Annotated in this window: 57 protein-coding genes and 2 pseudogenes (1 of these 59 running past the window's edge); 26 read left to right on the forward strand and 33 right to left on the reverse strand. The window is 70.8% G+C overall.

Annotated features, from left to right (window positions below; all coding sequences use genetic code 11):
- The 6 genes from IE198_RS26090 to IE198_RS26115 form a co-directional block, all read left to right on the forward strand.
- Positions 1–1014, forward strand: partial view of a phosphatidylglycerol lysyltransferase domain-containing protein gene (locus IE198_RS26090; protein WP_189890761.1) — the 3' portion only. It extends 825 nt beyond the left edge of the window; the window shows 1014 of its 1839 coding nt (coding positions 826–1839); the start codon falls outside the window, past its left edge; its stop codon occupies positions 1012–1014.
- 77 nt (positions 1015–1091) lie between these two features.
- The gene (gene folP / locus IE198_RS26095) at positions 1092–1952 is read left to right on the forward strand and encodes a dihydropteroate synthase (RefSeq protein ID WP_189890764.1); all 861 of its coding nucleotides are present in this window, start codon (positions 1092–1094) and stop codon (positions 1950–1952) included.
- Complete coding sequence (locus tag IE198_RS26100; RefSeq protein WP_189890766.1) at positions 1949–2395, forward strand: nuclear transport factor 2 family protein; 447 nt, start codon at positions 1949–1951, stop codon at positions 2393–2395. The genes folP and IE198_RS26100 overlap by 4 nt, the downstream gene beginning before the upstream one ends.
- A 191-nt stretch (positions 2396–2586) precedes the next feature.
- Positions 2587–2946 carry a dihydroneopterin aldolase gene (folB, locus tag IE198_RS26105; RefSeq protein ID WP_189890768.1) on the forward strand — a complete coding sequence of 120 codons (360 nt, stop codon included), beginning with the start codon at positions 2587–2589 and terminating at the stop codon, positions 2944–2946.
- Complete coding sequence (gene folK, locus IE198_RS26110) at positions 2943–3542, forward strand: 2-amino-4-hydroxy-6-hydroxymethyldihydropteridine diphosphokinase (protein ID WP_189890771.1); 600 nt, start codon at positions 2943–2945, stop codon at positions 3540–3542. The genes folB and folK overlap by 4 nt, the downstream gene beginning before the upstream one ends.
- 75 nt (positions 3543–3617) lie before the next feature.
- Positions 3618–4106 carry a DUF3180 domain-containing protein gene (locus IE198_RS26115; RefSeq protein ID WP_189890909.1) on the forward strand — a complete coding sequence of 163 codons (489 nt, stop codon included), beginning with the start codon at positions 3618–3620 and terminating at the stop codon, positions 4104–4106.
- Between the two features lie 31 nt (positions 4107–4137).
- Here IE198_RS26115 and IE198_RS26120 read toward each other — a convergent pair whose 3' ends face one another.
- The 7 genes from IE198_RS26120 to dacB form a co-directional block, all read right to left on the reverse strand.
- Positions 4138–5133 (reverse strand): aldo/keto reductase, encoded by a 996-nt coding sequence (locus tag IE198_RS26120; protein WP_189890773.1) that lies wholly within the window; start codon positions 5131–5133, stop codon positions 4138–4140.
- A 77-nt stretch (positions 5134–5210) separates the two neighbouring features.
- Positions 5211–5816, reverse strand: coding sequence for a GTP cyclohydrolase I FolE (folE, locus tag IE198_RS26125; protein ID WP_189890775.1), 606 nt, complete (start codon positions 5814–5816; stop codon positions 5211–5213).
- Between the two features lie 115 nt (positions 5817–5931).
- Positions 5932–7974, reverse strand: a complete 2043-nt coding sequence (gene ftsH, locus IE198_RS26130; protein ID WP_189890777.1) for an ATP-dependent zinc metalloprotease FtsH — start codon at positions 7972–7974, stop codon at positions 5932–5934.
- Positions 7975–8136: 162 nt separating this feature from the next.
- Positions 8137–8676, reverse strand: a complete 540-nt coding sequence (gene hpt / locus IE198_RS26135) for a hypoxanthine phosphoribosyltransferase (protein WP_189890779.1) — start codon at positions 8674–8676, stop codon at positions 8137–8139.
- Between the two features lie 38 nt (positions 8677–8714).
- A complete protein-coding gene (gene tilS / locus IE198_RS26140; RefSeq protein ID WP_189890781.1) occupies positions 8715–9758 on the reverse strand; it encodes a tRNA lysidine(34) synthetase TilS in 1044 nt (347 codons plus the stop codon).
- 243 nt (positions 9759–10001) lie between these two features.
- On the reverse strand, positions 10002–11156 hold the full coding sequence (locus tag IE198_RS26145; RefSeq protein ID WP_189890783.1) for an Rv3626c family coenzyme F420 biosynthesis-associated protein: 1155 nt from the start codon (positions 11154–11156) through the stop codon (positions 10002–10004).
- 87 nt (positions 11157–11243) lie between these two features.
- The gene (gene dacB / locus IE198_RS26150; protein ID WP_189890784.1) at positions 11244–12686 is read right to left on the reverse strand and encodes a D-alanyl-D-alanine carboxypeptidase/D-alanyl-D-alanine endopeptidase; all 1443 of its coding nucleotides are present in this window, start codon (positions 12684–12686) and stop codon (positions 11244–11246) included.
- A 98-nt stretch (positions 12687–12784) separates the two neighbouring features.
- Between dacB and IE198_RS26155 the strand changes: the two genes are divergently transcribed.
- Both IE198_RS26155 and IE198_RS26160 read left to right on the forward strand, forming a co-directional pair.
- Entirely contained in the window at positions 12785–13279 is a 495-nt protein-coding gene (locus IE198_RS26155) for an inorganic diphosphatase (protein ID WP_005314187.1), read from the forward strand.
- Between the two features lie 137 nt (positions 13280–13416).
- A complete protein-coding gene (locus IE198_RS26160) occupies positions 13417–15090 on the forward strand; it encodes a threonine/serine exporter family protein (protein WP_189890911.1) in 1674 nt (557 codons plus the stop codon).
- A gap of 66 nt (positions 15091–15156) precedes the next feature.
- Here the strand turns inward: IE198_RS26160 and IE198_RS26165 are convergent, their stop codons facing one another.
- Complete coding sequence (locus tag IE198_RS26165; RefSeq protein ID WP_189890786.1) at positions 15157–15858, reverse strand: DedA family protein; 702 nt, start codon at positions 15856–15858, stop codon at positions 15157–15159.
- A 133-nt stretch (positions 15859–15991) separates the two neighbouring features.
- On the opposite strand from IE198_RS26165, the gene IE198_RS26170 reads away from it, so the two are divergent.
- The 3 genes from IE198_RS26170 to IE198_RS26180 all read left to right on the forward strand — a co-directional run bounded on the left by IE198_RS26170 (position 15992) and on the right by IE198_RS26180 (position 17543).
- Positions 15992–16357: a YbjQ family protein gene (locus IE198_RS26170; RefSeq protein ID WP_189890788.1), complete on the forward strand. Its 366-nt coding sequence runs from the start codon at positions 15992–15994 to the stop codon at positions 16355–16357.
- A gap of 117 nt (positions 16358–16474) precedes the next feature.
- Entirely contained in the window at positions 16475–17017 is a 543-nt protein-coding gene (locus tag IE198_RS26175; RefSeq protein WP_189890790.1) for a DUF5946 family protein, read from the forward strand.
- A gap of 61 nt (positions 17018–17078) precedes the next feature.
- Positions 17079–17543: a DUF5946 family protein gene (locus IE198_RS26180; protein WP_189890792.1), complete on the forward strand. Its 465-nt coding sequence runs from the start codon at positions 17079–17081 to the stop codon at positions 17541–17543.
- On the opposite strand, the gene IE198_RS26185 is transcribed toward IE198_RS26180, so the two are convergent.
- From IE198_RS26185 to nocL, 12 genes are all read right to left on the reverse strand, one after another.
- Positions 17536–18009 carry a hypothetical protein gene (locus IE198_RS26185; RefSeq protein WP_189890794.1) on the reverse strand — a complete coding sequence of 158 codons (474 nt, stop codon included), beginning with the start codon at positions 18007–18009 and terminating at the stop codon, positions 17536–17538. The two genes, IE198_RS26180 and IE198_RS26185, sit on opposite strands and share 8 nt — an antisense overlap.
- Before the next feature lie 23 nt (positions 18010–18032).
- Positions 18033–19256 (reverse strand): cytochrome P450, encoded by a 1224-nt coding sequence (locus IE198_RS26190; RefSeq protein ID WP_189890796.1) that lies wholly within the window; start codon positions 19254–19256, stop codon positions 18033–18035.
- Positions 19257–19292: 36 nt separating this feature from the next.
- Entirely contained in the window at positions 19293–20522 is a 1230-nt protein-coding gene (locus IE198_RS26195; RefSeq protein WP_189890798.1) for a cytochrome P450 family protein, read from the reverse strand.
- A gap of 148 nt (positions 20523–20670) precedes the next feature.
- Complete coding sequence (locus IE198_RS26200) at positions 20671–21690, reverse strand: lantibiotic dehydratase C-terminal domain-containing protein (protein WP_189890800.1); 1020 nt, start codon at positions 21688–21690, stop codon at positions 20671–20673.
- Positions 21677–24433, reverse strand: a complete 2757-nt coding sequence (locus tag IE198_RS26205; protein ID WP_189890802.1) for a lantibiotic dehydratase family protein — start codon at positions 24431–24433, stop codon at positions 21677–21679. Before IE198_RS26205 ends, IE198_RS26200 begins: the two co-directional genes overlap by 14 nt.
- The gene (locus IE198_RS26210; RefSeq protein ID WP_189890805.1) at positions 24430–25992 is read right to left on the reverse strand and encodes a nitroreductase family protein; all 1563 of its coding nucleotides are present in this window, start codon (positions 25990–25992) and stop codon (positions 24430–24432) included. The genes IE198_RS26205 and IE198_RS26210 overlap by 4 nt, the downstream gene beginning before the upstream one ends.
- A gap of 91 nt (positions 25993–26083) precedes the next feature.
- Positions 26084–28042, reverse strand: coding sequence for a TOMM precursor leader peptide-binding protein (locus tag IE198_RS26215; protein ID WP_189890807.1), 1959 nt, complete (start codon positions 28040–28042; stop codon positions 26084–26086).
- Complete coding sequence (locus tag IE198_RS26220; RefSeq protein ID WP_189890809.1) at positions 28039–30000, reverse strand: hypothetical protein; 1962 nt, start codon at positions 29998–30000, stop codon at positions 28039–28041. The genes IE198_RS26215 and IE198_RS26220 overlap by 4 nt, the downstream gene beginning before the upstream one ends.
- A gap of 1 nt (position 30001) precedes the next feature.
- Positions 30002–31327 carry an AMP-binding protein gene (locus tag IE198_RS26225; protein WP_189890810.1) on the reverse strand — a complete coding sequence of 442 codons (1326 nt, stop codon included), beginning with the start codon at positions 31325–31327 and terminating at the stop codon, positions 30002–30004.
- A complete protein-coding gene (locus IE198_RS26230) occupies positions 31297–31521 on the reverse strand; it encodes a hypothetical protein (protein ID WP_189890812.1) in 225 nt (74 codons plus the stop codon). Before IE198_RS26230 ends, IE198_RS26225 begins: the two co-directional genes overlap by 31 nt.
- Complete coding sequence (locus tag IE198_RS26235; RefSeq protein ID WP_189890814.1) at positions 31508–32218, reverse strand: alpha/beta fold hydrolase; 711 nt, start codon at positions 32216–32218, stop codon at positions 31508–31510. Before IE198_RS26235 ends, IE198_RS26230 begins: the two co-directional genes overlap by 14 nt.
- Positions 32215–33408, reverse strand: a complete 1194-nt coding sequence (nocL, locus tag IE198_RS26240) for a 3-methyl-2-indolic acid synthase (RefSeq protein ID WP_189890816.1) — start codon at positions 33406–33408, stop codon at positions 32215–32217. Before nocL ends, IE198_RS26235 begins: the two co-directional genes overlap by 4 nt.
- Before the next feature lie 351 nt (positions 33409–33759).
- On the opposite strand from nocL, the gene IE198_RS26245 reads away from it, so the two are divergent.
- From IE198_RS26245 to IE198_RS26270, 6 genes are all read left to right on the forward strand, one after another.
- The gene (locus tag IE198_RS26245; protein ID WP_189890818.1) at positions 33760–33909 is read left to right on the forward strand and encodes a thiocillin/thiostrepton family thiazolyl peptide; all 150 of its coding nucleotides are present in this window, start codon (positions 33760–33762) and stop codon (positions 33907–33909) included.
- Positions 33910–34084: 175 nt separating this feature from the next.
- Positions 34085–35281 (forward strand): coproporphyrinogen-III oxidase family protein, encoded by a 1197-nt coding sequence (locus IE198_RS26250; RefSeq protein WP_189890820.1) that lies wholly within the window; start codon positions 34085–34087, stop codon positions 35279–35281.
- Complete coding sequence (locus IE198_RS26255) at positions 35278–36378, forward strand: hypothetical protein (RefSeq protein WP_189890822.1); 1101 nt, start codon at positions 35278–35280, stop codon at positions 36376–36378. The genes IE198_RS26250 and IE198_RS26255 overlap by 4 nt, the downstream gene beginning before the upstream one ends.
- Positions 36379–36594: 216 nt before the next feature.
- Positions 36595–37041 carry an uL11 family ribosomal protein gene (locus IE198_RS26260; protein ID WP_189890824.1) on the forward strand — a complete coding sequence of 149 codons (447 nt, stop codon included), beginning with the start codon at positions 36595–36597 and terminating at the stop codon, positions 37039–37041.
- Between the two features lie 30 nt (positions 37042–37071).
- Positions 37072–37326 (forward strand): hypothetical protein, encoded by a 255-nt coding sequence (locus IE198_RS26265; RefSeq protein ID WP_189890826.1) that lies wholly within the window; start codon positions 37072–37074, stop codon positions 37324–37326.
- A 203-nt stretch (positions 37327–37529) separates the two neighbouring features.
- The gene (locus tag IE198_RS26270) at positions 37530–38294 is read left to right on the forward strand and encodes an AfsR/SARP family transcriptional regulator (RefSeq protein ID WP_229834335.1); all 765 of its coding nucleotides are present in this window, start codon (positions 37530–37532) and stop codon (positions 38292–38294) included.
- A 172-nt stretch (positions 38295–38466) separates the two neighbouring features.
- Here IE198_RS26270 and IE198_RS26275 read toward each other — a convergent pair.
- Positions 38467–38642 (reverse strand): annotated as a pseudogene (locus IE198_RS26275) (MerR family DNA-binding transcriptional regulator); the annotation flags it as partial.
- Between the two features lie 86 nt (positions 38643–38728).
- On the opposite strand from IE198_RS26275, the gene gad reads away from it, so the two are divergent.
- Positions 38729–40150 (forward strand): glutamate decarboxylase, encoded by a 1422-nt coding sequence (gene gad, locus IE198_RS26280; protein WP_189890830.1) that lies wholly within the window; start codon positions 38729–38731, stop codon positions 40148–40150.
- Positions 40151–40179: 29 nt separating this feature from the next.
- Here gad and IE198_RS26285 read toward each other — a convergent pair whose 3' ends face one another.
- Positions 40180–40821, reverse strand: a complete 642-nt coding sequence (locus IE198_RS26285; protein ID WP_189890832.1) for a PadR family transcriptional regulator — start codon at positions 40819–40821, stop codon at positions 40180–40182.
- Between the two features lie 42 nt (positions 40822–40863).
- Here IE198_RS26285 and IE198_RS26290 point away from each other — a divergent pair, with 42 nt between their 5' ends.
- The gene (locus IE198_RS26290) at positions 40864–41583 is read left to right on the forward strand and encodes a bleomycin resistance protein (protein WP_189890834.1); all 720 of its coding nucleotides are present in this window, start codon (positions 40864–40866) and stop codon (positions 41581–41583) included.
- A gap of 51 nt (positions 41584–41634) precedes the next feature.
- Here the strand turns inward: IE198_RS26290 and IE198_RS26295 are convergent, their stop codons facing one another.
- The 3 genes from IE198_RS26295 to IE198_RS26305 all read right to left on the reverse strand — a co-directional run bounded on the left by IE198_RS26295 (position 41635) and on the right by IE198_RS26305 (position 44659).
- Positions 41635–42180, reverse strand: coding sequence for a DinB family protein (locus tag IE198_RS26295; RefSeq protein ID WP_189890836.1), 546 nt, complete (start codon positions 42178–42180; stop codon positions 41635–41637).
- Positions 42181–42302: 122 nt separating this feature from the next.
- Complete coding sequence (locus IE198_RS26300; RefSeq protein WP_189890838.1) at positions 42303–43760, reverse strand: aldehyde dehydrogenase family protein; 1458 nt, start codon at positions 43758–43760, stop codon at positions 42303–42305.
- A 62-nt stretch (positions 43761–43822) separates the two neighbouring features.
- On the reverse strand, positions 43823–44659 hold the full coding sequence (locus IE198_RS26305; protein ID WP_229834336.1) for a Sco1979 family transcriptional regulator: 837 nt from the start codon (positions 44657–44659) through the stop codon (positions 43823–43825).
- Positions 44660–45057: 398 nt separating this feature from the next.
- Here IE198_RS26305 and IE198_RS26310 point away from each other — a divergent pair, with 398 nt between their 5' ends.
- Complete coding sequence (locus tag IE198_RS26310; protein WP_189890841.1) at positions 45058–45552, forward strand: ATP-binding protein; 495 nt, start codon at positions 45058–45060, stop codon at positions 45550–45552.
- A gap of 125 nt (positions 45553–45677) precedes the next feature.
- Here IE198_RS26310 and IE198_RS26315 read toward each other — a convergent pair whose 3' ends face one another.
- The 5 genes from IE198_RS26315 to rpmG all read right to left on the reverse strand — a co-directional run bounded on the left by IE198_RS26315 (position 45678) and on the right by rpmG (position 47956).
- Complete coding sequence (locus IE198_RS26315; RefSeq protein WP_100108387.1) at positions 45678–45920, reverse strand: DUF397 domain-containing protein; 243 nt, start codon at positions 45918–45920, stop codon at positions 45678–45680.
- A gap of 233 nt (positions 45921–46153) precedes the next feature.
- Positions 46154–46405 (reverse strand): 30S ribosomal protein S18, encoded by a 252-nt coding sequence (gene rpsR / locus IE198_RS26320; protein ID WP_189890843.1) that lies wholly within the window; start codon positions 46403–46405, stop codon positions 46154–46156.
- A gap of 1 nt (position 46406) precedes the next feature.
- On the reverse strand, positions 46407–47543 hold the full coding sequence (locus IE198_RS26325; protein ID WP_189890845.1) for a CobW family GTP-binding protein: 1137 nt from the start codon (positions 47541–47543) through the stop codon (positions 46407–46409).
- Positions 47540–47788: a type B 50S ribosomal protein L31 gene (locus IE198_RS26330; RefSeq protein ID WP_189890847.1), complete on the reverse strand. Its 249-nt coding sequence runs from the start codon at positions 47786–47788 to the stop codon at positions 47540–47542. The genes IE198_RS26325 and IE198_RS26330 overlap by 4 nt, the downstream gene beginning before the upstream one ends.
- A 3-nt stretch (positions 47789–47791) precedes the next feature.
- The gene (rpmG, locus tag IE198_RS26335; protein ID WP_005314221.1) at positions 47792–47956 is read right to left on the reverse strand and encodes a 50S ribosomal protein L33; all 165 of its coding nucleotides are present in this window, start codon (positions 47954–47956) and stop codon (positions 47792–47794) included.
- A 61-nt stretch (positions 47957–48017) separates the two neighbouring features.
- On the opposite strand from rpmG, the gene rpmB reads away from it, so the two are divergent.
- The 3 genes from rpmB to IE198_RS26350 are packed head-to-tail and all read left to right on the forward strand — an operon-like array spanning position 48018 to position 49080.
- Entirely contained in the window at positions 48018–48254 is a 237-nt protein-coding gene (rpmB, locus tag IE198_RS26340) for a 50S ribosomal protein L28 (RefSeq protein ID WP_189890849.1), read from the forward strand.
- Positions 48254–48559 carry a 30S ribosomal protein S14 gene (rpsN, locus tag IE198_RS26345; protein ID WP_189890851.1) on the forward strand — a complete coding sequence of 102 codons (306 nt, stop codon included), beginning with the start codon at positions 48254–48256 and terminating at the stop codon, positions 48557–48559. The genes rpmB and rpsN overlap by 1 nt, the downstream gene beginning before the upstream one ends.
- Before the next feature lie 38 nt (positions 48560–48597).
- Entirely contained in the window at positions 48598–49080 is a 483-nt protein-coding gene (locus tag IE198_RS26350) for a hypothetical protein (RefSeq protein WP_189890853.1), read from the forward strand.
- Positions 49081–49110: 30 nt separating this feature from the next.
- Here IE198_RS26350 and IE198_RS26355 read toward each other — a convergent pair whose 3' ends face one another.
- Both IE198_RS26355 and IE198_RS26360 read right to left on the reverse strand, forming a co-directional pair.
- Positions 49111–51204 (reverse strand): FUSC family protein, encoded by a 2094-nt coding sequence (locus tag IE198_RS26355; RefSeq protein ID WP_189890855.1) that lies wholly within the window; start codon positions 51202–51204, stop codon positions 49111–49113.
- 260 nt (positions 51205–51464) lie between these two features.
- The gene (locus tag IE198_RS26360) at positions 51465–52613 is read right to left on the reverse strand and encodes a DUF2786 domain-containing protein (RefSeq protein ID WP_189890857.1); all 1149 of its coding nucleotides are present in this window, start codon (positions 52611–52613) and stop codon (positions 51465–51467) included.
- Positions 52614–52739: 126 nt separating this feature from the next.
- Between IE198_RS26360 and IE198_RS26365 the strand changes: the two are divergent.
- From IE198_RS26365 to IE198_RS36945, 3 genes and pseudogenes are all read left to right on the forward strand, one after another.
- Positions 52740–53464: pseudogene (locus IE198_RS26365) on the forward strand (ABC transporter ATP-binding protein).
- Positions 53458–54357: an FtsX-like permease family protein gene (locus tag IE198_RS36940; RefSeq protein ID WP_444545428.1), complete on the forward strand. Its 900-nt coding sequence runs from the start codon at positions 53458–53460 to the stop codon at positions 54355–54357. The pseudogene IE198_RS26365 and the gene IE198_RS36940 overlap by 7 nt, the downstream one beginning before the upstream one ends.
- Before the next feature lie 333 nt (positions 54358–54690).
- Positions 54691–55101 carry an FtsX-like permease family protein gene (locus tag IE198_RS36945; RefSeq protein WP_444545429.1) on the forward strand — a complete coding sequence of 137 codons (411 nt, stop codon included), beginning with the start codon at positions 54691–54693 and terminating at the stop codon, positions 55099–55101.
- A 54-nt stretch (positions 55102–55155) separates the two neighbouring features.
- On the opposite strand, the gene IE198_RS26375 is transcribed toward IE198_RS36945, so the two are convergent.
- Entirely contained in the window at positions 55156–55845 is a 690-nt protein-coding gene (locus IE198_RS26375; RefSeq protein WP_308426857.1) for a lipoprotein, read from the reverse strand.
- Between the last annotated feature and the right edge of the window lie 28 nt (positions 55846–55873).

Here is a 55873-nt window from a genome sequence, read left to right on the forward strand (position 1 = left end):
TCCCCCAGCGGCAAGGCCGCCGTCTGCTACCGCGTCGTCTCCGGCGTGATGCTCGCGAGCGGCGACCCCATCGGCGACGTCGAGGCCTGGCCCGGCGCCATCGAACGCTTCATGGACGAGGCGAAAGCACACTCCTGGACGCCCGCGGTGATGGGCTGCTCGGAGACCGGCGGCGAGGTCTGGACCCGCGAGACCGGGCTGGACTGCCTGGAACTCGGCGACGAGGCGGTGGTTGACGTCGCGGATTTCTCCCTGAGCGGGCGTGCGATGCGGAACGTCCGCCAGATGGTGAAGCGCATCGAACGGGGCGGCTACCGCACCCGCGTACGCCGCGCCCGTGACCTCGACGACGACGAGATCCGGCAGATCCGCCGCGCCGCCGCCGACTGGCGGGGCACCGACACCGAGCGGGGCTTCTCCATGGCACTCGGCCGCATCGGCGACCCCGCCGACGGCGACGCCGTGATCGCCACCGCGCACAAGGACGAGGGGACCGCCTCGCCCTCGTACGGTGACCTGAAGGCCGTCATCCACTTCGTCCCGTGGGGCACGGACGGCATGTCGCTCGAGCTGATGCGCCGCGACCGGTCAGCCGACCCCGGTATGAACGAACTGCTGATCGTCGCCGCCCTCCAGGCCGCGCCAGCCCTCGGCGTCGAGCGGGTCTCCCTCAACTTCGCGATGTTCCGCTCGGCGCTCGCCCGGGGCGAGAAGATCGGTGCGGGCCCGGTGCTGCGGATGTGGCGCGGACTGCTCGTCTTCCTCTCCCGCTGGTTCCAGATCGAGTCGCTGTACAAGTTCAACGCCAAGTTCCGGCCCCGCTGGGAGCCCCGTTTCGTGGTGTTCCCCAACACCCGCGACCTGCCCCGCATCGGCTTCGCCGCGATGCAGGCCGAGGGCTTCGTCAACCTCTCGCTGCCCCGGCTCTTCGTCCGCCGCCGGCCCGCCCCCGCTCCCCACCCCTGCGCCCACCTGACCCGTCAGGCCGAAACCCACGAACCCCGCGCCGCGTAGACACCGCGGCCGCCGGACAGGCCACACTCGCGCCGCGGTGGCGTGGGCCCGGTCCGTACGGGCCTAGGCTTACGTTCATGAGTACGTTGCGCGGACGGGGAACGGCCCACGGCCTGCCGGAGTGGGATCGCTGTGCGGTCATGGGAGTCGTCAATGTGACGCCGGACTCCTTCTCCGACGGCGGCCGCTGGTTCGACACCACGGCCGCGATCAAACGCGGCCTCGACCTGGTCGCCCAGGGCGCCGACCTCATCGACGTCGGCGGCGAGTCCACCCGGCCCGGCGCCAGCCGGGTCGACGAGGACGAGGAGCTCCGCCGGGTCGTCCCGGTCGTGCGGGGCCTCGCGTCCGAGGGCGTCACCGTCTCCGTCGACACCATGCGCTCCGGCGTCGCCGAGCAGGCCGTCGCGGCGGGGGCCGCACTCGTCAACGACGTCAGCGGCGGCCTCGCCGACCCCCGAATGGTCCCGGTCGTCGCGGCGACGGGCGCCCCCTTCGTGGTGATGCACTGGCGGGGCTTCAGCAAGGACATGAACAGCCGCGCCGTCTACGGCGACGTGGTGGCGGAGGTCGTCGAAGAACTGCGCGCCCGCATGGAGGCCGTCGTCGAGGGCGGGATCGCGCCCGAGCGCATCGTCATCGACCCCGGCCTCGGCTTCGCCAAGCAGGCCGAGCACGACCTCGCCCTCGTCGCGCACCTCGCCGAGCTGCGGGCCCTCGGCCGCCCCGTACTGGTTGCCGCCTCCCGGAAGCGCTTCCTCGGCCGCGTACTGGCCAAGGACGAAGGCGCTCCCCCGCCGGCCCGCGAACGGGACGCGGCCACCGCCGCGGTCTCGGCCATCTCCGCCCACGAGGGCGCCTGGGCGGTCCGGGTGCACGAGGTACGTGCCACGGCCGACGCCGTGCGGGTCGCCCGGGCCGTCGAGGGCGCCCGGTGAGCCTGACCGACACGGAGCTCGTCGAACAGGCCAACACCGCCTTCTACGAGACGATGGAGCGCGGTGACTTCGACGAGCTGTCCGAGCTGTGGCTCGACGACGACATCTCGTGCATCCACCCCGGCTGGCCGGTCCTGACGGGCCGCGGCGAGGTCCTGCGCTCGTACGCGCTGATCATGGCGAACACCGAGTACATCCAGTTCTTCCTCACCGACGTGAAGGTGAGCGTGGCCGGCGACACGGCACTGGTGACCTGTACGGAGAACATCCTCAGCAGTGGGCCCGCAGAGGACGGCGGCGCGCTGGGGCCGCTCGTCGGACAGCTCGTCGTCGCCACCAATGTGTTCCGTCGCACATCCGACGGCTGGAAGATCTGGTCGCACCACGGATCGCCCGTTCTGACGGAAACAGACGGCGAAGAGGACGAGAACAGCCCCCCGTAAGTGGGTAAGGGCCGAAGAGAGGGGTTCGCATCCGCCTCTCCGTGGGTATACGCGGCTACCAGCCTCATGTGAGCCGTCCCCGGCCCCGTGGGCAAGTCATGTCGGTGCTCGCAGGTAGATTCGAATGCGGGCACCACGCCATCCGCATGTGGCCGCGTGCCCGAGGACCTACTGAAGCAGGAGTGATTCGCGTGGATCGTGTCGCGCTGCGCGGCCTCAAGGCCCGTGGGCACCACGGCGTCTTTCCCAAGGAGCGGGAAGACGGCCAGACCTTCATCGTCGACCTGGTGCTCGGTCTGGACACCCGCCCCGCGGCCGCCGACGACGACCTGGCGAAGACCGTCCACTACGGCGTGGTGGCGGAGGAGGTCGTCGCCGTCGTCGAGGGCGACCCGGTCGATCTGATCGAGACGCTGGCGGAACGGATCGCCCAGGTGTGCCTCAAACACGACGCCGTCAAGGAGGTCGACGTGGTGGTGCACAAGCCGGACGCCCCGATCACGGTGCCCTTCGACGATGTCACCATCACGATCACCCGGAGCCGAGTATGAATCAGGCAGCAAGCGACCCGACCGTGCAGCCGGTGCCGTCCTCCGTCACGGAGCAGGTCGATGCGGCCGATGTCACTCTGTCCAACCCCAAGGACGCCGTGATCTCCCTCGGCTCCAACCTGGGCAACCGCCTGGAGACCCTGCAGGGCGCCATCGACGCTCTCGAGGACACCCCCGGGCTCCGGGTGAAAGCAGTCTCCCCCGTGTACGAGACGGAGCCGTGGGGAGTCGCCCCCGGCAGCCAGCCGTCGTACTTCAACGCGGTGGTCGTGATCAGGACCACGCTGCCGCCGTCCTCCCTCCTCGAACGCGGACAGGCCATCGAGGAGGCCTTCGACCGCGTCCGCCAAGAGCGCTGGGGCCCGCGCACCATCGACGTCGACATCGTGGCGTACGCAGACGTGGTGTCGGACGACCCGGATCTCACGCTGCCACATCCCCGCGCCCACCAGCGCGCCTTCGTACTCGCCCCGTGGCACGACGTGGAGCCGGAGGCGCAGCTGCCGGGCCGCGGCGCGGTGGCCGAACTGCTGGCCGGTGTCGGCGTCGGCGGCGTCCAGCCGCGTGTCGACCTGGAACTGCGCCTGCCCGAGTAGTCGTTAGGCTCGTAAGGACGGTCGCGCGTGGCGGTCGTGACAGGCGAGAGTGACAGGCGAAGGGCGGCTTACTCGGTGAAGCAACTACGGCTCGGTGTACTGGCCGGTCTCTTCGCCGCGGCAGGCGTACTGTCCTGGGGCGGCGCCCGTCTGTGGGACTCACTCGGGACGCTGCCGAGCGTGCCGCTGGCCGCCCCGATCGTGCTGGCGGCCATCGCGGCCGTGCTCGCCGCGACCGCGCTCTCGATCCGCGCCCGACTGCGTGCCCAGCGGGAACGCCGCCCTGGCGCCAAGGGCGTCGAGCCGTTGATGGCCGCCCGCGCCGTGGTCTTCGGCCAGGCGAGCGCCCTGGTGGCGGCCCTGGTGAGCGGTATGTACGGCGGCGCGGGCGTGTTCCTGCTGGGCTCCCTCGACGTCCCCGCCCGCCGCGACCAGGCGATCTACGCCGGGTTCGCGGTGGTGGCCGGCATCGCGGTCATCGCGGCGGCGATGTTCCTCGAGCGGGTCTGCAAGCTCCCGGAGGACGGCGACGACGAGAACGGCGGCACGGCCCGGGCGGCCTGAGCCTCCCGGGCCGTGCGCCCGCCGCTCTCCGTCAGAGCAGCGTGCCGCCCTCGACCTCCGTGGCGAGAAGGATCGCCGCCAGCCGGTCCTGCACGTCCTGTGACAGCTTCACCGTCCCCGCCGCCAGGTTCTCCCGGATGTGCGCCGGTGTCCGGCTGCCCGGGATCGGCACCGCGTGCTCGTCCTGGTGCAACAGCCAGGCCAGGGCCAGCTGGGCAGGCGTGATCGACAGCTCCGCCGCAATGCCCCGGACCGGCGCGAACCGGTCGTTGTTGGCCTTCAGGTTCGCGGCGGCGAAGCGCGGTGCGTTCTGCCGGAAGTCGCCCGCCTTGACCTCGCTCACCGCACCGCTGAGGAACCCGCTGCCCAGTGGCGACCAGGGCACGATGCCCACGCCCAACTCCCGTGCGGCAGCAAGCAGGTCGGGCTCGACCGGCCGCCACATCGACCACTCGGTCTGTACGGCGGCCACCGGGTGCACCGCGTGCGCGGCGCGCAGTTGCCCGGCGGTCACGTTGGACAGCCCGAGATGCAGGACGAGTCCCTCCCGGATCAGCTCCGCGACCGCGCCGACGGTGTCCTCCAGCGGCACCTGCGGATCCGGAAAGTGCGGGTAGTACAGGTCGATACGGTCGGTGCCGAGGCCACGGAGGCTGGCTTCCGCGTAGCCGCGCACATGTTTGGGGTCGGCGTTGACGGCCAGCTCACCGAAGGCGAAGCCGACCGGGAAGGCGTGCGGTTCGACGCCCTCGGGGAGCCGGAAGCCGAACTTCGTGGCGATGGCCACTTCGTCGCGCCGTCCCCGCAGGGCCCTGCCGATGAGCTGTTCGTTGTGGCCGTCGGCTCCGTAGCCGTCGGAAGTGTCGATGAACGTCGCGCCGGCGTCGACAGCGGCGAGCAGCGCCCGCTCGCCACGCTCGTCGTCGATCTCGCCGTACACCCCGGGGGACAGAACCATTGCGCCGAAGCCCAGCGCGGACACCTCGAGCCCGCCGAGTCGGCGGGCGGGCAGCAGTTGTTCGGTCATACGACCGATCCTTGCATCAACACCCTGGAATCAACCGGAAGTTGATGCAGAATGCGCTCTCTGCCCAGCAGCTGGGATCAGTGCGCCATGATGAGGCTCATCGCCTCGTTGCGCGTCGCCGGGTCCCGCAGCTGACCGCGGACCGCCGAGGTGATCGTCTTGGCGCCGGGCTTGCGGATGCCTCGCATCGACATGCACATGTGCTCGCACTCGACGACCACGATGACGCCGCGTGGCTCCAGGATCTCCATCAGGGAGTCCGCTATCTGCGTGGTCATCCGCTCCTGGACCTGCGGCCGGCGGGCGTAGACGTCCACCAGTCGGGCCAGCTTCGACAGACCCGTGATCTTGCCGGTGGTCGAGGGGATGTAGCCGACGTGCGCCACGCCCCTGAAGGGGACCAGATGATGTTCACAAGTGCTGTAGACCTCGATGTCCTTGACCAGCACCATCTCGTCGTGGCCGAGGTCGAACGTCGTCGTCAGGACATCCTCGGGCTGCTGCCACAGCCCGGCGAAGATCTCCTTGTACGCACGCGCCACCCGCGCCGGCGTCTCGCGCAGCCCTTCGCGGTCCGGGTCCTCGCCGACCGCGATGAGCAGCTCGCGGACGGCATTCTCCGCTCGCTTCTCGTCGAACTCGGCGATAGAACCTTCGCCGTCCAGCGTCACCGGGTCGGTCATCTGTGCCTCGTTCCTCTGCTTCGATGTGGCGTGAAAACGCCGCACCTCCCAGGCTAGAACCTGGGAGGTGCGGCGTTCATTCCGGGGCGGTGGCCGGCTGTGGCATATCGCCTGGTCAGGCTTCCGGACGCTCCTCGGGGACCGGCTCGGCGGGGGCCTTGGTGACATCGGTCACCGTGGTCGCCGTCGAGGCAGTCGACGCCGCACCGTTCGCGGCGCCGTTGGTCAGGGCCAGCTCCTTGGGCGAAAGCACCGGCGGACGCGTGGAGGGCGTACGCCGTGAGGAGCCGGTCCACGCCGGGCGGGCCGGGCGCTTCACGATCGGCGCGAAGATCTCGGCGATCTCCTCCTTGCCGAGGGTCTCCTTCTCGAGTAGCTGGAGGACCAGGTTGTCGAGGACGTCGCGGTTCTCGACCAGGATCTCCCAGGCCTCGTTGTGCGCGGTCTCGATGAGCTTCTTGACCTCTTCGTCGACCAGCGCCGCGACCTCTTCCGAGTAGTCGCGCGGGTGGGACATCTCGCGGCCCAGGAACGGCTCGGTGTTGTCACCGCCGAACTTGATCGCGCCCAGCCGCTCGGTCATGCCGTACTGCGTGACCATCGCACGGGCCGTGGCGGTGGCCTTCTCGATGTCGTTCGCCGCGCCCGTGGTCGGGTCGTGGAAGACGAGTTCCTCGGCCGCACGCCCGCCCAGCATGTACGCAAGCTGGTCGAGCATCTCGTTGCGCGTGGTCGAGTACTTGTCCTCCTCCGGGAGCACCATCGTGTATCCGAGGGCCCGGCCGCGGGACAGGATGGTGATCTTGTGGACCGGGTCGGAGTTGGGCGAGGCCGCCGCGACCAGGGCGTGACCGCCCTCGTGGTACGCGGTGATCTTCTTCTCCTTGTCGGACATGATCCGGGTACGCTTCTGCGGGCCGGCCACGACGCGGTCGATCGCCTCGTCCAGGGAGTGGTTGTCGATCAGCTTGCGGTCGCTGCGCGCGGTGAGCAGCGCGGCCTCGTTCAGCACGTTCGACAGGTCGGCGCCGGTGAAGCCGGGGGTGCGCCTGGCGACGGCGCCCAGGTCGACGTCCGGGGCGACCGGCTTGCCCTTCTGGTGGACCTTGAGGATCTCCAGACGGCCCTGCATGTCCGGGCGGTCGACGGCGATCTGCCGGTCGAAGCGGCCGGGTCGCAGCAGTGCGGGGTCGAGGATGTCGGGCCGGTTGGTGGCGGCGATCAGGATGACGCCGCCCTTGACGTCGAAGCCGTCCATCTCGACGAGCAGCTGGTTGAGGGTCTGCTCGCGCTCGTCGTGGCCGCCGCCGAGGCCGGCGCCACGGTGCCGGCCGACGGCGTCGATCTCGTCGACGAAGACGATCGCCGGGGCGTTCGCCTTGGCCTGCTCGAAGAGGTCGCGGACCCGGGAGGCACCGACACCGACGAACATCTCGACGAAGTCGGAACCGGAGATCGAGTAGAACGGGACGCCCGCCTCGCCGGCGACGGCGCGCGCGAGCAGCGTCTTGCCCGTACCGGGCGGACCGTAGAGCAGCACGCCCTTCGGGATCTTGGCGCCGACGGCCTGGAACTTGGCCGGCTCCTGCAGGAACTCCTTGATCTCGTGGAGCTCCTCGACGGCCTCGTCGGACCCGGCCACGTCGGCGAAGGTCGTCTTGGGGGTGTCCTTGGTGATCAGCTTGGCCTTGGACTTCCCGAAGTTCATGACGCGGGAGCCGCCGCCCTGCATCTGGTTCATCAGGAAGAGGAAGACCACGACGATCAGCACGAAGGGCAGCAAGGAGAGCAGGACCGAGACGAACGGGCTCTGCTTGGACGGCGAGACCGTGTACCCGTCCTCGATCTCTCCGGCCTGGTACTTCTCCTGCAGTGTGTCGGCCAGGTCGGAACCCTGGGTGCCGATGTAGCTGGCCTGCACCTTGCTGCTGTTGTCGACCTTCTGGCCATCCTTGAGCTCGATCTTGATGATGTGCTCGTCACCAGTGGTCAGTTTTGCCTGTTTGACCTGGTCCTTGTCGATCGCCTGGACGACCTCGCCGGTGTCCACCGTCTTGTAGCCGCCGGACGAGCCGACAACCTGCATCAGCACGACCACGGCGAGGACGGCCAGCACGATCCACATGACCGGCCCACGGAAGTATCGCTTCACGTCCATCCATACGGGGCGGTGTCGCCCCGTCCCTCCTGCCCGTAGGTAAATGCTGCTGTGAGAAAAGACAACTGTTCTTCGGACGGTACCTCAGCATGGCCACCGGCGACCGCCTTCCCTTGCTCCAACGGCGGAAAGGCGGGCTTGGTTCCCCGGCGTGCCTGTGCTTCAGCCTCCGTAGACGTGGGGTGACAGTGTGCCCACGAACGGGAGGTTCCGGTACTTCTCCGCATAGTCGAGGCCGTAACCGACGACGAACTCGTTCGGGATGTCGAAGCCGATCCATTTCACGTCGATCGCGACCTTGGCCGCATCGGGCTTCCGCAGGAGTGTGCAGACCTCGAGGGAGGCAGGCTCACGGGATCCCAGGTTGGACAGCAGCCAGGACAGGGTCAGTCCCGAGTCGATGATGTCCTCGACGATCAGAACGTGCTTGCCCTTGATGTCGGTGTCCAGGTCCTTGAGGATGCGCACCACGCCGGAGGACTGCGTGCCCGCGCCGTACGAGGACACGGCCATCCAGTCCATCGTGACGGGGGAGGACAGCGCGCGCGCCAGGTCCGCCATCACCATCACCGCGCCCTTGAGGACTCCGACGATGAGCAGGTCCTTGCCCGCGTACTCTGCGTCGATCTTCGCGGCGAGCTCGGTGAGCTTCGCGTCGATCTCTTCCTTGGTGATGAGCACCGACTGAAGGTCGGTGCCCATGTCCTTCTCGTTCACCCGCGTCGCTTTCTCTCGGCGGTTCAGCCTTGCCGAATGACCAGTCTGCCACCCTGCCGTCGCGCCTGGACCCGGCCGGGCAGGTTGATGGCCCGCTGACCGCGCCATCCGGTGATGAGCCGGTCGACCTCCTCGACGTGCCGGGCGAAGAGCGACCCGGCGGGCGCACCGGCCTCGATCACGGCGCGGCGCAGCACCCGGCGCCGTACGGCGGGGGGCAGGACGTAGAGCTTGGCGCAGTCCAGCATGCCGCTCTCGTCCCGTACGGAGGCGTCCGCGTCGGCGGCCCAGCTGTCGAGGGCGTCGGCGTCGTCGCGGGAGAGCCGGGCGGTGCGGGCGAGGGCTTCGACGACGCCTTTGCCGAGCGCCTTCTCGAGGGCGGGGAGCCCTTCGTGGCGCAGACGGGAGCGGGTGTAGGCAGGGTCGGCGTTGTGCGGGTCGTCCCAGACGGGCAGCGACTGGACCATGCAGGCCTTGCGGGCGGTCTGCCGGTCGATCTGGAGGAAGGGGCGGCGGTAGCGGCCTGCGGTTCCGGAGACGGCGGCCATCCCGGACAGCGACCGGATGCCGGAGCCGCGGGCGAGTCCGAGGAGGACGGTCTCCGCCTGGTCGTCGCGGGTGTGGCCGAGCAGCACGGCGGCGGCGCCGTGACGCTCCGCGGCCTCGTCGAGGGCGGCGTAGCGAGCGTCGCGGGCCGCGGCCTCGGGGCCGCCTTCGCGGCCGACCTGGACGGCGACGGCCTCCACGGGGTCGAGCCCCAGTGCGGTGAGGCGTGCGGCGACCTCGGCGGCGCGCTGCGCGGAGCCGTGCTGGAGCCCGTGGTCGACGGTGATGCCGCCGGCGCGGACGGAGAGTTTGCGGGCCTCGAAGGCGAGGGCGGAGGCGAGCGCCATGGAGTCGGCGCCGCCGGAGCACGCCACGAGGACGAGCGGCGGTTCGCCGGCCGATGCCGGGCCCGGGGCGGAGTGCGCGAAGCGGGCGGCGTGTTCCGTCTGGTCGGTGAGTACGTCGTGGAGTACGCGGCGGACCGCCAGGCGTATCGCCGCGACCGCAGGATGGGGACCCATGTCCGGTGCCCTTCGTGAACGGTTCGGGAGGGGAGGGTGTCTCGGTCGAGTCAGGACGATCAGGAACGGCCGGAGGACGAAGATCGCCACTCCGAGAGCAGTCACTCAGAGTGCGTCGATGGTGACAGAACCGAGCCAATACCCGAGCATTGCACGCCTATCCACAGCCCACGGTCCCTCGGAAGGGTGATTGGAAGGGCGTTCTTCTGCCCGTCGCCCGCCTGCTTTTCGCGACTCTCCTCTCTACGGTGCGCCCTCCCCCTTCCGGTGCACCCTCGCGACCCAGTCCGCCGGTTTGGCGATCTCCGCCTTGGTGGGGAGTGTGTTCGGCGAGGTCCAGACCCGGTTGAAGCCCTCCATGCCCACCTCCTCGACCACGGCCCTCACGAACCGCTCGCCGTCCCGGTACTGGCGCAGTTTGGCGTCGAGACCGAGCAGCTTGCGCAGGGCCAGGTCCAGTCGGCTCGCCCCGCGTGCCCTGCGCTGCTGGAACTTCTCCCGGATCTCCGCGACCGTCGGCACGACCGCGGGGCCGACGCCGTCCATCACGAAGTCGGCGTGCCCTTCCAGCAGGGACATCACCGCGGTCAGCCGGGCGAGGATCTCGCGCTGGGCCGGGGTCTGCACGATCTCCACGATGGAGTGGGCGCCCTCGTCCTGTTCGCCCTCCGGGCGGGCCCCGACGAGCGACTGGGCGGCCTCGCGGAACCGTTCGAGGACGGTCATGGGATCCATCTCGGTCTCGCCGAGGAATGACTGGATCTCGCCCTCGAGGTGGTCGCGCAGCCACGGCACACCCGTGAACTGGGTGCGATGGGTCTCCTCGTGGAGGCTGACCCAGAGGCGGAAGTCGTGCGGCTCGACTTCCAGTTCGCGTTCGACGTGGACGATGTTGGGCGCGACCAGCAGCAGCCGTCCGCCGCCCTTGCCGTCACCCACCGCCGGGTCGCCGGCGGGCATTTCGCGGGTGGCCGGGGCGAAGGTCTCGTACTGGCCGAGGACCCGGGACGCCAGGAAGGACAGCAGCATTCCCAGTTCGACGCCGGTCACCTTGCCGCCGACGGCGCCGAGAACCGCGCCGCCGGGGCTGCCGGAGCGGCGCTCCTGCATCTTGTCCAGCAGCGGCCGCAGCAGTTCGCGGAAGCCGGCGACGTTCGCCTTGATCCAGCCGGCCCGGTCCACGACGAGGACCGGGGTGTCCCGTGGCACCGTGCCTTCCGGGATCATCCGGGTGAACTCCCGGACATGCTCCTCGGAGGCCTTGGCATGCCGGCGCAGCTCTGCGACGACCGCGCGGGCCTCGTCGCGGCTCACGTCGGGACCGGGCCGTACGAAGCGGGTCGCGGTCGCCACGGCGAGGTTCCAGTCGACCATCTCGGCACCACCGATGCTCGTCATGCGTCAACCGTACGTTCTCGGCTCGGGGTGCGGAGAGGTGTTGTCGGCCGCCGATCGGGTCGGCGGCCGCTTTCCCGGCCGCTCCGATCAGGACGCCAGGGCGGCGGCCAGGCGGTCGAGTGCGGGCTGGGCGTCGTGCGGGGAGGGTGTGCCGGCCGCCAGGAACGCGAAGCCGAGGAGTCGTCCGCCCGGGGCAACGACCGTACCGGCCAGGGCGTTGACGCCGGTGAGGGTGCCTGTCTTGGCGCGGACGGGGCCGGTGCCGCCAGAGGCGTCGGACCAGCGGTTCTCGAGAGTGCCGCTGAAGCCGGCGACGGGGAGCCCGGTGAGGATCGGCCGCAGCTCGGGATGCGCCGCGTCGGAGGCGCGGGCGAGGAGGGCGGTGAGCAGCACGGCGGACACCTTGTCGCGGCGGCTCAGGCCACTGCCGTCGGCGAAGCGGGCCCCCGTCAGCGGCAGCTGGAGCCGCCGCAGCTGCTTGGTGACGGCACGTTCCGCGCCCGCGAAGGACGCCTTCTCACCGGTGGCCAGCGCGGTCTGCCGGGCGAGGGCCTCCGCGATGTCGTTGTCGCTGGTGGTGAGCATCCGCTCGACGACCGAGGACAGGGTTTCGGAGAGGACCTGGGCGAGAGGCACGGCGGCGGCGGCCGCGCGGCCGGGGACGGGCGCTCCCGTGCGGACCCCGCGTTCGGCGAGCAGTTGCCCGAAGACACGCGCCGCTTCACCTGCCGGGTCCGCGCTGCGGGTGGCGGCTCCGGTGGTGCGCTCGTCGAGGCGGCCCTGGCCGACCATGAGGGCGCTGACGGGGGCGATGTTGTCGTTGGGGCCGATGGGGTGCAGGGCGGGGCCCTGGTAGAGCGAGACGTCGTACTGGAGCCGGATCTTCGGGGCGGGCTTCGCGTCGTCGCCGGCCCGGTCGCCCTCCTTCACGGCCGTTCCGCGCTCGCGCAGAGCGCGCGCGGTCAGCTCGGCCAGCTCGCCGAGACGGGCCCGGTCGAGGGTGGCGTCGCCGCCGCCGACGAGCGTGATCTCCCCGGCGCCCGGCGCCGCGACGACCGTGGTGGGGATGCGGTGGTCGGGCCCGAGGGCGGTGAGCGCGGCCGCCGCCGTGGCGATCTTGACCGTGGACGCGGGGACCATGGGCGCCTCGGCCCGCTTCCCGTACAGCCGCTCCCCGGTCGCGAGGTCGACGACGCAGGCCGCGGGCGCCGCGCCGAGGCCGGTGTCGGCGAGCAGCGGACCGAGGAGCTCCGGAAGCTCGCCGGGTGCGGTCGGCTCCTTGGCGGTCACGGTCCGCGGGCCTCCCAGAGCGGTGAGAACGGGGGCGGCGCTGGGCGCGGGAGCGGGCGGCTTCGGTATGGGCGGTTCGTGATGTGCGCCACCCGTGGGGCCGTGGGCCGCCGCGCGCGCTCTCTCGGCCTTACGCTGGCCCGAGTCCCAAGGCCCCGCCGCGGCCACCGCCCCGGCGGCCAGGGTGAGGCCGACCACGGCAGCACCGGTTGCAAGCTGCCACGTCCTGACCTTCGGCACCGCGCACCAGCCCCCTTTCGCGATCACACATGTGCGTGAGGGACACTTAACCACCAGTACTGCGTCTTGCTATGTGTTTGATCATGGAGGAGCCACCCGTGGAGTTCGACGTCACCATCGAGATCCCGAAGGGTTCGCGGAACAAGTACGAGGTGGACCACGAGACCGGTCGGATCCGCCTGGACCGTCGACTCTTCACCTCGACCAGCTACCCGGCCGACTACGGCTTCGTCGAGAACACCCTCGGCGAGGACGGCGACCCGCTGGACGCGCTGGTCATCCTTGACGAGCCGACCTTCCCGGGCTGCCTCATCAAGTGCCGCGCCATCGGCATGTTCCGTATGACGGACGAGGCGGGCGGCGACGACAAGCTGCTGTGCGTGCCCGCGTCCGACCCCCGTGTGGAGCACCTGCGGGACATCCACCACGTGTCGGAGTTCGACCGCCTCGAGATCCAGCACTTCTTCGAGGTCTACAAGGACCTGGAGCCCGGCAAGTCCGTCGAGGGCGCCGACTGGGTCGGCCGCGCCGAGGCCGAGGCCGAGATCGAGGCCTCCTTCAAGCGCCTCGAGGCGCAGGGCGGCGCGCACTGACGCCGCGGAGTTGAGCACCCCGACGCGGGCGGGACACCTTGGGTGTCCCGCCCGCGTCGTGTGTCCCCCCATGTCCGTGCCCATACTGGGCAGAAGCGCCGGTCGAGGGACAGTACGTGAGGGAGCGAGGACGACGAGTGGTGGCGGAGCGCGAGGGTCCGGAAGACCGGAAGCCTCAGTCCGACGAGGCGCACAGCGCGTTCACCCCTCCGGCGGGGGTGGAGCAGCCGGAAGCGCCGGAGGAGGACCACCCGAGCTCCGAGTTCGCGGTCCCGGAAGGTCTGGCGCCCGAACCGCCCACCGAGCCGGAAGGCTCGGCGTTCGCTCCACCGAGCACCTACACGGCGCGTAGTTCGCCGCCTGCGTTCACGCCGGCGCACGGCATCCCGGTCGTGCGGCTCACCAAGGACGCGCCCTGGCAGGACCGGATGCGGGCGATGCTGCGGATGCCGGTGGGCGAGCGGCCGGTGCCGGAGGCGCCGCACCGGCACGACGAGGCCGGTCCTGCCGTTCCCCGCGTGCTCGACCTGACGCTGCGTATCGGCGAGCTGCTGCTCGCGGGCGGCGAGGGCGCGGAGGACGTCGAGGCGGCGATGTTCGCCATCTCGCGCTCGTACGGGCTTGACCGCTGCGAGCCGACGGTCACCTTCACCCTGCTGTCGATCACGTATCAGCCGTCGCTGGTCGACGACCCGGTGACGGCGAACCGCACCGTGCGGCGGCGCGGCACCGACTACACCCGGCTGGCCGCGGTCTACCGACTGGTCCACGACATCAGCGTCGAGGAGTCGGACGTCACGCTGGAGGAGGCCTACCGGCGGCTCGCCGAGATCCGCCGTAACCGGCACCCCTACCCCGGGTGGGCGCTGACGCTGGCCGGCGGTCTGCTGGCCGGATCGGCGTCGGTGCTGGTGGGCGGTGACCTGGTGGTGTTCCTGGCCGCCGCGGTCAGTGCGATGCTCGGCGACCGGCTGGCCTGGCTCTGCGCGGGGCGCGGGCTGCCGGAGTTCTACCAGTTCGTGGCGGCCGCGATGCCGTCGGCGGCGATGGGCGTGGCGCTGACGCTGTCGCCCCTCGAACTGCGGGCGTCCGCGGTGATCACCGGTGGGCTGTTCGCGCTGATCCCGGGCCGGGCGCTGGTCGCCGGTGTGCAGGACGGACTGACCGGTTTCTACATCACCGCGGCCGCCCGGTTGCTGGAGGTCGGCTATCTGGTGGTGGCCATCGTGGTCGGTGTGCTGTCGGTGCTCTATCTGGGCATCGCGCTGGACGCGGCGCTCAATCCGGAGACGGCGATCCACAGCGTGCCGCGGCCCGTGCCGCAGACTCTGGCGGCGATGGGCCTGTCGCTGTGTTTCGCCGTGATGCTCCAGCAGGAGCGCAGCACGGTCGCGCTGGTCACCTTCAACGGCGGTGTCGCCTGGGTCGTCTACGGCGCGCTCGCGGACGTCGGGAACGTCTCGCCGGTCGCCGCGACGGCGGCCGCGGCGGGTCTGGTGGGCCTGTTCGGGCAGATGCTCTCGCGATACCGCTTCGCCTCCGCGCTGCCGTACGTCACCGCGGCCATCGGCCCGCTGCTGCCCGGTAGTGCCATGTACTTCGGTCTGCTGGAGATCGCCCGCGGCAACACGAACTCCGGTCTGGCCTCGCTGAGCACGGCGGCCGCGCTGGCGCTGGCCATCGCGATCGGGGTCAACCTGGGGGGCGAGATCTCCCGGCTGTTCCTGCGGGTGCCGGGCGTCACCGGGGCGCTGCCCGGTGCGGAGACACCCGGCGGACGCCGCGCGGCCAAGCGGACACGCGGTTTCTAGGGTGTGGTTCCAGATGTACCCGTCCGACCATGATCCGCCGGGCGCACCCTCGGCCGTACGGAAGCGTCAGCGCTTGGCGTGACGGCCGCCGCCGCGCGGGGAGGACGGCGGGATCCCGTCGTCGGGGGCGGAGTCTGCGGCCGCCTTCCTGCCCTTGGACCGGGCCCGCAGGAACTCGATCGCGATCGGGACGACCGAGATCAGCACGATCAGGATCAGGATCGCCTCGATGTGCTCGTGAACGAAGTCGATCTTGCCGAGCGCGGCGCCGAGCAGGGTGACACCGGCTCCCCACAGGACACCGCCGATGACGTTGAAGGTGACGAACGAGCGGTAGTTCATCCGGCTCACACCGGCGATGATCGGCGTGAACGTCCGCACGATGGGCACGAAGCGGGCCAGGACCAGGGACTTCGGGCCGTACTTCTCGAAGAACTCGTGGGCCTTCTCCACGTTCTCCTGCTTGAAGAGCCTGGAGTCGGGGCGCTTGAAGAGGGCCGGGCCGACCTTGCGACCGAAGAGATAGCCGACCTGGTCGCCGATGACGGCGGCGACCACGACGAGGGTGCAGACCAGCCACAGGGGCTGCTTGATCACGTCGGTGGTCACCAGCAGGCCCGTGGTGAACAGCAGAGAGTCGCCGGGGAGGAAGAACCCGATCAGCAGACCGGACTCGGCGAAGACGATCACCAGCACACCGATCAGGCCGAACGTGGTGATCAGATAGTCCGGGTCCAGCCAGCTCGGTCCGAGCGCAAGGGTGTTCACGAGGTCCGGGCTCCTGTGGTGATAGTCGTCGGCATGGTCGGCTGCCCAAAGCTATCAACGCATACGGGTGACATCGCGTTCCACCGGCCGTCCGCGGATGCGGGGTGAACGCAAGCTCGCGAAGCTGTGCACCATGGGTATCGAAGACTACGGAGGCGGGCAGGGCCCGCAGTCCGACGTGCTGGTGGTCACGACGAACGACATCCCGGGCTTCCGCGTGGAGCAGGTGATCGGTGAGATCTTCGGACTGACCGTGCGCTCGCGTCATCTGGGCAGCCAGATCGGAGCCGGCCTGAAGTCCATGGTCGGCGGTGAGCTCAAGGGCCTCACCAAGACTCTCGTGGAGACCCGTAACCAGGCCATGGAGCGTCTGATCGAACAGGCGCGATCACGGGGGGCGAACGCGGTTCTGGCGTTCCGCTTCGATGTGACGGAGGCCGCGGACGTCGGCACGGAGGTCTGCGCGTACGGCACGGCGGTGGTGATCACCAGGACGTGACGGGCGCCGGTGCCCGCGCTCTGGTGGGCAATCCCGGTGGGTGATCGACCAGTTGTGAGGAAACGGGTACGGGACCGCGCCCCGGGGTGACCATCCCGCTGCGGCATAATCCGTGACATGAAGGATCGTCGACGCTCACCGCACGACGCTGTGGCCTGTCCTGGGTGCGGGCTGGTCGAGGAAGGCGACGCGTCGGGGTCGGTACACGCCTATATGTCCACTGGGGCCGTGTGCTGGGGTCTTTTCTCCCAGCTGCTCGCCGAGCTCGGTCCGGAAGCGACACGGCTGGCCACGGACGCGTACGCGGCGCAGCATCCCTTTGGCAGGGAGGACGACCGTCGGCAGCGGCAGTCGGTCGCGGTGCATCTGACGGCGCTCTGCCTGCATGTGGAAAACCGGGTGCGCGAGAAGCAGCTGCGGCGCATGATGACATCGCTCAGCCGGTTGGTGCTGCCGCGGCTGGAGGTGCCGGAGTGGCCGATGCTGGCGTCGCCGTCCGACCTCGGGCAGGTCACCGTGGGGGACGTGGACCGGGCGGGCCCCGAGGAACGTCCCCAGGTGATCGAGGAATGGGCTTCGTCGGTCTGGGCGGCCTGGGCGGAGGAGCACGACACCGTGCGGGGCTGGGCGGCACTGGCGCTGAGCGCCTACGGGCGTTGACGCGGCGAACAGTGAGCACGAAGTACAGAAGCGCAACAGGGCAACCGGGCAAGGCGAGCACATGACTGAACAGAGCGACGCGGACGGTGTCACCGGGGGCTGTGTGCGCTGCGGCCCCGCCTATCTGGAGCTGCTCGCCCTCTCGTACAACGACCCTGAGCGGCGGCCACACCACCAGGTGCTGGTGGACAGCTACAGCGTGCAGCACCCGGGCGGAGACGACCCCGTAGCCATGCAGCGGCTGTCCATCTGCCTGATGACCTTGTACCTCTTTCTGGAACGCGGCGCCGATGCCCGGCACGGGCCGCAGTTGCACCGCCGCATGGTGCACAGGGCGCGGTTCACCCGGCTCGAGCCGCACCCCGCGGCCCAGGACCTGCACAGCAGGCTCACCGCAGCCGACGTCGCCGCAGTGGACGCCACGCAATACGAGAAGCAGCTGTGGGCCTGGGCCGGGGAAGTGTGGGGCGCCTGGCGGGAGCACCACGCCCAGGTACGGGCGTGGACCGACGCGTCCCTCAGCTGACGGCCGGGCCGCCGCCCGGGTTCGCCCCGGTGGGGATGAAGGCGTCGGCGCCGGGCGGCACGAACTCCTGCGGGCGGGCCGGCGGCTCGGGAGATCCCGGCTGGAAAGCCATCCCCACCCCGGCGGTCAGCGCGCCCACCAGGCTGTCCAGGCCCGTGGCCGCGGCCTCCACGCCGAAGTAGCGGCGCTCGGTGGGGCGGTAGCCGATCAGCTCGACCACATGGGACACCCCGGGCGGTCGGCCGTACGCGGCCTCCTGCGAGTCCCACAGATAGACCGCGCCCCAGAGTTCTCCCTCCGGGCCGGTCGAGGAGATCCACACCTTCTGCCGCAGGCCGGGCACCTTCTCATAGCTGTCGACCGCATAGTCCCGCAGATAGGCGCGCAGGGAGCGGACCGTCTGCGGGGACCGCGACAGGTCCCACAGAATGATGGAGCAGTACAGAGACGTGTCCTGATCGCTCATGTCGACTTCCTCTCGGTGGCCGGTCACCACTCCACCCGGAGTTCCCGCGGGTAGTGGTGGAAGAGGTTGCGGGTGAACTCGGTCTTCCAGGGATCGCCGGACGGCCGCAGTTGGGGGAACCGCGCGAGTAGCCGGGTGAAGCCCTCCTGGAGCTCAACCCGGGCCACGGACGCGCCGAGGCAGAAGTGCCCGCCCGCACCGAAGGCCAGATGGTGGTGAGGCGCACCGTGCGAGGGGTCGAACACCTCGGGCCGGTCGGTGCGCCTCTCGTCCCGGCCGGCCGAGTCCAGGGAGATCAGCACCGTCGCCCCGGGCGGCAGGGTGACCTCGCCGAGCCGCACCTCCTCAGTGGTGTAGGTGGTGCCGGCGAAGCCGGTCCCGGCCTGGGCATAGCGCAGGATCTCCTCGACGGCGGCGGCCATCGACACCGAGCCCGACCGCAGCCGTTCCAGCTCGGCCGGGTGCTGGAAGAGGGCGAGCATGCCGTTGGCGAACTGCACGGCGGTGGATTCGTATCCCGCGGTGGCCAGCAGGAAGACGGTGGAGACCAGCTCCTCGTCGGTCACCGTCTCCGTGCCCTCCCGGTCAGCGGAGAGCAGCAGCCCGATCACTCCGGGCCCGGGGTGGGCACGCTCCCTGGCCACCAGCTCGGCGGCGACCCCGTACAGCGAGCGCATCGCCTCACCGAAGGCCGCGGTCGAAGGTGCGGCGCCGCGCAGCCGGGTGGCCCAGTCCTGAAGCCGGTCGCGCAACTGCGGGGTCAGGTCGAAGAGCCCGGCGAGCACCTGGACCGGGATCCGGTAGGCGAAGTCCGAGACGAACTCGGCCGTACGGTCAGGGCGTGCCGCCATCTCGTCCAGGGCCTCATCGACGGTCTGCCGGATCCGCGGGCGCAGGGACTCGGCATGCTGCGGAGTGAGCACCGAGCCGAGCCGGGACCGCCAGCGGGCGTGGGCGGCGGGGTCGGCCAGTTGGGCACCGAAGTCGAACTGCCCCGGGCCGGGGGCCGGTCCTGCACGGCGCTGCTCGCGCACCGCGTTCTGCCGGACCGGGCTACGGCTGAACCGCTCGTCGGTGAGGACGGTGCGGACGTCATCGAAGCGGGTCACCAGCCAGGCGCGGGCGCCGCCGGGCAGGGTCACGGGAGCGACCGGCGCCTCGTTGCGGCGCCGGGCCAGCTCGGGCGGCTGGGTGAAGGGGCAGGTGAGCGGGAACGGATAGGCGTCGGTCTCCTGTGCGGTGTCCATCGGGCTCCTCCGGTGGTGACGGGACGTCAGGTCAGGTCAGGTCAGGACGCGCAGCTCGCGCGGGTAGTAGGTGAAGAGGTTGCTGGTGAGCTCCACGGCGTCCAGGTCGCCGTCATGGTGCAGGCCCGGGAAGCGGGCCAGGGTGCGGGCGACCGCCTCCTGCATCTCCACCCGGGCGAGCGCCGCACCCAGGCAGTAGTGCGGGCCGTAGCCGAACGCCGTCTGTCGGCGCGCCTGGGCCCGGTCCAGGGCCAGGGTGTCGGCGTCCGTTCCGAAGATCTGCTCGTCGCGGTTGGCCGAGGCCAGCGAAACGAAGACGGTGGATCCGGCCGGGATCGTCACGCCGGACATCTCGACGTCCTCGGTGGTGAACTTGGCGATGGCGTATCCGGTGCCCATCTGTGCATAGCGCAGCAGTTCCTCGACTGCCTGGTCGATCCGCTCCGGCTTTTCGCGCAGAGAGCGCATCTGGTCGGGGTCGCGCAGCAGGGCGTAGAAGATGTTGCCCAGCTGCACGGCGGTGCTTTCGTAGCCGGCCATGAGCAGCAGAATCACCGTGGAGACCAGCTCCTCGTTGGTGAGCCCTTCGGCGTCGCCCTCCTCGTCGCGGAGGGTTATCAGGGTGCTCAGCAGGTCGTCGCCCAGGTCCTTCCGCTTGCGCACGATCAGGCCGACCGCATAACGGCCGATCGACTGGAGCGCCTGCCCGAACTCGATGAAGGAGGACTGCATGTCGCGGCGCGTGAGCTGGGCCGCCAGCTCGGTGAACTCGGGGCGGGCAGCGTCCTCGATGCCCAGCAGGTCGCAGATCACGATGATCGGCAGCCGGTAGGCGAAGTCCGCCATCAGGTCGAAGCCCTCGCCGCGGACGGCCAGTTCACCGAGGAGGGCGTCGGTGTGCGCGGCGATCTCTTTGCGCATCGACTCGGCCTGCCGGGAGGTGAAGGCGCGGTTGACGATGCGACGCCAGCGAGTGTGGCCCGGGGGCTCGGAGATGGTGCCGCCGAAGTTGAACAGCGGGCTGTCGGCGTCGGCCTGGAAGCCCGTGTCCACGCGAGCGGCACCGTCCCGGTGGATCGACCGGCTGAACCGGGGGTCGGTGAGCGCGGCGCGTACATCCTCGTAACGAGTGATCAGCCATGCCTCGTCACCGCTTTCGAGCCGGACCTTGGCCACCGGTTGGTGGCCGCGAAGCCAGGCGAACTCCTCGGGCATGGCGAAGGGGCAGTGCCGGGCGAAGGGATAGGTGCGGTCGGTGACGTCCATGAATTCTCCTCGAGGGCGTGCGGAAGAGGCTGCGCCAGGGCCTGGTCGGCGGATCTTGGTGGAGCTCGGCGCCACGTGGAGGGCGAGCCGAGACGGAGCGAGCGAATCGAGCGCAGTGCGGCAAGCCGCCGGACAGGCCTGGCGGGTTTCAGGAAGTGGGCGCGAGGTCGGCGTGGGCGCCGAGTCGTTCGCGCCGGGTGGTCCGGACCCGGTCCAGCAGGTCTGCCGCGGGGGGGAGCCCGGCGTATTCGCTGATCACGTGGTGTCCGAGCCAGCCGAGAAAGGACTCCTGCTCGGGGATCAGCCCAAGCCGGTTGTTGTGCGTGTGCAGATAGCTCACCAGCAGAATCTGCCGCCGTCGGGCCACTGGGGCGTCGTTGCCGCCCAGGGTGACCGCGGGCAGCACCGTGTCGGCGGATTCAGCCAGCTCACGCCATGCGGTGCCCACCGCCCGGCCGAACGGATCGGCCGGCTCCTGGTGGGACTGGGCGAGCAGCGTGGCCGCGTGTCGGCCGACGGGCCCCCGGCGCACGCGCAGCAGCTCGGGCCAGTCCGCCAGGAACCGGTCGAAGACATAGGGCGACCAGAGCACGCAGTAGTGGGCGAAGAAGCCGGCCATCTCGGCCGGGGTGAGCCGGGCGGCGCACAGCCCACGCAGCATCGTGGAGAAGGCGGCGCCGAGCCGCTTCCCGGAGCCGCCGGGGAGGCGGGCCAGCGTGGCCAGCGCCACATCGCTGCTCGCGACGAAGAAGCGCTCCGCGATGGCCACGCCGAGGTTGCCTCCGTACTTCTCCACCTCCGGGGTGTAGGTGGCGTGGTGCACCGAATCGGGCGGCAGCACCTCGCTCGCCGTCTCCGCTTCCAGGACGGCCATGGTGGCCTGTGCGGGACCGAACTCCTCGGCGTCGAAGCCCGTGCCGGCGGGGTGGCGGGCCAGAAATGCGGCGAGAGCGTCGGCCACGTCCTGCGCCGTCTTCAGGGAGGTCCGCAGGCGCAGCCTGATGTGGTGGCCGCCCTGCCAGTAGCGCAGAAAGAAGAACTCCTCCACCGCCCCCGAGGCGCGCAGCGGCGTCAGCACCGGGCCGAGGCCGTCGACCAGGAAGCCGTCCTGGTCTTCGTAACGGTGGATGTGCAGGCTCTGCCAGGCGGCGGCTTCAGTCCTGGACACGGTGGTCCTCCTCAAAGTGCGGGCGAGCGGGGCGGGAGGAAAGCGTGTACTCCAGAAGGAACTCCTCCGCGCTCCGCGGCGGGTGCGCCGCGGGGGCCTCGGCGGGCGACGGCAGACACTCGTGAAAGATCACGGTCCCGTCGGCGGCCTCGGTCAGCTGCCGCGCGAGTACCTGGAGCAGAAAGGGATTACGGGAATCGAGGTAGTGCGGCTTGTGCAGTCGGGCGCTGCGGGCTTGAAGGGCCCACCGGCGGGTCTCCTCCAGCACATCCCCCGACCCGTCGCCGGGTGGCGGAGCGGAGATCAGCTGGAAGAAGCAGTGGCGCGGGACGCCGTGCTCGCGGCGCCAGCAGTCGAAGCGGGCCAGCATCCCGGTGTCCCACTCCCCGCCGCCGGCGAGCTCGGGGACGTCCTTGGCCGGGAAGCTCCAGGAAGCCCGGTCCAGCACCAGGCCACCCAGCCGCACCCGGGGGCGCCGCTGGGGTCCGGGCGGGACGGCCCGGCCCGACCTGGCGTCCGCGCGGGCCAGCTGCTCCCACAGGCCGCCGCGGTAGGTGCGGGTGGGAGCGAAGGCGCACAGAAAGCGGTACAGGCCGGGTGCCGCCGCCGGGTAAAGGAAGTTGAGTGGCACCAGGTCCACTGTTTCGCCGTCCCGCGCGGAGACGAGCTGGAGCCGGCGCCGACGGTGGTCGGCACGGACGAACAGGTCTGCCAGCGTCAGCGGCTCCGACGGGCCAGGGCGGGCGACGGACCCGGGGTAGACCAGCTCATAGGGGCTGAGCCGGGGGTGCAGGTTGAAGTTGAGGCCGAGAACGGCGGTGAGATCGGTCTGCCGCGGCGCATTGGAGGTGATCCACGGGCGCAGCGCGCCGGCGAGGCTCCAGCCCTTTGGACCGGCGGTTTCCAGCAGTTCGCAGAAGCGGGAGAAGAACACGCCCTGGCCGGTGGTGACTCCGTTGACGACGGCCAGTCGCTCGCCCGCCTCGGTGGCGATCTGCACCCGGTAGGCCGCGGAGCGCCAGGGCAGCAGGGAAGCGGGCAGGCGGTCGGCGAAGGCGCGCAGCCGGGCGGTGTCCAGCCGTACTTCGCCCTCCCGGCCGACGGCGGCGCGCAGTTCGTCGAGGAGTTCCGTACGCAACTCGCGCAGCCGGTCGCAGTGCGCGTCGCCCTGCCCCGTCGCCACCGCCGCAGCGTCGTTCGGCGCGAGTTCGGCGAAGGCCCGGTAGAACTCGATGGCCGGGACCGGGCGCTCGTCGCCGCCGTACAGCCGGGTGAAGTACGTGTACAGGCCGGCCTTCTCGATGGACGCGTCGTCCAGCACAGGCACGATCCGCTGGAAGAGCTCCAGGGAGGCCCGCTCGCGCTCGACCAGCGCGGTCGGGTCGTCGTGCGGCGGCTCCCGGGTCCCGACATCCTCGAAGACCACCGAACGCATTGCCTCTGGTGCGGGGGTGGGGGCGCCGCACAACTCGACGAAGCGGGCGACCTGCTCCCGCACCTCGGCCAGCAGGCCGGCGCGCTCGTCGGCGTCGGCGCCGGCGAAGGCGTCCTCGATGGTCTGCAGCCGCGCAAAGATCTCCGCGCACTGGGCGGCCTGTGGCCCGGGCAGGGCGCGCAGCCGTGCTGCGACGGCCTGCGCCGGGCGCGGCTGCTGGTCCGGCAGCCCGAGTCCGCGGTGGCACAGGCCGGCCTCCACCAGCTTGTCCACGGCGCGGGCGGCGGCGTCCGGGGCGAGTCCGGCCGCCGTCAGGTGGTCGCGGAGGGCGCGCTCGGTCAGATCGCCGTCGGACAGCAGTCGGCGGAGCAGCCGCACCAGCTCGGTGTTCCTGGCCGAGACGACCTGGGCCGCCCCGAACGCGGATGCGTCGGCGCCGTCCGGGGACCGGCGAACGCACAGTACCCGGTCGCCGTGGGAGATCAGGGAGTTGTTGAGCCGGATCCGCATCAGGTCCTCGGCGCCCGCCAGGCGCCGCAGCTCGTAGCTCATCCACGACAGCAGGCCGACGCTCAGCCGGACCTGCGACGGGCGGCGCGCGGCCCGGTCGGCGACGGGCCCGCCGGCGCCCGGTCGGTCCCAGGGGCGGGCGCCGATCTCAGTGAAGGAGCCGAAGGGAGAGGGCTTGAGCACCACCCGGTAGGCGAAGCTGGTGAGGGTGTTCTCCAGCCGGCGTCGTCTGCTGGGCTTACGACCCGTCGCGTGAGGATCGGCGGCGTAGCCGCGCAGCGCGCGCCAGGTGGCCTCGTCGGAGAGCTGCACACCGCGCTGGAAGTCCTCGTGGGCCATGAGCGCGGCCAGTGCCGTGCGTCCGGCGTTCAGTTCGCCGGGGAGGACGGCGGCGGCCTCGTCGAGCAGCCGGTCGCCTTCGGCGCGCTTCCGCAGCCAGGACTCCAGCAGCTCCCGGCACTCCGGCGGGAGCCCGACCGGGCTCGGGAGCGCGGCAGGGGGCCGGTCGTTGTGGATGGTCCGGCGCAGCCGCAGCAGGCCGCGCCGCTCAGCGGCGGGCAGGCCGGGGACGGCGGCGTAGAGGGCGTCCTCCAGACGGTCGCGCAGCTCTTCACGCGCCCGGGCGCAGCGCTCGGCGCGGTCCAGCAGCTCCCAGGTGCGCTGGGGGACCAGCCCGTCCAGGGCCGTGGGTGTGAGGGTGCCGCGCCGGAAGAGGAGGTAGGGGCTGAATCCCTCGCCATCGGCCTCCGACAGCCGCTGCCGCCGCTCGGTGTCTGTCAGCTCTTCGGTTCCGGTCACCGTTGTGAAATCCCTATCTCCCATTGCGGGTCCGTGCGCACTGCGCCGACACAGATCTGCCCCTGTACGCCGTGGCCGCTGTCCACCAGCCGGTACGCCCGGTCGATGAGGTCCGCGTCGAAGCCGAGGACCGGATGGCCGGAGAGCCGTTCGGCGGCGGCGGCCAGGGTGATCGCCTCCACGGCGGCTCCCACTGCGAGTTGCTGCTCCCGGTAGGCCACCGGCCCTCGCCACGCCCGCCAGTCCAGCGGAGTGCTGATGTGCACCGTGAAGGCCGCGAGTTCCGGGTTGAAGGAGGCGGCGAAGAGCGCCTTGCGGACGGTGACCGCGCAGCGCGGATCGGTGTCCGCGCCGGTGCGGAGCAGGGTTTGGGCCTCCGGCTGGTAGCGGTACCAGTCCGGCGCCACGCCGGACACCCGGTGAACCGCGCAGTGCAGCCGGGTGCGCGCGGCCCAGTGCGCGGCCGGCCCGGATCCGGTGCGGGCGAGCCGGCTGAGCGCATCCGCCGCGGTGTGCAGCACGGTCGCCAGGGCGGCGCACTCCACCTCCGCCCCGGTGAACCGCGCGCCCCGGGAGGCACGCCGGGCCCGTACGGCGGGGTCGAGCAGCGCCGGGCGCCGAGGGGCGGCAAGGGGCACGGGCTCCAGGGGCGGTGGCGGCGGCGGTTCGCCGCCGGCCGCCAAAGCGGGCGGGACGGCGGGCTCCTGACAGGCCCGCTGCAGCCGGTCGAAGGCGGCTGAGCGCTTGATCCGGCGGGACCGCTCCAGGGCCCGCGGGGGCGCGGGGACGGAGGCCGGGGGGGCCGCGCCGCGGGGGCCGCCCGGCGGGCCGAACCCGAGGACCGCCCAGGGGACCTCCCGCGCGTCCTCGGTGGCCGCGATCCCGAGGCATTCGGCGACGGCCGCTCCGAGGAAGCCGGTGCGCAGCCGGGTGGGGCCCGGTTCGGCCTCGGCCAGCCGCAGGACCCGGCCCAGCACCACACCGGCGTCCACTGCGGCGAGCCGGGCGGTGAAGTCGCCGTACTTGTAGAAGCTCTTCCAGAAGCGGGTGACGAGTACCACGAGGTGCCCTGTGGGCTCGCCCTCGGCGAACCCCAGCGTCCGGCGGAGCAGGGCCGCGGCACCGGTGCGGCCGAGGCAGACCAGCTCATGCCGGTACGGGCAGTAGTGGTGGACGAGGTCCTCCTCGGCCGGCACCACATACGCCTCCGTGGGGTACATGCCGCCGCCGGACGGGACGGGCCGGCGCAGCTGGATACGCGGCCCGCGGTGCGGCACCGGCGTCTCGGGCGTGGCCTGGACGCCGCCGGCGGGATCGTTGCGCACCCTGCTGATCGCCAGGCTGCCGCTCAGCACCCGGTGGAGCGCGCTGAGAGGCCCGGTGGAGGCGGACAGCGGAGTGCGCCGGCCCCCGCTGTACACCGTGACGGGCCAGGGGCCGTCGGCCCAGTCCACCCGCCAGTCGGGCGGATTGGCTCCGCGTGGATCACGCCGCAGTCCCTCGGTGTACGCATAGAGGTCGTCGTTGGTGACGGGCTCGGGCACGGTGGGCTGTGCCATGGCGCGATCCCCTCCATTTCCGGTTCTCGTCGGGCTGGACAGGCCACAGGGACGGGACCGCCCGCGCGGCGCGGACCTCCGTCGTGGGACGTCACGGGAAGGGGTGCGGGACGGCGCCGATCGGCGCGTCCGGGTCCGGCTGAGCGGCGTACGGAAGCGATGTGCCCTCGGTGAGCCGGGGCAGTCCCGCCGTACGGCGATTGCGGTGGCCGAAGGTCATCGGCAGCAGGCCGGGTACCAGCACCCGGACGCAGCACACGCCGTTGCGCCGCAGCTCGGGCATCGTCTGGTCGACCACCAGCACATCCATCCCCTCGTCCAGGACACCGGCCAACGCGGTGTGCAGGTCGGCCCGCAGGTCGTCCTGGTCCGACCGCAGGGTGGCCGGGATCTCCGCGAGCGGCAGCCGTCCGCCGGCCGGGGCGGGCCGGTCAAGGAGGAAGGCGTAGCGGTCGCGGGCCTCGGGGAGCGCTCCGACCGCCGAGTGGTCCTCCATGCGGCGCATCAGGTCCGGCTCCGCCAGCATCCGCAGCGCTGCCCCGCGGTTGCGCCGGTAGGAGTCCCGGGTGGCGAGGATGGTGCCGACCAGTTCGTGCAGGCCCCCGGTCACGGCCTGCACCGGATCCGGATGGGCGCCGCCTCCCGCGAACGTCCGCGGGCCCTCGTCCCGGGAGCTCTCCGCCGTCAGGACGAAGGCCGGCATGCCGTATTCCATGGTCGCGTCGAAGCAGCGGAAGCGGAACCCGGTGAACAGCCCGGACTTGGCCAGTAGTTGGTCCAGTCGCGGGTCAGCGCCCTCCAACTGCACTTCGGGAAGGGCGAGACGGCGGTACCAGGTGAGCAGAAAGGCATCACGCTCGGCCAGTTCGCGCAGCCCGTGCAGGACCGCCTCCTCGGTGCAGCTGCCCAGGGCGCAGCCGTTGGAGGTGTCGTAGAAGAATGAGATCTCGTCGTCGTGGCGCGGCCCCCAGAAGGCTGCTCGCTCCGGCACCAGCACGGGACCGTCCTGCTGGAAGGAGTAGGCCGGCACCCAGTCGACAACGGTGTCCGGGTGGAACTCCTGGTAGCGGAACCCCTCGAGCTGGTGGCTCTCCGGCGGATGGGTGCCCAGCGAAGGCGGATGGAGCGCGCGATCCGCGACGTCCGCGTAGCTGGCGCGCACCGGAGCCGCCCGGCCGCCGCGCTGCAGCCCCGCGTACCGTTCCAGTCCTTCCAGCACCGCGATGGCCCGGCTGGAGCGGTAGTCCCGGGCGCGGCCGATGGCCGGCTCCCGGCGCCCCCAGCGGGACGGCAGTTCAACGGAGCATGCCCCGAACGGGCTTTGCAGGTCTTGGCGCACCTCCTTGAACAGCCCGAGGCCCGGGAAGAGCAGCTGCCGGCACAGGCGGTCCAGGTCGAGCCGCCCGGTGCGCAGCACCGCTGGATCAGGCTTGGTGACCGCAACCTCGCGGGGAGTCAGCTCCGGCAGCGTGTCCGTTCTGATCGCGCCGCAGCCGGGGCAGGTCGAGTCGGCCAGCAGCGGCTGGTGCTCCACTGAGCCGGCGGCGCCGTCCACCACGACCACCCGTCGGTCCGTGGCCGTGTCACCCCGGGCTGTGTCCGTGGACAGCAGGGCCCGCACATAGTGCTCGATGATGCCGAGCACTCCCGGTCCCCAGGTCCGCACATCGGGGGCGTGCGGCAGGGACTCCGCCAGATCGTCTCCGTCCAGGCCGGGGCCGAAGGGAGTGTTGGCGGTACGGGTCACCAGGCAGCGCGGGCAACCCGGCGTGCCCGGTGTCCACAGCGGCCCGAGATACGCCAGGGAGCGCCAGGTGCCCACGAACAGCAGTCGCCTACCCATGACCAGGCTCTCCACCATGGTGTCCTGGTAGTCGCCGAGTTCGCCGAGCTCGGCCACCAGCACGGTGATGTCCTGCGGTCCACGGGCGCGCAGGGGCGGCACCGGAGCGGCGGCGAGCCGGTCGGCCAGATAGCGGGCGAGATAGCCCTCGCCCACCACCGCGGGTCCGGAGGCGGCACGCTCGGCGCGGGTGGCCGGCAGTGTCATCGGGACACCTCCTCGGATGCCAGGGCGACCACCCGCAGCGTGGCGCCCGCGCCGGATCCGCCGCCTCGGGCGGACCGGAGGAACGGCAGCAGCTCGGTGACCTCGTGCGCGGCGATGTCGGCGGCTCCCGTCTGAGCCCAGGTGCGTACGGGAGGAGCGAGAAACGCGACGTGCTCCAGGTCACGCGGCCCCGCGCCGGACGACGTACGCGCGGCCACGGCGCGGGCCAGCGCATGGGCGAGGGCCTGATCCCGGTGCGTACCGACGCCGGTCGCGGTGGCGCCGTCGGCGGTGGTGATGCGGGCCCGTACGACGCCGTGCACCGGCTTCTCCAGCTCGCCGGCGCGCCACCGGGCGCCGGCACCGAGGCCGTCAAGTGTCTGTGCGAGGAACGCCAGGACGGTCCCCTCGGCCGGTCGCTCCTCCGGTCCGGCAGCCTCATGCGGTGTCCCGGCCGGCGCGTCCAGTGTGGCGTGCAGCCGGGCCCGGAACCGGGCCTCGGCGAGCGACCATCCGGCGCCGAACCGGTACCGGGCGGCGTTCCGCTCTGCCGGCCAGGTCAGTTCCGCGACCCGGGTGGCCAGCTGTTCCATGGCGAACAGCACGGCCTGGTTGCGCGCCTCGCGCGGCGAGAGCGCCCGGCAGATCACGTGCAGCGCGGCGGGCCGGTCCGCGTCGCCGGCCGGATGCACCGCCCGGCAGGAGCTGGCCGACAGCGGAAGCTGGCTCAGGTCGCCCTCTCCCAGCGCGAGCAGCGGTCCGGTCAGGGGGTCGGTCAGGCCGGCGGCGGCCACGACGATGCGGTCGGAGACGGCGACACGCTCCGGAGGATCCTCGGGCAGGGGAATGTCCGGGCGCACCGCCGTCTCCGGCACGGCCTCCCCGGATCCGTCCTCGTCACCTGACGCGGCAGGCTGCGCGAGGGCGGTGGCCTCGCGGCCGTGGTGCGGACAGCACGGGTGCCGGTAGACGGTGTGGTGCCGTACGACCGGGGCCAGCGGCTCCACCGTGGTCACCGACTCGGCGTCGGGCATCCGGACGTCGGCCAGCAGGGCGAACACCTGCTGTGCCAGTTGCAGCGCACCCACGGTGGCCGGGGCGGCGGAGAGCGCCAGCCCAGCTGTGTCCCCGTTGGCGCGGACGCCGATGGACCGGTACACGCACTCCCAGCACCACGCCGCCTCGGCCAACGGCGGCACGGCCGTGGTGAACGGCCCGCAGTGGCCGAGGATGCCGACCGGGATGCCACGCGAGCGCAGCAGGCGCTGCACCCGGCCGAGAGCGGCCGGGGCAGCGTCGTCGCACGCGAGCAGGACCACATCGGCGTCGGCGCAGGCGGGGTGGTCGGCGAGGCTCTCCAGCGGATCGCCGTCGGTGGAGTGCAGCCGTCGGCGGCAGCCGCTCTCGGGCGCCTGGGCCGACTGCTCCGCGGTGTCCGCGTCCTCCTTCCCGGTGACGACGTCCAGTCGGGCGATGCCGGACTCGCGCAGGGCGTCGAGCATGGCGTGCAGAGCGACGCCCTGGCCGGCGCAGACCACGCGCCGGGTCCGCACCTGGCGCAGCCGGGTCACCGGACGGTCGGCGTGGTGCTCCAGAAAGGCGAGGTGGGTGGCGTATCGCTCGCGCATCCAGTCCGGAACCGGCTCGGCGGGATGGCTGACCTCCTTGATGAAGCCGTTGTGCAGCAGTACGCGCACGAGGCGCAGCACCGAACTGCGTGCGTTCTCGGAGAGATCGCCGTAGATGTCGGCCAGGCTGCGCTCTCCGTCCAGGCTGCTGAAGAGGGAACTGACCAACTGGTAGGCGCCCTGGCCGCGGACGGAGAAGGAGCCGGCGTTGTTGCCCAGCCAGACGCCGTCGTCCTGGCGGACATAGAACGCGTCGGCGCGGACCCGGTAGGTGCCGTCCAGTCCCGGCTGGGGGGTGTCGGTGACGTGTGAGGAGTTGTCGTCGGCCATGTCACAGCTTCCCGTTTGCGGTGTAGACGGATGCCGCCTCGCCTTCGGAGACGCAGCGGATTCGGCTGGGCCGCTGGTGTTCCGGCAGTTGGGTGCAGTGCTCCTCGACAGCCGAGGGATCGACCTCCCCGACCACGGTGGCGGCCAGGTGCTCCAGTCCTGAGGGCGGGTGCTCCACGGTGACCCGGGCGTCGCTGACGCCGTCCAGTGAGAGCAGATGGCGCTCGACGGCCCGCGGGTACACCAGCACGCCGGCGAGCTTCTCGCCGCCGTCCGGGCGACCTTCCAGGCAGAGGTGGCCGTCGGTGTCGAAGCGGCCGTAGTCCGTGCCCGACACCAGGCCGGCGGTGGGGGTCGGCGGTTGCCCGGGGCGCCACTGATACTGGGCACAGCCGGGTCCGGTGACGCACACCTCGCCGGTTCCCCGCTCGTCGGGGTCCCGGATCCACACGGACTTCCCGGCGATCGGGAATCCGACGTGCTCGTTGTGTCCGGGATCGTGGTCCAGCGCGATCGCCCCCGTCTCCGCGGTGCCGTAGAGATTGCTCACCCGGATGCCGGTGAAGCGCTCCCGGATGAGCCGCACCCGCTCGCCGCTGAGATGGCCACCTCCCAGGAACAGCGCCACGTCGTCCATCGCCGCCGGCTCGGTCGCGTTGATGCACGCGGCGGCGGCGAGGGCGGGGACGCCCAGCGCGGCCACCCGGTGACGCCGAGCCAGGCCGGTCAGCGGACGCCAGTCGTGCGGCGGGAAGATCAGCAGATCGCGACGGAAGAAGAGAGCCGGCAGTACGGACATGAAGAAGGCGGCGGAGAACCCCAGCGGCAGGCAGGTGGCCAGCGCGGTGGGGGGCCTGCCCCCGATTGCGTCCTGGTACATCGCCGCCTCGCTGTGCAGCGCGATCAGCTCCCACTCGTCGGCGTGGCCGATGGCCACCTTCGGCGTGCCGGTGCTGCCCGAGGTGCAGATGCCCCACAGGGGGCGATCGGACGGGGCCGGCAGCGAGGCTCCTCCGGTCACCTCGAACACGTCGGGAGCCGGCTCCTGGACGGTGAGCCCCAGGCGCTTCGGCGACGCCCACAGCAGCACGGTGTCCGGGACCGATGCGACGGCGAGCAGCGAGGCCAGCGACGCCATCGGCCCGCCTTCCGGGTCCACGGCGTAGGTGGCGCCGCAGCGGAGCCGCGCCGCGCGCCGGCGGCCCTCGGACAGCAGGTCGTCCCAGGAGGCGAACTCCTCTCCCCAGTACACGCCGGGCTCGCGTCCCTTGGCCGTGGAACCGGCCACGGCGGGGGTCAGGAATCGGCTGAATGGCGTTCGGCCCATGTCACCCACCCTTCGATGGTCTTGGGGACGTCCCCCTGCGCGGGGGAAGCCAGGTGCGACAGGCGCTGGGTGAGGAAACCCCGCACCACGACCACCTCCAGCGAGTCGAGTGGGCGGTGCGGATCCTCCTCCTGCAGCAGCCGGGACAGGCTGTCCCGCAGCGAGCCGGGGGATGGCGGCTCAGGTGGAGTCATGGTCGGTCTCCCCGTGCCAGAAGGTCTCGACGGTCCGGATGAACTGCTCCGGGGCGTCCTGGCTGACGAGATGGCCCGCGCCCGGCACGACATGGCCGCTGACCGGCCCCCCGAGGCGGGCCGCGCTCTCGGCGGCTGCCCGCTCGGCGGACTTGAGCGATCCGTTGATCAGCAGCGTGCGGATCCCGAGCTCTGTCAGTTCCTGCGGGCTGACGCGCACGGTGCCCGCGAAGTCGCGTCCGGCGTGGTCGACGACCGAGTCGAGCGTCTGCTTCCAGCGCATCGAGTGCAGCCGCTCGTACTCGTCTGCGAGCTCTGGATGTTGTGCGGCCAGTTGCTCGAAGCCGGCGATCTGCACCTGGAAGGCGTCCTCGGCGGTGTCCGGCACGAACCCTGTGAGCACCAGGGAGCCGACCAGGTGCGGACGAGCGGCGGCCGCACGTACGGCGATCGGACCTCCGAGGTACGAGGCTCCGATCAGCCGTCCCGGCCCGAACCGGTCGAGCAGGGCCAGTACGTAGCGCAAAGCGTCGTCGTAGTAGTCGGGTTGGGCATCCAGCGGACAACGGCCGTGGCCGGGCAGATCGATGGGCACCGGCCGGTACCGGTCGCGCCATGCGGAGATCTGCCGACCGAAGTGCGCGTATGCCGTGCCCAGCAGGCCATGGAGCAGATAGACGAGCGGTCGCCGAGTCACGATCGGCCTGCGGCGGCGGGCCGGGGCGACGGGTTGACGAAGTGTCCCACCTCGATGCCCGAGGACTCGATGCGGTCGAGGATGTGCCGTGGGCGGCGCAGGTCGGCGACCTGGAACTGCGAGGAACGCTCGTCGTTGCGGGCCTGCGCATCGGGCCTGTAGGGCGCCACGTCCGGGCTTCCGGGGGAGATGACGCCGGCCAGGCTGAGGGCCCGGTCCTGGAACTCCTGGGGCTCGCGGGTGGTGAGAACGAGTCGCTGTTCCGGGCAGACGAACGCGACGGCCGCCATCATCCGCAGATAGTCCTCGTCACCGACCCGGGTGGTGTCGCGCGACGTCATGGCGGGACGCATCCGAGGCACGGAAAGGTCCACCACGGCCCCGCGCCGGTGCAGGTGCTCGCCGTGGGCGACCAGGGCCACCAGTTCGGCGGACAGGTCGTCGTGCAGCCCGACCAGCACGCCCGGGTTCACATAGTGGTAGCCGGCGTCGAGCCAGCGGTCGAAGGAGGCCACGCGGCGGTCGAAATCGGCCTTGGGCACCCCGACGGACGTCTTGCCCATGAACCGGCGGTAGGTGTCCCGGTCATAGCTCTCCTGGAAGACGCACATGGTGACCGGGTCCTTGCGCTCCACCCATTCCCCGAGGGTGTCGATCTCGTCCGGTTCCATGCTCCCGATGTTGAAGTAGATCCGCTCGAAGCCCATGTCCAGGGCGGTGCGGATGGCCCAGCCGATACGGAAGGCGGAGGCGAGGCGGGTGTGCTTGTCCTCGTATTCACCGGTGAGCAGCCCGACCCCGCGCACACCCTCATGGTCGCGCAGAATCCGCAGCTGCTCGATGATCTCGTTGCGGCCGGAGAACTTGCGGTCGAGGCGGATATTCCCCTTCCGCATGGAGCACATCTTGCACTCGGAGTCGCAGTGGTTGGTCGTGTAGAGCGGGACGAATGTGTGCAGGGCCGGAGACCGGGTCGCACACCTCGCCTCGGCCGCCTTCTTTAGTTCCTCGGTGGTTATCGAGCGGTCCTCCCACAGTGCGAGCGCGACGGCCGCACGCGCCTGGGGGGGCTCCTGCCCCAGCGGGAGCGAAAGGACTGACCGGGTGTCGACGGTGGCCGCCGCTTCGCGCACCTCTGCCAGGTCCGGAAGGGTAAAGCCGCCGGAATCTGCCTGCACCTGCTCGGCCATAGCGAATCTCCTCTGCGTACCGGGTGAAGTGTGGCGAACGCCGCATGTATATCCGCCGTGAATCCCCGCGGGCAAGAGGTCGTCAAAATGGCGGAGAGCCCTCCACTTTGGGCTGTGACGTGCAAAGATGAGCCGTTCCTTAGTGGACGCCCTACCGTCTGCCCACCATCTCTTCACCCGTTCCTTAGTGTGCGCGGAGCGATGACAGGCCATCTGGGAAGCGGGTTATGAGCGCTTCTCGCGGATCGCTCGAAGACCCTTGACCATCGAGAAAGGTCCTCCATAGCCTCCGTTTTGTGCGCAGCCAACCGGCGCACATTCATTCCGACCCACATTGAAGGGAGGGTTCCCATGGAAGCGGAGCTGAACGGGCTCGACATCGACGCCCTGGAGATTTCCGAATTCCTGGACGAGAACCGGCTGGAGGACAGCGAGGTTGTCGCCAAGGTGATGTCGGCCTCCTGCACCACCTGTGAGTGCTGCTGTTCCTGCTCTTCCTGACCCCAGGAGTGCATCAGGTGATCAGCGTGCATTGACACTAGGGAGCGGTGTCCGCGCCGGTTCTTCGGCACGGACACCGCTCTCCTGATCCCGGCATGCCACATCGGCTGTGAAAGGAATTTCCATGCCCTCCACGGCACCGCTCGTCGCGGATACGTCAGTCTCCGGTCTTCCTATGAGTACACCGGGCCGGCGGGTGGTGATGCTCTATGTGCACGTACCGTTCTGCCACTCCCGGTGCACCTTCTGCGACTGGGTCCAGGCCATTCCCAACAAGGATTTGCTCCGCCGCCCGGAGGACTCCGTCCGGCGCTCGTACATCGACGCGATGTGCCGTGAGATCAAGGCCCGTGGGGCGGAGATGCTCCGTGAGACGCACACCCCCTACGTGATGTACTGGGGAGGCGGCACGGCCAGCAGTCTGGATGAGCGTGAGGCCACCCAGATCATGGAAGCGCTGCGGTCCTCCTTCGACTTCGACGGGGTCGCCGAGGCCACGATCGAGTGCAGCCCGGACACCGTGGACGCCGCGAAGCTGCGCTTCTTCCGCTCGTTGGGCTTCAACCGGGTCTCCAGCGGCGTACAGTCCTTCGACAACGCCAGGCTGCGGCAGCTGGGCCGCCGGCACTCCGCCGAGCAGGCAGAGCGGATCGTCCACAACGCCCGGGAAGCCGGCTTCGAGGACGTCACGATCGACATCATGTCGGGCTTCCCCGACCAGGACGCCGAGGAACTCGACGCCACGGTGGCCAAGGCGCTGGAGCTGCCGCTGAGCCACCTGTCGCTCTACTCGTTCCGCCCGACGCCCGGCACCTTCATGCGGCGCAAGATGGCCGGGGCGGAGAAGCGGGACTATCTGCGCAAGCAGCAACTCCTCTTCACCCGGGCCCGCCAGGCCATCCACGGATCGGGGCTGACCGAGTACGCCTCGGGCTACTTCGGCAAGGTCTCGCCGTTCGCGGCGATGTACTTCCAGCTCCGCGCCGACACGGTGGGGCTGGGGTCCGGCGCCATCTCTCTGCTGGACGGGCGGTTCCAGTCCCATAAGAAGGGGCAGTTGCACTCCTACATCAGTGACCCGCTCGGCTTCGACATCGATGTGCCGGCCGGCCAGGACCGGGTCCTCGTCTCACTGCTCCAGGCCGGACTCGCGATGTTCGACGGGGTCCTGCGGGACCAGTGGCGGCTCGCCACCGGCACAGAGCTGACCGAGGTGCTGACCCGGCCGTCGATCGCCCCGCTCGCCGAATTCCTCCGCGGCCGGGGGCTGGTCGAGGACGAGCGAGGCATCCGGCTGCCCCGGAAGCAGGCCGGCATCACCCTGATCGAGCTCGCCTTCGAGATGGCCATGTCCCAGCCGGAGCTGGGATGACCACGCGCAGCAGCACGGACGCCGCACCGGCCGCGGGGAACGTCCCGCTGGAGCCGGACCCGGCGGACGACTGGCTGGAGATCCGGCTGATGGGGACCGCGGCCGACCGGGACCGCCTGCTGCGGGAGGTGGCCCGCCCGCTGCTGACCATCGTGGCCCCTGACCGGCCCGGATTCTTTCTGCCGGTCCCGGCGACCGACCCGAACACCGCCGCTCTCTGCGTGCAGTTGCGGCCGGAAGCGGAAGAGGAGTCCCGCGCCTGCCTGAGCCAGGCACAAGAGCGTGCGCGGGCGATCGGCGGGATCGAGGTGACGGCCGTCCCGGCCCGGCTGGTCCCGCTCGCCGGTTCCGTGTTCGCCGGGCCGCGGCTGGGGCCGGTCACCCGGTCGGTGCTGGCGTCGGCATGCCCGGCGCTGCTGGAGCTGACCGTCGCGGCGGAGCGCGGCAGGCCCGCCCTGCTGTGGGCGGCGGCGGAACTGATGGCTGCGCATCTGCGGGGCGTCAGTACCGCGGGGCCGGCGACCGTACAGCAACTCGTGGAGGGACGGGAAGGCGTCCCTCTCGGCTTTCTCAGCTACCGCTCGCACGCCGAGGCGTTCGTCGCGTCCAGCCGTGATCCGCAGGGCGCGCAGGCGATGCTGGAGCAGAAGTACGAGCGGATCGCTGCCCAGGTGGAGGCCCTGGTCGACGGGGTGCTGGCACAGGCCGAGGGTCGCGGACCCGTGGTGTCCCCGGCCGCGGCGACCTGGTTCCAGGCTGTGCATCCGGTCAAGGCCGCGGTGACGGAGGACTTCCGCGCGGGGCGCCTACGGCTCCAGGACGAGGGCCCAGATCCGGTCAATGGCGGTGATCTGAAAGACAGTTCATTCCATCGGATCGTCGCCGGCTCGGATGGCTTGCAACGTTTCCTGAACGAGGATCCGGCCTTCCTGGCCACCCGGCTGCTGACCAGCCTGCTCTACGTCGGCCTCGAGGCCGGCGGCATCGCGCTGGCCGAACGCTACTTCCTCTGCTACGCGGTCAGTCGAGCCTGCGAAGCGCTCTTCGGGGTGAATGCCCTGGCAGTGGTAACGGCTCTGGCCCGGGGCAGGGGCTGAGTACGTCCCGGAAACGAGGCAGAACACGCCATGCCAGGGGCGTCGGTCGCTTTGATCAACGAAATCCCATGAGCTTTCGCGACCCTCAGGAAACGAAGAGTTCCGGAATTCACCGTTCCTTTTCTGCTGGCCGAAAGACATCGACCTCCTGCGGGGCCACATGGGTCAGGTGTTAGTTTTCCGGCAGAGTTCGCACGTTGTTATGAAGGAGCCACCATGTCCACGCAGCCTCAGCCCAAGAAGAAACTGAAGATCAACGCAACTGTGCGCGTCCGACAGCCTGCGGGAAACGCGAACGTGGCAAAGATCGGCCAGGTGCTCGGTGCCCATGGCGTGAACATTGCCGGCGTGATGAAGGAGTTCAACGCCGCCACCGCGGTGCACAGCGGGCTCGAAGTCTCCGCCGACGTCATCATCTTCGAAGACCGCTCCTTCGAACTGGCCGTCAAGACCCCGACCGCCGCCGGTCTGCTGCGCCAGGCCGCGGGAGTACAGAAGGGCAGTTCCCAGCCGCACACGGAGCAGGCCGGCACCATCACGCGCGAGCAGCTCCGACAGATTGCCACGACCAAGCTTCCCGACCTCAACACGGACAGCGTCGAGGAGGCCGAGCGCATCGTGGCCGGCTCCGCCCGCTCCATGGGTATAAAGGTGGTCGACTGACGTGGACGGCCGGCATCGAACCGAGATGGCGTGAGTTCGCTGGAGCGGGAGCGGCGAAATATAAGGGCGACACAGCTCGCCGGTGCGGCAGTGTCACACTTCCTGGCCAACGATGAGGCGGCACTGAAGGAATGCCTGCGGCAGATTCCGGACCCGCCCGGCGCCCTTACCGGAATGCTGCGTTTCGCCGCCCTTGCCGCCACTGTCGTCGCCGAGGACTCGGAGTCCGACCCGGCGGACATTGCTCGCCTACTGGTCCTCCGAGTCGCCGAACTGGAATCCTGATTTCTGCTCTCCGGCATTCCCCCGGGGGAGGGACGAGGTCTTCTTCCCAGGGCGTTCAGTGCCTCTCATCTGATGTGTTCCGGAAATATGCCCAGGGTATGTACCGGGACAGCGCCAGTATGGCGGCCACACTTCAGCACGGGGGGAAAGCAATGTACGTGGATGTGCTTGGCCCGCTAAAGGTTTCGCAGGGCGTCATCTCGGTGGTTCCCACGGCACCGAAGGCCAAAGTGCTCCTCGCACTGCTGGCCATGCGGGCCAATCAGTTCGTCCCGGTCTCAATGATCGTCCAGGAACTGTGGCCCAAGAGTGCCCCGGCGTACGCGCGAACCGCCGTGCAGACGTATGTCCTCGACCTGCGCAAGCGCATGGCCCAGGCCGTGGACCAGTCTCGAGCGGCCGTCGGCTCCGAGTCCAGGCTCGCCTTGGCTACGGAGTCCGAGGGCTATGTACTCAAGGTCACCGACGACCGGGTGGCGCTGCGGCGCTTCGAGATGTTCACGGCGGTCGGCTACCGCGCCCGGGAGCAAGGCGACTTCCAGGCCGCCTCCGACGCCTTCGCCAAGGCGCTCGCGCTCTGGCGCGGAGACGCACTCTCCGACATACGCACCGGGCCTCAACTCCAGGCCGAGGTCGAAGAGCTCGAGGAGGCCCACCTCAATCTCCTCGATCGCCGTATCGACGCGGATCTCCGTCTGGGACGCCACCATGAGCTCCTGGGCGAACTGCGGGGCATCATCGCCCGGCACCCCACGCACGAGGGTCTGTGCGCGCATCTGATGCTCGCGCTGTACCGGGCCGGGCGACGCTCGGAGGCGCTGGAGGTTTACCACAAGGTGCGCTCCAGCCTGGTCAAGGAGTTCGGCCTGGAGCCCTCTCCCGCGCTGCGCCGCCTCCAACGTTCCATGCTCGTCTCCGACCAGGGGCTGGGCGAGGTCAACGTCACCTGGGACGCCCACGAGCACTGAGCCGTCGCCCGCACCTCGGGCTTCATGAGGCGGGGCGCCGGCGTGAACCTCACCCGCGACAGGATGCCGCTCTCATCACCCCGGTCGGCCAGGGCCCGAGGGCCTGGGAGCACCTCGAACCGGCGGTGCAGGCCGTCGAGTCGGTCCACAGGGGTGCACCATCTGCGCAGGTCGGCGCCATGAGCCGGCGGTAGAAGGATCTGCTGCAGTCGTCGAGGTCGGCGTCGTACCGCCGACGGCCGGAGCCGCTCGGCCGCTCGGGTGCAGCAGGCCGGTCTCGTCGTAGTGGTGCAGGGTGCGCACCGTGACCCCGGCGACTCGGGCGACCTGTCCCCCGGACCAACTCATCCGCGTCCGCTCCTCCGTTTCCGTGACGCACCCCAGCCCGCTTCCTCACGTTGCGTGAGGCGCAAGCCCGTATCAGCCTGAGGCTTATGGCACTCCACCAGGGCACCCTCGGTACCGACCACGGGCCGGAGCGGCGCAGGCTTTCGATCAACCCGTTCTTCGGCCTCGCGGACCCGGTCGGCGACATGACCTCGGCCCCGCCGTCGCACCGGCTCCCCGACGGCCCGATGCCGCCTCCCACCGCGTATCAGCTGGTGCACGACGAGCTGATGCTCGACGGGAACTCGCGGCTCAACCTCGCCACCTTCGTCACCACCTGGATGGAGACGCAGGCGACGGAGCTGATGGCGGAGTGCCGCGACAAGAACATGATCGACAAGGACGAATACCCACGCACGGCAGAGCTGGAGCGGCGCTGTGTGGCCATGCTCGCCGACCTGTGGCACGCGCCGGACCCGGCCACCGCGGTCGGCTGCTCGACCACCGGGTCGAGCGAGGCGTGCATGCTCGCCGGGATGGCGCTCAAGCGCCGATGGACGAACGCGAACGCCGACCGCTACCGGGGTGGCGCCCGGCCGAATCTGGTGATGGGCGTCAATGTCCAGGTGTGCTGGGAGAAGTTCTGCAACTTCTGGGAGGTCGAGGCGCGGCTGGTGCCGATGGAGGGGGACCGATTCCATCTCGATCCGCAGACCGCCGCCGAGTTGTGCGACGAGAACACCATCGGTGTGGTGGCGGTGCTCGGCTCGACCTTCGACGGCTCCTACGAACCGGTGGACGAGGTCTGCGCCGCCCTCGACGCCGTCCAGGAGCGCACGGGCCTCGACATCCCGGTCCATGTCGACGGCGCGTCCGGCGCCATGGTCGCCCCCTTCCTCGACGAGGACCTCGTCTGGGACTTCCGGTTGCCGCGGGTGTCCTCGATCAACACGTCCGGGCACAAGTACGGGCTGGTCTATCCGGGCGTGGGCTGGGCGCTGTGGCGTTCGTCCGAGGAACTGCCCGAGGAGCTCGTCTTCCGGGTGAACTACCTGGGCGGCGACATGCCGACCTTCGCCCTCAACTTCTCCCGCCCCGGCGCGCAGGTGGTGGCGCAGTACTACACGTTCCTGCGGCTCGGGCGGGAGGGCTATCGCGCCGTCCAGCAGACGGCACGGGACATCGCGAGCGGGCTCGCCCAGGGGATCGAGGCGCTGGGGGACTTCCGGCTGCTCACCCGTGGGGACCAACTGCCGGTCTTCGCGTTCACGACCGCGCCCGACGTGACGTCCTTCGACGTCTTCGACGTGTCGCGACGGCTGCGGGAGAAGGGGTGGCTGGTGCCGGCGTACACCTTCCCGCCCAAGCGGGAGGACCTGTCGGTGCTGCGGGTGGTCTGCCGCAACGGGTTCTCCTCGGATCTGTCGGCGCTGCTGCTCGAGGATCTGCGCATGCTGCTGCCGGATCTGCGCCGCCAGTCGCACCCGGCGAGCGCGGAGCGGGAACCGGCCCCGTCGTTCCACCACTGACCGCGTCGTCCGGCCCTGCGTCCCGTGCCTCAGAGGGTGTCCCCCTTGTGCGGTTCGCCGGTCGCGTAGGGGTTCTCCTCGCCTTCCGCGAGCACACCGACGAACGGCTCACCCTCACCCGCGAAGGTGTACGCCCCGCCCTCGATCCGCCGGATCAGATCACGGGTCCACTCGGCGCCGTAGTCCGCGGAGGAGACCCACAGGTTCATGATCTCGCCGATGTGGCCGAGCGACTCGGGCCCTTCCTTTGGTGTGTAGTACTCGGTGACCGAGGCACGCCACTCCTCGATGCCGCGGACGCGCATCCTGAGGAGCTCGACGGCTTCCGCCCGAGGCAGGTCGACGATGAAGCCGATCGCCGCGGAGAGCACGTCCATCTTCTGGTCGTGGGCGGTCAGGGACTCCCGAAGCAGCGCGAAGTACGCCTCCGTGCCCTTCTGGGTGACCTCGTACTCGGTGCGCGGCGGGCCGCCGGCCGTCGACGGCGCGATCTCGTGCGCGTGCAGCAGTCCCTGCTTCGCCATCTGTTTGAGCGCGTGGTAGATCGAGCCGGGCTTGGCGTTCGACCACTCGTGGGCGCCCCAGTACTCCAGATCGTTGCGCACCTGGTAACCGTGGGCCCGACCGTGCTGGCGTACGGCTCCGAGGACCAGCAGACGGATGGCTGACATCACCCGGCTTCCCTTCTATTCAACTTTGACTAGGGTACTGGCATGACCGAGAAGACCATCCCGCTCCTGCCCTGCCGGACGATCCAGCCGGTGGTCGATTTCTACACCGCCCTGGGTTTCGAGACGACTTACCTGCAGAAGAGCCCCTACCCCTACGCCGTCGTCGAGCGCGGCCCCGTGCAGTTGCAGTTCTTCGGCATGAAGCAGTACGACCCGACGGAGTCCTACTCGGGCTGCTACCTCCTCACCGACGACGTCGACGCACTCCATGAGACGTTCCGCGCCGGGCTCAGGACGGCATACGGCCGGACGCCGTCCCGAGGGCTGCCGCGCATCGGTCCGCTGAAGGACATGTCGTACGGCATGCGGCAGTTCCTGATGACCGACCCCGGCGGCAACACCATCCGGGTCGGGCAGCGGATCAGCGACGACTCCGGTCACCGGCCCGCGCCCGAGGAGACGTACGCACGCGCCCTGCACCTGGCCGATCTGTTCGCCGACTCCAAGCAGGACCTGCCCGGAGCGGCACGGATCATCGACCACGCACTGGCGAAGGAGGACGAACGGCTCCCCGCCGTACAGCATCTGAGGCTGCTGGTCCTTCGCGGTGACATCGCCGGGCGGCTCGGCGACGAACCGCTCGCCGGCCGGCTGCTGGAGCGGGCGGCGGCACTGCGGCTCGACGCCGAGGAGCGGGAGTCGGCGCGGGACGCCCTGGCCCGGCTGGCCGAACTGCGGGACCGGGGCATGTCCGGCGGATGAGGCGCCGACCCGGCCGGGACCGCCGGACAGGCCCTGGCCCCGCGCCGCCTGTCAGTCGCCCTGGCCGCCCTCCAGGGCGATCAGGGCGAAGGCTCCCTTGCCGTCCAGGGATTCGCGGATGATGTCCGCGTGACCCGCGTGCCGGGCGATCTCCTCGACCAGGTGCATCATCAGCCAGCGCATCGAGACCCTGCCGTCCTTCGGGAACCAGGGCGCCGGCGGCAGCGGGAAGGTGTCGTCCAGGCTCGGCACCGAGCGGATGAACTCCTCGGTCTCCTCGGCGACCGAGTCCCAGAAGGCCAGCATCCCGGGGACGGTCTCCTCACCCACCAGGCGGAAGCTGTCGCCCCAGGTGTCCTCGGTGCGCTGCCGTTCGTTCGGCCGCTGCTGCGCCATCCGCAGCCAGTTGAGTTCCATCTCGGCCACGTGCTTGAGCAGGCCGGACAGGGACAGTTCGCTGGCGCTCGGCCGGCTCGCGGCCTGCTCCTCGCTGAGCCCGAGGACGGAGCGCCGGATCGCGCCGCGCTGGGCCTCTGCGAAGGAGAGGAGCGCGCCGCGCTCGTCGCCGTGGGCCTCCGCGGGAACGTGAGTGACCATGGTGTCCGCCTTCCGGCTCTTCATGATGGGGGAGGGCCCGTCCGCCCTCTCCCTCGACACCCAAAGTACGGGCCATTGCGGTCAGGTTCTGTCCGCAATGGCCCCACTGCCGGAAGGATTCCTCAGAACGGGAACCGCGAGCGGCCGTGCTGCACCGAGATCCACTTCTGGGTGGTGAACGCGTCCACCATCGAGTCGCCGTTCAGCCTGCCGATCCCCGACTGCTTCTCCCCGCCGAAGGGGACGATCGGCTCGTCGTGCACGGTGCCGTCATTGATGTGGATCATGCCGGTGTTCACCCGCTTGGCGAGCCGCACACCGCGCTCCACATCGCCGGTGTGCACAGCGCCGCTCAGACCGTACGGGGTGTCGTTGGCGATCCTGACCGCCTCCTCCTCGCCGTCGAAGGGGATGATCAGCGCGACCGGCCCGAAGATCTCCTGGGTGAGGACCGGCGCGTCGGCCGGGAGCCCGGTCAGTACCGACGGCGAGACCAGGTTGCCGTCGGTGGTGCCGTGCAGCAGGGCCGTCGCGCCCGCCTCGACCGTCTGGTCGACCAGCGAGGAGACGGCGTCCGCCTGCGAGGCGTTGATGAGCGGCCCGATGTGGGTCGTCGGGTCGGCGGGGTCGCCCACCTTGAGGGTGCGCACCTTGGCGACGAACTTCTCCGTGAACTCCTTCTCGACCGAGCGGTCCACCAGGATGCGGTTGGCCGCCATGCAGACCTGGCCCTGGTGCACGTAACGGCTGAAGACGGCGGCGTCCACCGCGTAGTCGATGTCGGCGTCGTCGAGCACGATCAGCGCGCTGTTGCCGCCGAGTTCGAGGATGGCCTGCTTGAAGTTGGCCGCGCAGACGGTGGCCACGTGACGGCCGACCTTGTCCGAGCCGGTGAAGGAGATCGTCTTCGGGACAGGGTGCGCGATGAGCGCGTCACCGATCTCGGCTATGTCCGTGATCACGACGTTCAGCAGGCCGGCCGTCAGCCCCGCGTCCTCGAACACCTTGGCCACCAGTGATCCACCACAGATCGGCGTGTTCTGGTGCGGCTTCAGCACGACCGCGTTGCCGAGCGCCAGCGCGGGGGCGACCGACTTGATCGACAGCAGGAAGGGGAAGTTGAAGGGGCTGATGACTCCGACCACACCGACCGGGACGCGATAGACGCGGTTCTCCTTGCCGTCGACCGGCGAAGGCAGGATGCGGCCCTCGGGCCGCAGCGCCAGATGGACCGCCTCGCGCAGGAACTCCTTGGCCAGGTGAACCTCGAAGGCCGCCTTGAGACGCGTGCCGCCGAGCTCCTTGATGATCGCCTCGGCGATCTCCTGCTCGCGGTCCTCGATGATCCGCAGGGCCCGCTCGAAGACCGTCCGGCGGGCGTACGGGTTGGTCTGCGCCCATGACTGCTGCGCGCGCTCCGCCGCCCGGTAGGCCAGGTCCACCTCGTCGGCGGTGGCCACGGGGATCGAGGCGAGCTTCTCCCCGTCGTACGGATTGAAGTCGATGATGTCCCAGGAGCCGCTGCCTGGCCTCCACTCGCCGTCTATGTACTGCTGGGCCAGGTCGGTGAAGAAGGCCATGTGATCCCTTACTCCAGAGGCATGAGCACGGAAGTCTGATGTGACGTCATCGTACTTATGTTTCAGATGAGTTGGAGAAGTCCCCGAAGAAGGTCCCGGGTCTCGGCCGGATCCGGACTGTCCTCCGCGAGCCGTTCCATCACCCGCTCGTACTGCGCGACCTCCTCGCGCTTGTCCAGGTACAGCGCGCTGGTCAGCTGCTCCAGATAGACGAGGTCCGAGAGGTCCGACTCCGGGAAGCGCAGCAGGGTGAACGCACCGCTCTCGCCCGCGTGTCCGCCGAAACTGAACGGCATCACCTGGAGGGTGATGTCGGGCTGTTCGGAGACCTCGATCAGATGGCGCAGCTGGGCCTGCATCACGGCCCGGTCGCCGTACGGACGGCGCAGCGCAGCCTCGTCCAGTACCACGTGCAGATGCGGGGCGCGTTCGGAGACGAGGGTCTTCTGGCGTTCCAGGCGCAGCGCGACCCGGCGGTCGATCTCGGCCTGCGGGGCGTCGGGCATGCCACGGGTCACGACGGCGTGCGCGTACGACTCGGTCTGCAGGAGCCCGTGCACGAACTGCACCTCGTAGATACGGATCAGCGAGGCGGCACCCTCGAGGCCGATGTACGTCTGGAACCAGCCGGGCAGTACGTCGCCGAAGCTGTGCCACCAGCCGGCGACGTTGGCCTCCTTGGCGAGACCGAGGAGTGCAGCCCGCTCGGCGTCGTCGGCCACGCCGTAGAGCGTCAGCAGGTCCTCGACGTCGCGCGCCTTGAAGCTCACCCGACCCAACTCCATACGGCTGATCTTGGATTCGGACGCGCGGATCGAGTACCCGGCCGCCTCCCGGGTGATCCCCCGCGACTCCCTCAGCCTTCTGAGCTGTGAACCCAGCAGGATGCGCCGCACCACCGAACCTCCGCCGGGACCCTCGGCTCGGGTTTGCCCCCACGACCACTCGGCCTCGCCTGCCGCCACGACTCGACCCTCCCCATCCCTGTTGCGCTTCGCTGTTGCCGGACAGCACCGATGCTGCCGGGAGTCCCCCCGAATCCCAAGAGCCGGATTCTGCCACCAAAATGCTTCAGCGCGTACTCATTCGGTTACTGAAACGGAAAGCCACCGTCCACTGAAACGCAAGAGATGTGCGGAAGAAATGAGTAACAAACGGCACGGGGTCGGACAGGTCCGGCGCGTGCACGTGCATCTGCCCTTGCATCTGCTCTACGCATTGGGAACGATGGTTCTCGCGCACCTGCGTGCTCGTTCGTGTTGTAGCGTCACAGCCGCGATTCCCGGGAGTGCCTCGCATGGGACCGAATGGATCCACCATGCTCGCGCCGTTACGGCAGGGCCTTCCCCCGATCGACCCCGCGGCCGTCTCCAGTTCGGCCTCGTGCGCCCTGCCCGCCCGCTTCGAAGCGGTCCGGGGCGCCCGACGGTTCACCCGAAGCACGCTCGGCCGGTGGGAGCTCGACGAGCGGTTCGACGATGTCGCACTGGTCGTGTCCGAGCTGGTGACCAACGCCCTGCGGCACGCCCTGCCGGCGGAGAACACCCCTGACGAGCCCGCCAAGGAAGCGCCGGTGCGGCTGCATCTGATGCGCTGGACCGGTCGGCTGGTGTGCGCGGTGCGCGACCCGAGCCACGACGGCCCACGATCGCGGGAGGCGGAGGAGGACTTCTCCGCCGAGTCCGGCCGCGGGCTGTTCCTCGTGGACTCCTTCAGCGACGGCTGGGGCTGGCACCCGCTCGCCGGATCACTGCGCGGCAAGGTGGTCTGGGCGCTGTTCCGGCTGGGCTGAACCTCCGGGTACGTACCCGAGAAGGCGCCGGGAGGCCCGTCCGGCCCGGCGTCCGCCGCCGCGCACCGTGGTGAACGGGTGATCATGTCGTCCCGTTCGACCACGTAGCCGCCGTGGTCGGACCCTCAGGCTCCCGCGATCAGATGGTCGAACTCGCCGTCCTTGACGCCCAGTAGCAGCGCCTCGATCTCGGCGGGCGTGTAGACCAGTGCGGGCCCCTCGGGGTGCCGCGAATTACGCATGGCCACATCGCCGCCCGGCAGCCTGGCGAACTCCACGCACGACCCTTGCGAGTTGCTGTGCCTGCTCTTCTGCCAGACGACCCCATGAAGCTCCGTGGCCGCCATGCCGTTGTACACGTGGTGCACAAGTCGCTCCCGGGATGCAAGGTGCAGGTGTCAACTATCCGGGATCATAGCTGTGTTCATATGCAGAATGCATGAGGCGTATGCATGAGCAGATGCACGTGCACGCCGGGTGGCACCGCGGTTACAGCTGCGGTCTCCGAACGTATAGACGTCTTCCGTCGGCCATCGGTGCCGTCCCCGGGCAACCGGATCGGGCCCCGCCCGGCAAGACGTACGGACGGAGCCCGGCCCCTTCAGCGGCCCGCGGCGGTGGAGGCGCCCGGCAGCAGCGCCATCTCGCGGGCGTTCTTGATGGCGCGGGCCAGCTGACGCTGCTGCTGGGCAGTCACGTTGGTCACCCTGCGGCTGCGGATCTTCCCGCGGTCCGAGACGAACTTCCGCAGCAGGTCCGTGTCCTTGTAGTCGATGTGGGCGATACCCGCCCGGTCCAGGGGATTGGGACGGGACTTCAGCGGCTTGCGCGCTTCGGAGCGGCGCGGTGACATGTCAGACCTCCAGCAGGGAGTCGAAGGCGGGCGGCAGCCGCTTCCAGGCCTTCCGGCCCGCGGCGTACTCGGAATCGGTCAACAGGCAGGACTCGAGAAGCCGTTCGAGTCCATCGCGGTCGAGGCCCGGCGAGGTGAACACCAGGTGCTGGCAGCGATCCCCGTGCTCCGGGTGCCAGTCCAGCGCGGCTGCCGCCCGGCGCACCGGCGGCACCATCTCCCACGCGGCGTCCGGCAACGAGGCGAGCCAGGGGCCCGCGCTCTCCACACAGAGCGCTCCTCCGGCCGCGTCCCAGGCGAGCAGGGTGTCCGGCCGGTCGGCGAGCCAGAACCGGCCGCGGCTGCGTGCGGCGGCACAGGTCAGGTCCTCCAGCGCCTGATAGAGCCGCTCGGGGTGGAAGGGCCGGCTGCGGTGCCACACATAGGTGCCGACGCCGCAGTCGTCCGCCTCCTGCGGCAGCATCGCGCACGCCGGATGCTGCGCGGCCGCGGCCGCCTCGACGTCGAACCCGGCGACCGCCGCGGCCGCCAACTCGTCGCTGTCGACGGGGATCCGGCGGGCGGTGGGGTGCAGCTGAACCAGCAGCGCGTGGTCCTCCTCGTCGGCCTCCCCGCCGTCGAGGACGGCGAGGACCGGGGCGTACTCCAGCTGGCGCGCCCAGGTGTCGGCGATCGTGCGCCGGTCCGTGGCGGCCGCGGCGAGGCCCGCTTCGGACAGGTCGTCGCCGTTGCCGAGGTAGGGCAGCAGCAGCGCGGGGTCGACGGCCGTCATCACCGATGTCACCGCGAGGCGTTCGCCGCCGTGCGCGGCGACGACCTCGGCCATGGCCTTGGGTTCGACCGAGTCCCACAGCTCGACGATCGCGAGGCCGGTCGCGCCTTCGTCGGCGAGCCGCGCCAGTTCGGGCACCAGGTCCTCGCGGAGGGCGCAGCAGGCGCAGTCGTCGACCAGCGGTGTCTCACCGGTGTCGCGGACGCCGAGTGCGTCGCGCACGGTACGAACGACCGTGCCGCACCCGGCGGCCTGGAGGTCGTGGTGGAGGGCGACGCTGCCTGGCACCGAAGAGAGCAGACGCTCCACGGTGGCCCGGCGGGCATCGGCGTGCAGTCCGCCGACGATTGCGACGGGCAGCGTCACCGTCGGCCTCCGTAACGGCGCTCGAAGCGCTCGACGCGTCCGGCGGTGTCGAGCACGCGCGCCGTCCCCGTGTAGAAGGGGTGGCTCGCGGACGAGATCTCCACGTCGATGACCGGGTAGGTGTTGCCGTCCTCCCACTCCACGGTCTTCTCACTGGTGGCGGTCGACCGGGTGAGGAAGGCGAAGCCGGCGGCCTTGTCGCGGAAGACGACCGGTGCGTAGGGCGGGTGGATGCCGGGCTTCATCGCTCAGCGCTCCTCTCGGAAGTCTACGTGGCGCCCGGCGACCGGGTCGTACTTGCGCAGGGTCAGCCGGTCGGGGTCGTTTCGGCGGTTCTTACGGGTCACGTAGGTGTAGCCGGTGCCCGCTGTGGAGCGGAGCTTGATGACCGGGCGGATGTCGTTGCGAGCCATGGGGCTAGAATAAATGGAAATGATTTCCATTACCAAACCACTCCACGAGAGGTGCATCACCATGTCCGCCCACTGCATGCTGACCGGGGCCGCTCCCGGCTTCGGCAATCGCATCTCGCACTCGCACCGGCGCACGTCCCGCCGCTTCGACCCCAACCTCCAGCGCAAGCGGTACTGGCTCCCGAGCGAGGGCCGTCATGTGCGCCTCACACTCAGCGCGCGGGCGGTCAAGACCATCGACGTGATCGGCATCGAGGCGGCCGTGGCCCGCATCCGTGCCCGGGGAGTGAAGCTCTGATGGCGAAGAAGAGCAAGGTCGTACGAGGCGAGCACCGCAAGGCGGTCGTCGAGCGGTACGCCGCGCGACGGGCGGAGTTGAAGGAGATCATCCGCAGGCCGGGCACGAGCGGGACGGACCGGCGGGCCGCCCAGGCCGAGTTGCGACGTCAACCCCGTGACGCGAGCGCCACGCGCATCCGCAACAGGGACGGCGTGGACGGCCGACCGCGCGGTCACCTGCGGAAGTTCGGGCTCTCCAGGGTGCGGATGCGCGAGCAGGCCCACGCCGGGTTCCTCCCCGGAGTCCGCAAGTCCTCCTGGTAGCTTGGCGCGGTCTTGCTACCGATCAGGGGGACAGCGCAATGCGCAAGCTCGTACGTACAACGGCGGCCGCGGCGGGCCTCGTCGCCGCCCTCGCGCTCACCGGCTGCGGCAGCGGCGGGAGCGACGACGCCGGCAAGGACGACAAGGCCTCGGCCTCGCCGGCCGAGGCGGGCGCAGACGGCGGCGGTGACGCCGGCCGGAGCCGTGACATCGAGGGCACCTGGACGGGAGTGAGCGACGGGAAGCCGGTCGCGCTCTCGGTCACGGGCGGCAACGCCGCGATCGTCGCCGACGGGCACGCCTGCACGGGTGAGGTGCAGGACATGGGCGAGCAGATGCTGGCGCTCAAGTGCGCGGACGGGAACACCGACCGCACGATGGGCGCGATCGAGTCCAACGACGGTACGACGCTGGTCATCTCCTGGGACGCAGGCAAGAAGGACACGCTCAAGAAGAGCGGGGCCGGCGAGCTGCCCGACGGCCTGCCGACGGGTCTGCCGACGGAGTTCCAGGCCCCCTGACGACCACGGGCAGGACGGCACCACGTCAGGTCACCGGGCCGCGGACCCCTCACGGGTCTGCGGCCCGTTGTCGTCCCGGGCGGCGGCGAGGGCTCCCGCCAGCGCGTCCAGCGCGTCCAGGAGCTGGACGGCGCTGCCCCGCAGGACCGCATCGGCCGCCTCCTTCGTGCCCCACCGGTCCACGACCTCGTGCACGGACCCCCAGTCCGGCACCCGGTACTCCCTTACCGCCTCCGCGGCGTCCTCGGTGGCGTGGCGCAGCACTTCGGCCAGGGCGGCGGCGGCAGGAACCGGCTCTGCGTCACGTCCCGCGCCGTGCTCCGGCAGATGCGCCTCGATGAGCATGGCGACCCTGCCTGCCTGGGCGAGCGCGTGGCCCGCCTGCTCCGCCGTGTCACGGGACAGCGCCCGGGCGCGCACCGGCTCTTGCCATGCCTTGTTCAGCGCCTCCCGCCAGGCGATGCGTGTGTCGCGCGCGGTGAGCAGCGCCTGGCGTACGTCCGCCGTGTCCGCGGGGTCGGCGTAGCGGTCGAGGACGGCTGCGGCGTAACCTCCGCCTGCGAGCAGCCAGTCGGCCAGGCGGTGGTGCAGCCGCGGGGTCTCCCAGGCGGGGTACACCGCGTAGGCGAGCATTGCGAGCAGCCCGCCCAGCAGTGTGAGCAGCACCCGCTGGGGCACAGTCTGGGCCCAGTCCTCACCTCCGGTGCCGAGCAGGAAGACCACATAGGCGGAGAGGAAGACGCTGGCCGCGGCGTAGCCGGTGCGCATCACGAGATACATGCCGAAGGCGCACAGGACGGCGAGGGCGGCGCTCACATAGGTGCCGGGGTGGGCCGCCTGCACCACTGCGGTCGCCGCGCCCACACCGACGACCGTGCCGCACAGACGGGCGACGGAACGGCCGTAGGTCTGCGAGAAGTCGGGGCGCATGACCATGACCGCCGTCAGGGGCGCCCAATAACCGTGACCGAACGGGAGGGCCGTGCCGAGCAGATAGCCGACGGCCACGACCACGGAGGATCGGAGCGCGTGCCGCAGGATCGGCGACCCGGGGCGCAATTCGCCGCGCACGGTGCGCAGGGCGTCGGGAAGCAGCCGCAGCAGCCCCTGCCGCGTGCGGTGGTCGGACTCGGCGGCACCCGCCCCGCGTACCGTGGCCACCACGTCGTCGAGCAGCGCGATCAGCCGCAGGGCGGCGCGGCGGGACGGCCCGGAGAGGATGGCGGCGGTGTGGGGCGTGCGCAGGACGGCCGCCGCGTCCGGCGGCACGCGTACCGCTTCCCCGTGCCGTACGGCGAGCGCGGCGGCGTCGAGCACGGTGCCCGCGGCGTCGAGGAGTTCGCGCACCCGGTCGCGGGCCGGCCCGTCCGAGGGGACGCCGACGGCCGGGTCGGCGAGGGAGGCGAGCACGGGCCTGATGCGTTCCGCGACCCCTCGCGTGCCGTGCAGCTCCGCCGGCCTGCGCCTGGCCTGCCTCGGGGTGACGGCCGCGGCACTGCGGGCGTGCATCAGCGGCGCCGGGTCGAAGGACACGGTCGGATCGTGCCGCAGCCTGCGCGCGTAGTCGGCCTCCGCGGCGAGCGCGTCGGCCAGCGCGTCGCGCTGCGCGCCCCAGCGGCGTACCGGAAAGAGCACGACGAGCAGGGCCTGCACGATCCCGCCGACGGCGATCATGGCGGCGTGGCCCGCCGCTGCGGGGGCCGAGCTGGGCAGGGTGACCGTCACCAGCATGATGGCGACGTTGGAGGATGCCATGATCCCGACGGTCGGTCCGACGACCCAGGAGAGGCCGCCGAGAAAGGTCCACAGCGTCAGAAGCGCGACGAACAGGGAGATGTGGGTGCCGGCGAGATATCCGAGGAACGTGGACACGGCGAGCGTCGCCCCCGAGAGGAGCGCCAGGACGGGCCGCGGACGCCAGCTGCGCTGGAAGGTGGCGATCGCCGCCTGGAACGCCCCGAAGGCGGAACTGACGGCGACGGCCGGACCGAAGAGCGCGAGCGAGGCCCCGACGACGACCGCGAGGCCGGCGGCGCCCCGGATCGCGACGAGGGGCTCCAGCCGCTGCCGCTCGATCTTCAGGCCCGAAAGGGCGGTCTCCTTCAGCGCCCGGAGCCAGCTCATGTGGCGAGCGTAACGATTCGGGACGAACAGGTCCTGATCGACGGGATCCGGCAGGTCTGCCGCACCATCCAAGTGAGTGCGTGCGGATGCCGGCCGGGACCGGCTCCTCGGCGAGGGGACGGAACCCGGCGAGGACACGGTGGAACGGCGGGCTGAGAGCCTCGGCAGAACGCTGGCCTGCGGCTCTCCGGTCGCGCCGGGCCGGCTCCTTCAGGCCGCCCGGATACGGGCGAGGCCGAAGGCCACCCGTCCGCCCCGCGTCACCCGCGGTCCCCGCGCCGCGGCCGACGGGCCACGCCCGCGGAGCCGCTCGGCCGCCGCTGCGCCCGGTCCGCCGCGGCGCGGCCGTCGTACCAGCCGTCGAGATCCGTCGCGCCGCGCACGCGGGTGGTCGTGGTCTCGGGGAACATCCGGTCGGTGTGTGCGGTGACGGCGACGTCGCGCGAGGCCAGGACCGGCAGCAGGTCCGCCGTGACCACGTCGTCCGCCACCGCGGCGAGGTGCTCGCCCAGCCGGCTCGCGTACGCGGTCCAGAACGATTGCCGGAAGGTCTTCGTACGCCGGCGACCGCCCGCGCGCTGCGCGGACTCCGCCTTGGCCAGGGCCGTCGCGCCCTGGACGAGCAGTGAGGTGTGGAGCAGTTCGACCGACTCCAGGTCGCTCTCGAAGCCGACGACGGTCGAGAAGGCGAAGGAACCGTTCCACACCGCGCGGCACCGGTTCGCGCCGGCCACCGCGTCGAGCAGGACCGCCTTCGCCGTCTCGTACGGGGCGTCGATACCGATCCGGCACGCGGACGGGACGTCCGGGCTGTGCGTGCGGGCGGCCAGCAGTGCCTCGTCGACGCTGTGGCGCGCCATCAGCTCCTGGGCCTTGACGGTGAGCGCCTCAGCCTCCTCCGGGTAGTCGGTGGCCTCCGCCTTCGCCAGCAGCGCCCGGATACGGCCGAGCATGCGCGGCTCGTGCGGTGACGCGGGCACCGAGGCGAGTCTCTCGCCCGGGACCGGGCCGACCGGTTCGATCGCGGGGAGGCGGACGAGCAGGCGGTACAGCTCCAGCAGGGCTGTGGCCTGGGAGAAACGGTCCGACTTCGGCGGCTGCGGGTCGCCCAGGTCGGCGAGCTGCGCCTGGAAGCGGGGTGCCAGCCGGGAGCCGTAGCGCTTCGTCTCCGCCCAGATCAGACCGGCGGCCAGCCGTTCGTGCGCCTCGTCGAGGTCGCGTCGGACGAGCCGCAGCACATCGGCCGGCTGCCAGCCGCGCTCCCAGGCCCGCCGTACGAGCTGCTCGCCGCGCAGCCGGAGCTCATCGTCGGCGGACGGGTCGGCGGCGAGCAGGGACGCACCGGTGTCGAGCGCTTCGTCGCCCTCCGCGTACAGCGCCGCTGCCAGCGCCTTCTCGACCGTACTCATACCTCGGATGGTGTCACGGGCGCCGTCCGTACTGGCTCGGGGTGCTTCTCGGGGTAGGGCGCGCCATACCTCCAGGACACCCCCCAGTGGTCGTGATCAGGGCCCCCGCACCGGAAGCCTGGTGCCATGACCACAACAGCCGTACGGCTCACCGCCCTTCGCCGCGTCCACCGTGACGTGACCGCCCTCGACGGCGTCGACCTCGATTTCGCCACCGGTTCGTTCACGGCCGTCATGGGGCCCTCCGGGTCCGGCAAGTCCACCCTGCTCCAGTGCGCGGCCGGGCTCGACCGGCCCACCTCGGGGACGGTGGAGATGGACGGCATCACGCTCGGCGGACTGGGCGAACGTCGCTGACGCTCCTTCGGCGGGACCGGATCGGGTTCGTTTTCCAGTCGTACAACCTCCTCCCGTCGCTGACCGCCGTCCAGAACGTCGGGCTGCCGCTGCGGCTGGCCGGCCGACGGCCGTCGCGTGCCGGTGTGCGCGAGGCGCTCGCCCGGGTCGGCCTGGAGGGGCGGGCCGGTCACCGGCCGGGGCAGCTGTCGGGAGTGCAGCAGCAGAGGGTGGCGCTCGCCCGGGCGCTGATCACCCGGCCGGCCGTGCTGTTCGCCGACGAGCCGACCGGTGCACTCGACACCGTCACCAGCCCTGAGGTGCTCGGGCTGCTCAGAGGGCTGGTGAACCGGGAGGGGCAGACGATCGTGATGGTCACCCATGACCCGGTGGCCGCGTCGTTCGCCGACCGCGCCGTCCTCCTGGTCGACGGCCGGGTCGGCGACGAGCTCGCCGCACCCACGGCCGAGCAGGTCGCGGCACGGCTCGCGGCTCTGGAGGCCGTCCCGTGCTGAGCATCGCTGTCGCCGGGCTCCGGGCCCGGTGGACCACGTTCGTCGCGACCTTCGTCGCGCTCGCGCTCGGCGTCGGGCTGCTGACGGCCATGGGACTGGGCCTGGCGTCGACGTTCGACGCGCCGTCGCGCCCGCCCGAGCGGTTCGCTTCGTCGCCGGTGGTCGTCATGGGACAGGACAGGATCACCGTGGAGGTGCGGCGGGGCCCGCGGGTCGTGGAGGTGTCGAAGCCGCTCCCCCGTCCACACCCTGTGGACGGGGAACTGCTGCGGGAACTGCGCCGGGTCGGACCGGTGGTGCTGCGCGGCGGGCCCGACGCGGTCGGCGTCGATGCCTACCCCGGCGCGGTGCGCACGGTGGTCGGATTGCGGGCGCAGGTCCTCACCGGGGACGACCGGCGCCTGGCCGATCCCTCACCCGAGCGCGACGCGCAGGCGCTCGTCACGGTGAACTCACTGCTCGGCACGGCCGGCGGGGTCTCCGCCTTCGTCTCCGTCTTCGTCGTCGCCTCGACGTTCGCCTTCGCGGTGGCCCTGCGGCGGCGCGAATTCGGGCTGCTGCGGACGGCGGGGACGACACCGGGCCAGATCCGCCGACTGCTGCTGACCGAGGCGCTGACCGTCGGGACGCTCGCCTCCGCGGCGGGGTGCGTGCTCGGTGCCCGGGGCGCGCCCCTGCTGGCCCGGGCACTGGTCGACAAAGGCGTGGCGCCGGAGTGGTTCGCGATCCGCAGCGACGTGACCTGGCCGTTCCATGTGGCCTTCTGGACAGGACTCGTGGTGGCGTTCGCCGGGGTCTGGGCAGCTTCGCGCCGGGGGGGCGCATCCATCCGGCAGAGGCGCCGCGGGAGGACGACGAGACCGCGGTCGTCGGTTTCGAGGCCCGCGCGGTGACCGATCCGGCCGCCTTCGCCGAGCTGGCGCGGCTGCCGGTCACGGCGGGCGATCTGCGGGACCTCGACGACCGTTCGATCGTCGTCAGCGAGGAGTGGCAGGACGCCGAGGTCGGCGAGAGCATCGACGTCCGGCTGGGCGACGGCTGCCCTGCCACGCTGCGCGTCGCCGCCGTGCTGGCGACCGGAACGGGAGGCAACGGCGCGTTCGTCACGGCCGCCAACGCGCCCGCCGCACCGGTGGACAGGATCGACGTACAGGCCGGGGCCGGCACTTCCCTCGACGCCGTCGCCACCGAACTGCGGCGCTCCACGGGGGGGAACGGTCCGCACGGTGCCCGACTGCGCCGCCGCGACCCACCCCCGTACCGGTCCGCAGACCCGGCTGGGGCTCCTCGTCGTCCTCGGTATCGCCCTCGTGGACACGGCGATCGCCCTCGCGGGGACGCTGCTGATGGCCACCTCGGCGCGGGCCGGCGAACTGGCCGCGCTGCGCCTCGCGGGAGCGACCCGCGCCCAGGTGCTGCGGGTGGTCGCGGGCGAGGCGCTGGTCGCCGTCGCCGTCGGCGCGGTGCTGGGCGCCGCGATCACGGCGGTGAACCTGGCGGGGCTGGGTGCGGCGCTCGCCGCGCTCTCGGCGCCCGTGACGGTCGTGGTGCCGTGGGGGACTGCCGGGGCGGCACTCGCGGCGTGCGCGGGCATCGCGGTCCTCGCGGCGACGGCCGGCTGCCCGCGGACCGGGTGAGCGAAGGGCCGGCGGGTCGAAGGCAACGCGCCCGCCGGCGCCCTTGTCCCTGTGTCAGGAGCTGCGCAGGGTCTTCCTGGCCAGTTCGTAGGCCGGGAGCATCTGCTCGTGCTCCTCAAAGTCCAATCCGCCGAGTTCGACGACCACCACGCCCTTCGGTGTGGCCACGGCGAAGGCGCGCTCCTTCTTCGGCTCGTCGAGGAACTCGCCGGTGTTGACGTAACTGACCTCGGTCGCGTCGAACTTGCCGGCCTTGGTCTCGCTGTACGCCTCCTTCCTGCGATCCGCTGCCGCGTCGGCGACGAACGCCTCCAGCACCTCGCGGGTGTCGGCACTGGCGTCGGCACCGACCCACACCCGGATGAAACCGATGTTGCCGGCGGGCTTTGCATCGATCTCGCACACGAGGGAGACCGGTCCCTGTTCGAGGAGCCCGGCGAACTCGTCGTCCGCCGCGTGCTCGACGGCCTCCGGCTTCCAGTCCGCCGCGAGGTCGAAGGTGACCGGCATGGGGCACGGCGACCCGGGGGCACCGACCGAGCCGTCCTTGCCCTTGTCCTTGCCCCTGCCCTTGTTTTTGTCCTGCTTCGTCTTCTCTTCCTTCTCGGCCGCCGATCCGCCCGCGTTCTTCACCGGGTCCGACCCCGCCCCCGCCGAACAGCCGGTCACCACTCCCATGACGAGCGCTGCCCGCACCGCTCCGAGAGCCGCGCCCCGCACCCGTCCCCGCAACACACCGCGCACCGAAGGTTCCCCGCTCTGTCCATGGAGC

This window comes from Streptomyces xantholiticus, assembly GCF_014651015.1.
Classification (GTDB): domain Bacteria; phylum Actinomycetota; class Actinomycetes; order Streptomycetales; family Streptomycetaceae; genus Streptomyces; species Streptomyces xantholiticus.

Coding starts and splice junctions, on each gene's coding strand:
- IE198_RS26295 (WP_189890836.1), bottom strand. CDS start 42,180: ATGGTCACTCACGTTCCCGCGGAGGCCCACGGCGACGAGCGCGGCGCG.
- IE198_RS26285 (WP_189890832.1), bottom strand. CDS start 40,821: ATGTCAGCCATCCGTCTGCTGGTCCTCGGAGCCGTACGCCAGCACGGT.
- IE198_RS26180 (WP_189890792.1), top strand. CDS start 17,079: ATGACTGAACAGAGCGACGCGGACGGTGTCACCGGGGGCTGTGTGCGC.
- IE198_RS26215 (WP_189890807.1), bottom strand. CDS start 28,042: ATGACACTGCCGGCCACCCGCGCCGAGCGTGCCGCCTCCGGACCCGCG.
- IE198_RS26290 (WP_189890834.1), top strand. CDS start 40,864: ATGACCGAGAAGACCATCCCGCTCCTGCCCTGCCGGACGATCCAGCCG.
- IE198_RS26170 (WP_189890788.1), top strand. CDS start 15,992: ATGGGTATCGAAGACTACGGAGGCGGGCAGGGCCCGCAGTCCGACGTG.
- tilS (WP_189890781.1), bottom strand. CDS start 9,758: ATGGGTCCCCATCCTGCGGTCGCGGCGATACGCCTGGCGGTCCGCCGC.
- IE198_RS26145 (WP_189890783.1), bottom strand. CDS start 11,156: ATGACGAGCATCGGTGGTGCCGAGATGGTCGACTGGAACCTCGCCGTG.
- IE198_RS26355 (WP_189890855.1), bottom strand. CDS start 51,204: ATGAGCTGGCTCCGGGCGCTGAAGGAGACCGCCCTTTCGGGCCTGAAG.
- IE198_RS26120 (WP_189890773.1), bottom strand. CDS start 5,133: ATGACCGAACAACTGCTGCCCGCCCGCCGACTCGGCGGGCTCGAGGTG.
- IE198_RS26360 (WP_189890857.1), bottom strand. CDS start 52,613: ATGAGTACGGTCGAGAAGGCGCTGGCAGCGGCGCTGTACGCGGAGGGC.
- hpt (WP_189890779.1), bottom strand. CDS start 8,676: ATGGGCACCGACCTTCAGTCGGTGCTCATCACCAAGGAAGAGATCGAC.
- IE198_RS26260 (WP_189890824.1), top strand. CDS start 36,595: ATGTCCACGCAGCCTCAGCCCAAGAAGAAACTGAAGATCAACGCAACT.
- IE198_RS26300 (WP_189890838.1), bottom strand. CDS start 43,760: ATGGCCTTCTTCACCGACCTGGCCCAGCAGTACATAGACGGCGAGTGG.
- IE198_RS26210 (WP_189890805.1), bottom strand. CDS start 25,992: ATGGCACAGCCCACCGTGCCCGAGCCCGTCACCAACGACGACCTCTAT.
- IE198_RS26330 (WP_189890847.1), bottom strand. CDS start 47,788: ATGAAGCCCGGCATCCACCCGCCCTACGCACCGGTCGTCTTCCGCGAC.
- folK (WP_189890771.1), top strand. CDS start 2,943: ATGAATCAGGCAGCAAGCGACCCGACCGTGCAGCCGGTGCCGTCCTCC.
- rpsR (WP_189890843.1), bottom strand. CDS start 46,405: ATGTCACCGCGCCGCTCCGAAGCGCGCAAGCCGCTGAAGTCCCGTCCC.
- ftsH (WP_189890777.1), bottom strand. CDS start 7,974: ATGGACGTGAAGCGATACTTCCGTGGGCCGGTCATGTGGATCGTGCTG.
- rpsN (WP_189890851.1), top strand. CDS start 48,254: ATGGCGAAGAAGAGCAAGGTCGTACGAGGCGAGCACCGCAAGGCGGTC.
- nocL (WP_189890816.1), bottom strand. CDS start 33,408: ATGGCCGAGCAGGTGCAGGCAGATTCCGGCGGCTTTACCCTTCCGGAC.
- IE198_RS26225 (WP_189890810.1), bottom strand. CDS start 31,327: ATGGGCCGAACGCCATTCAGCCGATTCCTGACCCCCGCCGTGGCCGGT.
- IE198_RS26350 (WP_189890853.1), top strand. CDS start 48,598: ATGCGCAAGCTCGTACGTACAACGGCGGCCGCGGCGGGCCTCGTCGCC.
- rpmB (WP_189890849.1), top strand. CDS start 48,018: ATGTCCGCCCACTGCATGCTGACCGGGGCCGCTCCCGGCTTCGGCAAT.
- IE198_RS26310 (WP_189890841.1), top strand. CDS start 45,058: ATGGGACCGAATGGATCCACCATGCTCGCGCCGTTACGGCAGGGCCTT.
- IE198_RS26245 (WP_189890818.1), top strand. CDS start 33,760: ATGGAAGCGGAGCTGAACGGGCTCGACATCGACGCCCTGGAGATTTCC.
- gad (WP_189890830.1), top strand. CDS start 38,729: ATGGCACTCCACCAGGGCACCCTCGGTACCGACCACGGGCCGGAGCGG.
- IE198_RS26195 (WP_189890798.1), bottom strand. CDS start 20,522: ATGGACGTCACCGACCGCACCTATCCCTTCGCCCGGCACTGCCCCTTC.
- IE198_RS26185 (WP_189890794.1), bottom strand. CDS start 18,009: ATGAGCGATCAGGACACGTCTCTGTACTGCTCCATCATTCTGTGGGAC.
- IE198_RS26255 (WP_189890822.1), top strand. CDS start 35,278: ATGACCACGCGCAGCAGCACGGACGCCGCACCGGCCGCGGGGAACGTC.
- folE (WP_189890775.1), bottom strand. CDS start 5,816: ATGACCGACCCGGTGACGCTGGACGGCGAAGGTTCTATCGCCGAGTTC.
- IE198_RS26230 (WP_189890812.1), bottom strand. CDS start 31,521: ATGACTCCACCTGAGCCGCCATCCCCCGGCTCGCTGCGGGACAGCCTG.
- IE198_RS26175 (WP_189890790.1), top strand. CDS start 16,475: ATGAAGGATCGTCGACGCTCACCGCACGACGCTGTGGCCTGTCCTGGG.
- IE198_RS26250 (WP_189890820.1), top strand. CDS start 34,085: ATGAGTACACCGGGCCGGCGGGTGGTGATGCTCTATGTGCACGTACCG.
- IE198_RS26220 (WP_189890809.1), bottom strand. CDS start 30,000: ATGGCCGACGACAACTCCTCACACGTCACCGACACCCCCCAGCCGGGA.
- rpmG (WP_005314221.1), bottom strand. CDS start 47,956: ATGGCTCGCAACGACATCCGCCCGGTCATCAAGCTCCGCTCCACAGCG.
- folP (WP_189890764.1), top strand. CDS start 1,092: ATGAGTACGTTGCGCGGACGGGGAACGGCCCACGGCCTGCCGGAGTGG.
- IE198_RS26190 (WP_189890796.1), bottom strand. CDS start 19,256: ATGGACACCGCACAGGAGACCGACGCCTATCCGTTCCCGCTCACCTGC.